This window comes from Alphaproteobacteria bacterium (genome assembly GCA_030680745.1).
Classification (GTDB): domain Bacteria; phylum Pseudomonadota; class Alphaproteobacteria; order JAUXUR01; family JAUXUR01; genus JAUXUR01.
In genome coordinates, this window is record JAUXUR010000080.1 from 1 (window position 1) to 40929 (window position 40929).

27 protein-coding genes and 1 tRNA gene are annotated in these 40929 nt (G+C 34.2%); 21 read left to right on the forward strand and 7 right to left on the reverse strand.

Annotated features, from left to right (window positions below; all coding sequences use genetic code 11):
- The 19 genes from Q8L85_10075 to Q8L85_10165 form a co-directional block, all read left to right on the forward strand.
- Positions 1 to 1844: hypothetical protein (locus Q8L85_10075; protein ID MDP1725032.1), on the forward strand; the 1844-nt coding region annotated here is incomplete at its 5' end.
- Between the two features lie 33 nt (positions 1845 to 1877).
- Entirely contained in the window at positions 1878 to 6230 is a 4353-nt protein-coding gene (locus Q8L85_10080; GenBank protein MDP1725033.1) for a hypothetical protein, read from the forward strand.
- Positions 6231 to 6258: 28 nt separating this feature from the next.
- On the forward strand, positions 6259 to 9498 hold the full coding sequence (locus Q8L85_10085; GenBank protein MDP1725034.1) for a hypothetical protein: 3240 nt from the start codon (positions 6259 to 6261) through the stop codon (positions 9496 to 9498).
- A 261-nt stretch (positions 9499 to 9759) separates the two neighbouring features.
- Positions 9760 to 11001 (forward strand): pitrilysin family protein, encoded by a 1242-nt coding sequence (locus Q8L85_10090; GenBank protein ID MDP1725035.1) that lies wholly within the window; start codon positions 9760 to 9762, stop codon positions 10999 to 11001.
- A gap of 17 nt (positions 11002 to 11018) precedes the next feature.
- Entirely contained in the window at positions 11019 to 12398 is a 1380-nt protein-coding gene (locus Q8L85_10095; protein ID MDP1725036.1) for an insulinase family protein, read from the forward strand.
- A 73-nt stretch (positions 12399 to 12471) separates the two neighbouring features.
- Positions 12472 to 12546, forward strand: a tRNA-Val gene (locus Q8L85_10100).
- 137 nt (positions 12547 to 12683) lie between these two features.
- On the forward strand, positions 12684 to 14351 hold the full coding sequence (gene fliF / locus Q8L85_10105; GenBank protein MDP1725037.1) for a flagellar basal-body MS-ring/collar protein FliF: 1668 nt from the start codon (positions 12684 to 12686) through the stop codon (positions 14349 to 14351).
- The gene (fliG, locus tag Q8L85_10110) at positions 14351 to 15370 is read left to right on the forward strand and encodes a flagellar motor switch protein FliG (protein ID MDP1725038.1); all 1020 of its coding nucleotides are present in this window, start codon (positions 14351 to 14353) and stop codon (positions 15368 to 15370) included. The genes fliF and fliG overlap by 1 nt, the downstream gene beginning before the upstream one ends.
- Positions 15370 to 16032 carry a hypothetical protein gene (locus Q8L85_10115; protein ID MDP1725039.1) on the forward strand — a complete coding sequence of 221 codons (663 nt, stop codon included), beginning with the start codon at positions 15370 to 15372 and terminating at the stop codon, positions 16030 to 16032. Before fliG ends, Q8L85_10115 begins: the two co-directional genes overlap by 1 nt.
- Positions 16025 to 16396, forward strand: a complete 372-nt coding sequence (gene fliN, locus Q8L85_10120; protein ID MDP1725040.1) for a flagellar motor switch protein FliN — start codon at positions 16025 to 16027, stop codon at positions 16394 to 16396. The genes Q8L85_10115 and fliN overlap by 8 nt, the downstream gene beginning before the upstream one ends.
- Positions 16397 to 17245 carry a MotA/TolQ/ExbB proton channel family protein gene (locus Q8L85_10125; protein ID MDP1725041.1) on the forward strand — a complete coding sequence of 283 codons (849 nt, stop codon included), beginning with the start codon at positions 16397 to 16399 and terminating at the stop codon, positions 17243 to 17245. It begins immediately after the preceding gene.
- Between the two features lie 12 nt (positions 17246 to 17257).
- Positions 17258 to 18616 (forward strand): sigma-54 dependent transcriptional regulator, encoded by a 1359-nt coding sequence (locus Q8L85_10130; GenBank protein MDP1725042.1) that lies wholly within the window; start codon positions 17258 to 17260, stop codon positions 18614 to 18616.
- Between the two features lie 324 nt (positions 18617 to 18940).
- On the forward strand, positions 18941 to 21046 hold the full coding sequence (gene flhA, locus Q8L85_10135) for a flagellar biosynthesis protein FlhA (GenBank protein MDP1725043.1): 2106 nt from the start codon (positions 18941 to 18943) through the stop codon (positions 21044 to 21046).
- A gap of 309 nt (positions 21047 to 21355) precedes the next feature.
- On the forward strand, positions 21356 to 22348 hold the full coding sequence (locus Q8L85_10140; protein MDP1725044.1) for a hypothetical protein: 993 nt from the start codon (positions 21356 to 21358) through the stop codon (positions 22346 to 22348).
- Positions 22349 to 22380: 32 nt separating this feature from the next.
- Complete coding sequence (locus tag Q8L85_10145; GenBank protein ID MDP1725045.1) at positions 22381 to 23199, forward strand: MinD/ParA family protein; 819 nt, start codon at positions 22381 to 22383, stop codon at positions 23197 to 23199.
- Positions 23196 to 24011 (forward strand): hypothetical protein, encoded by an 816-nt coding sequence (locus Q8L85_10150; GenBank protein ID MDP1725046.1) that lies wholly within the window; start codon positions 23196 to 23198, stop codon positions 24009 to 24011. The genes Q8L85_10145 and Q8L85_10150 overlap by 4 nt, the downstream gene beginning before the upstream one ends.
- Positions 23986 to 24780, forward strand: a complete 795-nt coding sequence (locus Q8L85_10155; GenBank protein MDP1725047.1) for an NAD kinase — start codon at positions 23986 to 23988, stop codon at positions 24778 to 24780. The genes Q8L85_10150 and Q8L85_10155 overlap by 26 nt, the downstream gene beginning before the upstream one ends.
- The gene (radC, locus tag Q8L85_10160) at positions 24777 to 25496 is read left to right on the forward strand and encodes a DNA repair protein RadC (GenBank protein ID MDP1725048.1); all 720 of its coding nucleotides are present in this window, start codon (positions 24777 to 24779) and stop codon (positions 25494 to 25496) included. The genes Q8L85_10155 and radC overlap by 4 nt, the downstream gene beginning before the upstream one ends.
- A gap of 116 nt (positions 25497 to 25612) precedes the next feature.
- Positions 25613 to 26143 carry a hypothetical protein gene (locus Q8L85_10165; protein MDP1725049.1) on the forward strand — a complete coding sequence of 177 codons (531 nt, stop codon included), beginning with the start codon at positions 25613 to 25615 and terminating at the stop codon, positions 26141 to 26143.
- Between the two features lie 374 nt (positions 26144 to 26517).
- Here Q8L85_10165 and Q8L85_10170 read toward each other — a convergent pair whose 3' ends face one another.
- Positions 26518 to 28311, reverse strand: a complete 1794-nt coding sequence (locus tag Q8L85_10170; protein ID MDP1725050.1) for a DUF885 family protein — start codon at positions 28309 to 28311, stop codon at positions 26518 to 26520.
- A gap of 127 nt (positions 28312 to 28438) precedes the next feature.
- Between Q8L85_10170 and Q8L85_10175 the strand changes: the two genes are divergently transcribed.
- The gene (locus tag Q8L85_10175; GenBank protein ID MDP1725051.1) at positions 28439 to 29260 is read left to right on the forward strand and encodes a hypothetical protein; all 822 of its coding nucleotides are present in this window, start codon (positions 28439 to 28441) and stop codon (positions 29258 to 29260) included.
- A 154-nt stretch (positions 29261 to 29414) separates the two neighbouring features.
- Here the strand turns inward: Q8L85_10175 and Q8L85_10180 are convergent, their stop codons facing one another.
- From Q8L85_10180 to gltX, 6 genes are all read right to left on the reverse strand, one after another.
- On the reverse strand, positions 29415 to 30776 hold the full coding sequence (locus Q8L85_10180) for a hypothetical protein (protein MDP1725052.1): 1362 nt from the start codon (positions 30774 to 30776) through the stop codon (positions 29415 to 29417).
- Between the two features lie 147 nt (positions 30777 to 30923).
- A complete protein-coding gene (locus Q8L85_10185; GenBank protein MDP1725053.1) occupies positions 30924 to 31895 on the reverse strand; it encodes a hypothetical protein in 972 nt (323 codons plus the stop codon).
- 230 nt (positions 31896 to 32125) lie between these two features.
- Entirely contained in the window at positions 32126 to 33145 is a 1020-nt protein-coding gene (locus Q8L85_10190; GenBank protein MDP1725054.1) for a hypothetical protein, read from the reverse strand.
- Between the two features lie 15 nt (positions 33146 to 33160).
- A complete protein-coding gene (locus tag Q8L85_10195; protein MDP1725055.1) occupies positions 33161 to 33985 on the reverse strand; it encodes a hypothetical protein in 825 nt (274 codons plus the stop codon).
- Positions 33986 to 34496: 511 nt separating this feature from the next.
- Positions 34497 to 35804, reverse strand: a complete 1308-nt coding sequence (gene gltA, locus Q8L85_10200; GenBank protein MDP1725056.1) for a citrate synthase — start codon at positions 35802 to 35804, stop codon at positions 34497 to 34499.
- A 242-nt stretch (positions 35805 to 36046) separates the two neighbouring features.
- Positions 36047 to 37450, reverse strand: coding sequence for a glutamate--tRNA ligase (gene gltX, locus Q8L85_10205; protein MDP1725057.1), 1404 nt, complete (start codon positions 37448 to 37450; stop codon positions 36047 to 36049).
- A gap of 229 nt (positions 37451 to 37679) precedes the next feature.
- On the opposite strand from gltX, the gene Q8L85_10210 reads away from it, so the two are divergent.
- Positions 37680 to 40643, forward strand: coding sequence for an EAL domain-containing protein (locus tag Q8L85_10210; protein ID MDP1725058.1), 2964 nt, complete (start codon positions 37680 to 37682; stop codon positions 40641 to 40643).
- The last annotated feature ends 286 nt before the right edge of the window (positions 40644 to 40929 follow it).

Consider the following 40929-nt stretch of genomic DNA (forward strand, 5'->3'; position numbering starts at 1 on the left):
TTTTAAAAAACAAGAATAATATTTTTGAATATATAAAAGAAAAAAAATGGAATGAACATGAAACCATTAGCTTTATTTCTTCAGTCTATTTATTTAAAACATATAGTGAAAGAAACAATTTTATTCAATTTTTAGATGAAGGCAATCTAGATAATAACGAAATTATTCTTTTGAACAATATATTAAATTCTACGAATGATATTACCCATTTAATAAATTCTTTTAATATTATTAAAAAAAACAACGACATTAATAAAGAAAATCATTTGGATATAATCCGTTCATTAAGCGCCTATAATCCAATAGAGCGACTGCTTATAGCAGAAAAACTAAAAGATTTTGATGCAGAAACAACAGAATCCATTGCGGTCATATTAAAAATTATTTTCTTTATGCCATCAACACATCATGAAACTTTTATCAATTATATAAAAACAATGTCTGAACAAGAAATAAAATATTATGAAAACTCAATAAATAATGATTTTTTTTGCATCTTAAAAAATTGCTTTCATAACACCGCTGACGATCTTAAAAAAAATTGGCTCGACCATTGGCATAAAATTCTTATTTCTTACAATAAAGAACATGTCATTGCATTAGTTAATTTTATAAATGCACATAAAAATGATATTCACTTTGAAGAAAATGATATAAAACTCACTATAACCATTCCACCAATTCTAGGATGTATTAACAATTCATATATAAACCACCAAAATCTTTTAAAAAAAAGACAAACATTTACGAAAGTATCTCATGAAGCATTACATATAGATGAAATTGAAAATCAAAAAATTTCCCTGAATCCGCAATTTTTTGAAACATTATCCAACAAATTATCTATCGATCCTAGCTCTGTCCCTAAAATATCGCCAGATGTATTTTTAAGTGTTTTAGACGGTATAGAAAAAGATATGGAAAATAAGGAAGTTGCAGCAGAAGTATACGGGCTTATAGGCGACTTTAACAACCTAAAACACAACATTTCTTCAAATGATTCTTATCTTGTTTTTCTATTAAATACATCTGCTGACCATCTGATCGGTGCACAATTTAAGTGTATTATGAACCATATCCTTTCATTGCCAAAAGAGCGGTTACCCAACCAATTATCCGACCAACAAGCGGCCTATCTAAAAACAATTTACTCTATTTTTGCCTGCCCTGTTGGAAAAGATGCAGGAATCGTCAATGCCTATATTTCTTTACCAAATCAATCAAAGCTTCTATTTAACAATAACACAGACAATGAAGAAATGAATGATGAGTACGTTGAATCTGTGTCGCATCAAAAAACACTTAATTTTATTTATTCAATGCTGCAAGAAAACATAGATCAACGTTTTTATAATAATGATTTACTTTGCGGTATGTGCAAACTTGATCCTAGTTTAGTGTTTAATATAGATAATATTGCTCAACCCGTTCATCAAAGCTTATATTTAAGAAATTTAATTGGTGATTTAGTGGGATCACGTTACGGTGTAGAATTTGATTTCTATTATTTTGAAAACAATACATCGCCTTACTTCCTTAACTTAAAACGACAAAAAGCTATCGACACCTATTATGAACATGCAAAACCAAATGCATTTATTAAATTCATTCAAGCTAAAATTAACGAGGCTTTAGAAATAGAATTTGCTAAAAAGGGAAGCCCTTCTAGTGACCAAACACGTCATATTTACAATGGTATTTCCGATATGTTGGCAGAAACAATAAGCCCTAACGACATCTGGGACATAGAAGAAGATGATGATTTTATGCCCATTTCGATCAAAATTAAAGATAAAGCTGTTTTTGAATTATTACTCAAAGTAAAAGCGATCATCAAAATATAAAAATTTAAATTTTTAAAACAAGGAACCTATAAAATGAAAAAAAATACTTTATTAGCTTTATTACTTTTAAATTTATCTTCATTTTCTGCTTTTTCAGTAAATAACAAAAACAACATAATTATAGAAGAATCAGAACCAGCACCAATGCCTAAAACATTATCTCAAATTAATATTTTTTTAAAAAATTACACTGAATTTTTTGATCAAAACCAAGAATTACTTAAATTTTTAGCACTTATTATTGAAAAAACAAAAGGCACAATATTTGAAAAAATGGATCTTGCAAAAAAATTCATAGAAACAAGTAAGGAATTAGTGCCAGACTCAAACGACCGTGATCATTTTGTTAAATTAACATATAAAATTTTAAAAAACACAACATCGTCTTTAAATGACTATATAAATCTTTTTACTTTTATATATAAAATTGAACCAACGCAATTTGATAATATAGAGTCAATGATCAAAAATATGTTGCAACAAAATAATGTAAAAAGCACAAACAACATTATTTCCTTTATCAAGACTTTCAATGCTGCAAGCGAAGAAGGTAGAAGAAATATATTAAAATGGCAAAAAAATATATTAAGTTTTATTCCGCACGAATACAAAGATGAAAAATCATTCCCATCTTGTATTCAATCCATTGCAAATGATCCATCACTAACATTTTCGGAACCCCTTAAAAAATTCATACACCTTATTTCAAAGAAAGACCACAATTCAAAAGCCAATCCTGACGTATTATTTAAAATTATTTTACATACATCTGAAGCTGATTTTAATAAGGGAATGCCCCTTGTAGAAAAACTTTTTACCACACACGCTAGGTGGGGATATAGTGATTGTGTATCCATCTCTAGTTATATTCTTGAACGTGCAATGTCACCAGAATTTCTAGAACGTTTTAATTTCATCTACACAAAATCAAAAAATAATCATTGGGATGCAAAAACCTTAGCTGACTGCGTTGAACAAATATACCAATTAAATGAAAATGAATTTAATAAAATTAAACCACAAACAATTGCTGCTAATTTAGATTTTTATTTACAAAAAAATGATGTGCTTTTTAATGCTAAACTATTTTTGGATAGCGTTATTTTTGAAGATTTCGAAAGCAAAGATATTCCCAGATCAACACTCATGGCACTTTGGGAAAACGGAACAACACGACATTCATATTCCATGAAATTGGCTGATTTATTATTTTGCATGTCTGAACAATCAGACGACGATATTAAATCATCAATACTCCATTCACTTTGGAAACATAAAGAATTTAGTAAAAAATATTGTATTAAAATAGTTGATTTTTTATTCACTTTACCAGAATACGAACAAAAAAATATTCAATTTGATATACTCAAAGAACTTTGGACAGATCCTGAAACAAAAGAATTACATCATGAATCATTAAGCAATATGTTTATAGATTTTTTACAACATATAAAATCTTCAGAAGACATAAATTACATTGATTATATAATTTCAGAAATTTTAAATTGCATAGAAATAAAACAAATCACCAAAGATAAATTGATCGATGTATTATTTTTAATGTGCGAACAATTAAACATCAATATTAAATCATTTATACTCAAAGCAATTTGGAAAAATAAAGAATTATGCAAAAAACATTGCATAAAAATAGTTGATTTCTTATTTGCTTTACCAGAATACAACAACAAAAATATTCAATTTGATATGCTCAAAGCACTTTGGAAAGATCCTGAAACAAGACAATTACACCATGAAGCACTAAGCAACATGTTTTTAGATTTTTTACAAAATATAGCATCCTCAGAAGATAAAATTTACATACGCTATATAACTTTTGAACTGCTAAGTGACGAAGAGACAAAACAAATCACTAAAGATAAATTATTTAATTTATTACCTTTTATGTACAAGCAATCAAAATACAACATTAAATCATCGATACTCAATACTTTTTTGAAACATAAAGAATTATATAAAAAACATTACATTAAAATATTTAATTTTTTATTAAATCCAATAGAAAACAACATAAATAATATTAAATTTGACATATTCAAAGAACTTTGGACAGATTCCAAAACAGAGCAATTACACCATGAAGCATTAAGCAACATGTTTATAGATTTTTTACAAAACATATCATCATCAAAAGATACCAATTATATTTATTATATAATTCAAGAACTACTGAATTACCCAGAAATAAAACAAATCACTAAAGATAAATTAATTGATTTATTTTTAGAACACATTCAAAACAACTCGATCATCGAAGAAAACTACAAAATATTTATTGAACTAACAAAAAATGAAAAAATTTTAAAAAACAACAAATCAATTTTAATAAAAATATTTAAAGAATATATCAAAAATTTTTCAAACATAGAAGAGTTAAAAAATAAATTTAATACAGAAGGAAATACTGTAAGGCATCACTTTTTAAGAAACACAGAATTTGACAGATTTAATATTTTTTTAAAAAAAATCTATATTCCTAGAATAGATTCGTATATTATTTTCGGACATCCTTTTCAAAAAACATACAATCAATTTATACTTTATTTTTGGCCAATAATGAATAATGCTCTAAAAATAACTCTATGCCATAATATTATGGATATTTTTGGCGCTGATAATCCACGCGTCCAAGAATTATTATTCCTATATGCACGTGAAAACATTAATAAACACAATCCTACTTTAATTTTCGCCAATTTACTTAAAAAATTAAAAGAACCTTATACCCACAATCTCTCTATTGAAGACGCAATATTAATCAAAAATGGAACTGAAGAAATAGTTCATGCGACCATTAACCCAGAAATTTTTAGTTATTTGCCTATCAGTCAAGACGCTTTAGCAAATCTTGATGATGTTGATGCAATCTTGGGTGATCTGAATACAATTGAAAATGCGAAATTAAGAAATATAATCAAAGCAGTACAATCAGATGATGAGTTTCAAAGCTATTTTATGGCGCCATTTTCAGAAGAAGCAATCATGCTTCAGGCCATGATTAAAAAATTTAAAGAAATGAAAAAAGATGGCAAAGAAAGACTTATTACCTTAATGCATCAAATGTACCAATGTAAAAAAGGAAAAAATCAAGCTATTTGGGATCATTATTCAATCGAATCAAAACTGCTTTTTACAGCAGATCTTAAAACCATTACAGATTGGTTAATGCGTCTTCGCCACATACCAGAAGAAAATCTACCTGCTCCTTATAAGACTAAAAGCAAATGGGTTGATTTAATTAATATGATTATAAAACAGGACCATATTTTCCGTAGACATCTTACAGATTTTCAAACAGAAGATGCACAACGCTTAAAAGGCTTATTAGGATATCTTCGTTATCTTGAGCAAGATATTGATCCTGCCAACCATGATCAATTAAACAAAAACTTAAAAAATGTTCTTGAGGTTTTAGTACAATTAAGCAATCCAGATGATTTCTATCAAAACCTGACTAAATTATGCACTGCATACAAAATTTATCTACCTGCTAATAAATTTGGTGACCACTTATCCATTAATTCTATCAACGTATTGATTCAAAATCTTAAAGAAAAAGATATTGAAGGACGTGGCGATTTACATAAACTTCAAACAGAAATGGATCATTTTGTAAAAAATCAAGATTTCATTGACCTCTTAAATAATTTTAATGATGAAAATGGACAAAAATTACGTGAACTCATAGGTGGATATATCATCAATGGTTGGTCAGTTGGCCTTCTTAACTTAATGGATCTTTCAAATACCAGCACACTTTATGAAGCTGTTGATGAAATGTTCAAACATGTCAACATCGACAAAGATGTATCACTCAGTTGGGCCAATTTAAAAAAGATTATTATCAAAGAAATAATTGATCTTAAACGTCAATCTATTAATGCACTCGCTGAAAAAATTGTGAGGATAAGCTATGCAGAGATTCCGCATTATGTTGCATATCTTGAATCACTTTTAGGTGGCGCCATCGGCCTACGTAATACTAAAAAGGCACCTGACTTTGATAGCAATCCCCCAAATTCTAAATTAACGTCAAAATCATTACAAGAAGCATTAGACTTATTTCATGAACAATTTACACCAAGCACAATTATTAATCATTTAGCTTCAATGATTAGTGAAAACAAATTAAGTATTATTGACCCCAAAACAGGCATCAATATTATTTCAGATTTGATTCGTATGGCGGCTCAAGAACAATTAAACATCGATCAGACGGATGATCTTTTAGACCTACTTTATGATGAAGATAGTGGCAATCCAAAACCACTTGCTTTTATTCTTCTATTAATGAAACTTGAAATCTTAAAAGAAACAGGTGAAAGCGACAATATCATTATAAAAAACATTCTTACGCTCGACTAATATTTATTTAAAACAAGGAATATATACGATGAAAAAAAATACAACATTAGCTTTATTGCTTTTAAACTTGGCTTCTTTTTCTGCTTTTTCAGCAGGCAATGAATCTGATAACATGATTATTGATGCTCCGGCACCAAATCCAATGCACACAAGAATTATTAATCAAATCAAGGTGTTATTTAATAGAGAACTTAATAAAATTAATGCATCTGACAAAGAAAGACTTGAACTCATTGATATAGCAATCCAAATCGCTTGTAAAGAAAACTGGGATTTTTTTAAAATTGCTAGTTTTCAAACTAAAATCTTTGACTTAAAACTAAACATTGTTGACCTTAAAATTATTATTGAATTGACTTTTGAATTATTAAAAAGCACACCATCACAACCACTTGATTACGAAAACCTTGCTAAAGTTATTTTAAAAACAGACTTACTTAACAACAATGATAATCTAGAGTTATTAAAAAACATCCTAAAAGATACCCACATAGACTTAAAAAGCGGCCTTACACCCTTTATTGAAATAATTTGCGATACAAATGACGAAGGCAGAAAAAATTTATTAGATTGGCAAAAAAATATTTTTACGCTTTTACCCTGTGAACATATAAATGCAAAAGAATTCACTAAAATATTTCAATATGTTGCCAACAATCCTTCACAAACGCCTTCTGAACACCGCATATCATTCTTAAAGCTTTTAGGTCAAAAAGAATTAACACATTCAATTAATGATACATTAATGAACGTTTTAATAAATTCATCTGAAACTGATTTGAAAGCCGCCATACCGCTTTTAGAAAAAATTTTTGCATTATACCCTTCATGGACACTTAAAGATTGCCTTAATATCTCTGACTATATCCTTGAACGCGCTATGTCATCAGAATTTATTGAACGCTTAAACTACACTTATGGCATATTAGGTGACAATAATTGGGAAATAAATGATTTTAGAAATTGTCTTGATTATATCTATATGCTAGATGAAGAAAATTTTAACAAATTTAATTTAGTCTTTACGAATTTTAAGCCTATTGCTTCAAAGAAAATAATAGAACGCTTCAATGATCCACTCACAAACAAAAATTCCTTTGGTTTTATTTTTAATGAAAAAATATATAGTTTTAACGCTGCCAGAGAATATCTTGAATTCATTTCGATAATATCTAAAATAAATACAGAAAAAATGAATCATTTTTTTAATTTTTTAGATCAAAAAAAATTCGAATTAAAAGACATGATTCAATTTATTAACAGAATTTCTTTAATTAAAGACAATCATCAACAACTTGAAATCATTAAATTCTTAGATGAAAAAAATTGGAGTCCTGAAAATATTATAAAGTTAATCACACATCTCTCTTTATTAGTTAACTCTAGAGACCTCAACGAAGTATTTCAATTTTTAAATGAAAAAAATTGGGATGGCGATAACACTATCAGTTTTCTTTCATCCATTACATTATTTAAAAGCTATATTGAAAAAAGAGATTTTCTTCAATTCTCCGAAGAAAATAAGTTTGATTGCGATGAACTTAATGCTTTTTGTACGATATTGGCTTCAATAAATGATACGACACATTTAATTAAATCCCTTCGTATTTTTATGAATAACAACGAATGCAACAAAGATAATCTTATAGATATAATCCATTCATTAAGCGCCTTTAATCCAATGGATCGAATTCCTGTTGCTGAAAAATTTATAGGCTTTGATGCCAGCGTATCAAAATCTTTTGCTAACATATTAAAAATTCTATTTTTTATGCCGTCAGAATATCACGAACGCTTTATTAATCATATCAAGGCTGAACTTATTCAAAACCCCCACAAATACGAAACCTTAACAAATGATATTATTTTTGCTATCCTAAAAGCTCATTATAATGATGATTCTAAAAATCATAAAGAAACTTGGCAGAAACATTGGCACGAAACGCTTCATTGTTACAATAAAGAATATGTCTCCATATTAGCCAATTTTATTAATGAAAACAAAAAAGACATTCATTTTGACGAAGATGATACTAAACTTGTCACAACTATTTTAAAAATATTAGACTATCCAAAAAATTCATATAAAAATCACGAAAAACTTTTAAACAAAAGAAAAAACTTTGTTAGAGTTTCAAATGATACCCCATTCACCGATCACGTTGATGGCTATGATATTATGCTTAATCCCCTGTTTTTTGAAACATTGTCGCGCAAATTATCCATTGATCCTCGTTCTGTCCCTTATGTATCACCAAACATATTATTAACAATGATACACGAAATCGAAGAATGTATGCGTGATAAGGAATTTAAAAATGAAGTACTTGGCCTCATAAGTAATTTTAAGAATTTAAAACATAACATCACTTCCTACGATTCTTATCTTATAACACTCTTAAAAACACCTGTGGAGCATGTGATTGGCGCACAATTTAAATGCATCATGGATCATATTCTTTCTTTATCAAAAGTTAGAAATCCACATCAATTATCTGAACAACAAGCTGCCTTTTTAAAAACAATGGCCTCTATTTTTGCTTGTTCTGTTGGTAAGGATGCTGGTGTCATCAATGCCCATACTTCTTTGCCAGTTGAATCAAAACTTCAATTTAGCAACATCAAAAATAACGATTATGTTGAATCATCATCACATCGAAAAGCATTAGATTTTATTTACTCCGCATTGCAAGAAAACATAGATCAACTTTTTTATAATGATGAATTACTTTATTTCATTTGCGAATCAAGTCTTTTGGCTAGACAATTAGGTGATGATGCACTTGTCCAACCCGTTCACCAAAGCTTGTATTTAAGAAATTTAATTGGCGATTTAGTTGGATCTCGTTACGATGTCAAATTTGATATATATTATTTCGAACATAACGCATCGCATTATTTTCTAAACTTAACACGCCAAAAAGCCATTGATGCTTTTTACGCACATGCAAAGCCAAATGATATGATTAAATTTGTTCAAAACAAAATTAACGAAGCTTTGGACCATGAATTTCCTAAAAATGTAGCACCTTCCAGCCAACAATCCCACCATATCTATAATGGCATTATTCAAATATTAGAAGGAACCCTAACAGCTGAAGAAATTTGGGATTTTGATGATAATTACAGACCCCTTTCCATTAAAGATAAAGCTGTTTTTGAGTTACTTACTAAAATAAATGCCATTAAAAAACTAGGCGAAACAATGAATGATGACATCATTATGGACGAAGACACTAACATTATTATTATTCATAATAATAATTAATAACATATTGTTATTTTCTCTACGTGCCGCTCTAATGAGTGGCATGTAAGTGAATCTTAAATATGGCTTCGCATAAGCACCCTTCCCCCACCACATTCTATACAATTGTTACTATTGATCTTTTTAATCCAATACTATAATTTAATAAAATATTCTTGAACATAGAAAGCTATCTCTTTGAAAAAAAAATTCTTTTTATTTACCCTTTTTTTTATTACGTCATATCAAACTGTTTTCGCAAATTTTTACAACGCTCAAACATTGATTCTCGAGAACGGGTTTAAATTTGTTTTCGTTAAAAACCCACGCGTTGAACAAAGTGCGCATTATAGCTTAATTTATAATGTTGGCGCGCGAGACGAAAATGTAGATCTTCACAAAACGGGTCTTGCTCATTTTCTAGAGCATTTAATGTTTCATGGTACAAAATTATATCCTCGAAATACATATCAAGAAAAAATCTTTCAAGCAGGTGGCGAACAAAACGCTGAAACTAATTATGATTATACAAAATATTACGCTACCATTCCAAAAAATCAACTGATTGAAATCTTAGAAATTGAAGCAGATCGGATGCAACATCTTGTTATCGAAACTGATGCCTTTGAAAAAGAAAAATCCGTTGTGTTGGAAGAAATTTGTGGTGCTGATGAAGCAGACCCAGTTGAACCCTATCGCCAAGGGATAAGGGATCGCCTTTATGAAGGACATCCCTATCAACGACCTATCGGCGGCATAAGGCCTGACATAGAAAATCTAACAACTAACGATGCCTATGCTTTTTATCGCACCTATTATCAACCCTGCAATGCCACACTTTATATTGAAGGCGATTTTGATTTTGATGCTCTCGCCAAACACATAAAGACCCTATTTGCACCCCTTCAAAACAACTTGCCCATCATAAGACCCATTATCAACAATAATTGTCCTCTTAATAAAGAAATATACGTTTATCATGCTGCAAGCCAAAAAAATGCAAACTTCAACAGAACATATCGTCTTCCCGTCGGTGACCTTACTGAAAAAGCCGCATTAGAATTATTATGCTCATTTTTAAAGCTAAAAAGCACTTCTTTCATCCAGTTTCTTATTGATCAAAAAAAAATAACAACCCATCTTTATATTGCGTTTAATGCAGAAAAAAAAGATTTTTGGAATCTTGATATTTCTTTTGTCCTCAATCATGAATTATTTGAGCTTCATAAAATTAATAAAGCTATTGATCAAGCATTTATAAAGATGCTTGAAAGCGAAGATATAAACGCAATAAAACTATTAGAAATACGCAAAAAAGATGATTATTGTAACATATGCATTATGACTGTTTTTCCTGCCTACGCTCAATTGGTTACGAACATAATTGAATCAGGACAAATCATCGACAACTTAGAATCATCTTTAAATATCAAAAAAGAAATGACTGACACTCAAATCAAAAATGCATTAAAGATTTTGATAAATCATCAAGATTATTTAACATCTTGTTTATTGCCTCAATAATATAATAGTAGGAAATGATGACACATTTAATAAAAAAAATATTTTTAACACACGTCATACTCTCATTTTTATGTCTAGATATTGGTGCAAATCCAATAAAAATTATTAAGTGCCCTAACTCAAAAGTTAATTTTTGGTATATTCATCAACCAAGTCTACCTCTTATTCGCCTAAGCTTAATATTTAAAATCAAAATGGTAGAAGAACCCGTTCAAGGATTGTGTGAAGCCATTAAACGCACCTTATTCTTATCTGCAGGCGATTTGAACGAAAAAGAATTTTCTGAACAAATAGAAAAACTGTCTGGAAGTATTTCACTCTTTACTAGTAACGAAAGTTTTAATTTTACAATTCAAGCGCATTGCGATGATTTAGAAGATTTATTAAATCTATTAGCTTTATGTATTACAGATTCAAACTTTGGAAACGAACACTTTGAAAGAATACTTGATATTGCTGCTAAGGCAACAGCTTCTTCTTTAAATTACCCTGGCGGATTGTTACGTATATATTCTAAAAAACATCTATTTAAAGAACACATTTTTTCTAAAACAATCGATATTGTCAAACATAATAAAAACGCAATCACTCAAGATTTATGTCAAGAATTTATGGCAACGCGAGTTGGACGCGATAATATTATTATTGGTGCTATTGGTGCAATCCCGCCTGATGAATTAACAAATATTCTTGATCATTTTCTTTCAGCATTACCCGAAACAACATTGCATTCATCCTTTCCGCCAATCGTATTAAACCTAAAAAAAGAAATTCATCTCATAAGGCGAAAACAACCCCAATCAGTTTGTAGATTTATGCAATTAGGCTTGCCCAATAATCATCCTGATTATGTTCCCTTTAAAGTTTTACAGCAAATTATAGGAAGCGGCGATTTTCAATCCATTCTTATGAAAGAACTAAGAAGCGATACAGGGTTAGTCTATAGTATTTCTCTAACAGATATAGAATGCCCACAAAAAAACAAAATTCTACAAGGCGATTATAACACTGAAAACCATAAATTTCCTGAAACATATAAACTTATTATGGATGTATGGCACAATCTAAAAATAAATGGACCTAAGGAAGAAGAGTTTAACAATGCGAAAAATAATTATATTGGATCATTAACTCTAGAAGACGAAAATAACTATTTATGTAATGCTGAGGAGCTTTCCCATCTTCAATTTTTAGATTTTACAAGCGATCGCTATAAATACATTCATAAAGAACTACCCAGGGTAACTTACGAAGATGTAAAGCGTGTTGCACAACTTTATTTAACCCCTGATCATTTAATCTTTTTCGTCGAAGGCGACCCACCACAATGCGAAAGTATCAATTATATTGAAACATCCGCCGAGGATTTTATCGAAACTTTTTTAAATGCACCATAATTTTTTTATAAAAATCAGTACAAGCTTCTTGACAGAAAGGTTTTGATCTTATATTGTCTAGTTTCAATAGAATGGGTGATTAGCTCAGTGGTAGAGCGTCTCGTTTACACCGAGAGGGTCGGCAGTTCGACACTGTCATCACCCACCATTTTTCCTTCCCTCAATTTCAAAAATACTGTTACTCAAAAAACGATCTCCTAGGAATATTTTGCCGAGCGCTCTAGCCAAAGCGTTTATTATTTTCTATAGTACAGGAAATAATAAATAATATTTTGGGGATACGCATTGGAAGGATTTATTGGATTTTTAAGAAATCTAGGTCCAGGCCGCCTTACAGCAATAGGTGCGACTGTTGTTGCCCTTTTTGTATTTTTCACCTTTCTAATCTCTCGTTTTTCAACCGAACAAATGTCACTTCTTTTTGGCGAACTTGACCCCAAAGACAGTGCCGCTATTATTACAAAACTTGATACGATGGAAATCCCCTATAAAATAGGCACTGGTGGGACACATATCCTTGTCCCTCATGATCAAGTTGACAAATTAAGACTCAATCTTGCGCGCGAAGGCATTCCGCATGGTGGCTCTGTAGGATATGAAATTTTCGATAAAAGTGATGGCTTTGGGTTAAGTCAATTCATGCAAAATATGAATCATGTACGTGCGCTTGAAGGCGAATTATCGCGTACTATCTCATCCATTCATGCCGTGAAATCTGCCCGCGTTCATCTAGTTTTTGGCAAAAAAGAACTTTTTTCGCGTGATTCTTTAAACCCAAGCGCTTCCATCATTATCTCCATGCGCACAAGCGAACGTTTATCCAAAGCTGAAGTGGCCTCCGTTCAACATCTTGTAGCGTCCGCTGTCCCTGGCCTCAAACCGAGTCAAATTTCAATTGTTGATGATCGCGGCGTTTTACTTGCAAAAGGCTTTTCAGACGAAAACGATCCGTCACAATATGCTTCGAATAATGATGAATTGCGCTTTCAATTTGAACAACGCATGCGACGTTCGTTAGAAGACATGCTTGAAAAAACATTAGGACCTGGAAATACACGCGTTGAAGTAACAGCCAATCTTGATTTTAACCGCATTGTATCAAACGAAGAAATTTATGACCCTGATGGAAAAGTAACACGCTCAACCCAAAACAATGAAGATTCTTCAGAAAACCAAGAACAAGAATCTAATTCAAATGTCTCTGCCCAAAACAATACACCAGCCGCCTCTGGCGCTGCTGATGGTGGGACGAAAGCCAAAGGACAAACCAAAAGAACTGAAGAAACTATTAATTACGAAATTTCAAAAACAATAAAACAAACGACTAAAGAAGTGGGTGAAGTTAAAAAAATATCCGTGGCTGTACTTGTTGATGGTAATTATACAAAAAATGACAAGGGTGAAGAAACCTACCAACCGCGTAATGAAGAAGAAATAAAACAAATCACAACGCTTATCAAATCAGCCATCGGCTTTGATGAAAAAAGAAATGACGCCGTTCAGGTTGTTAATATGCGTTTCCAAAAACCTGTCCTACAGCCTGATATCCAAGAAGATAAAATTATGGGTATGAATAAAAGCGAATTACTACGTATTGCCGAAAATATTGGCTTTGCTTTTGTTGGGTTCTTAGCTTTGTTACTCGTTGTAAGACCCGTCATGATGCGAGCGTTTGAAGGTGCCTCAACACGATCTGGAGGTGCCCTAACTGTTGACGGTGAAACAATGGTTGGTGCGCTTCAAGGACCATCGCAAGGGAAAAATAATCTTCAAAATACATCTAGCGGCAAAATAAACGAATCAGAAGAAGCTGAAAAAATGATCAACTTAGAACAAGTTGCAGGAAAAGTAAAAGCATCATCCCTTCATCGTTTAACCCGTATCATTGAAAATCATCCTGAAGAAGCTGTTTCTGTCATCCGTGCCTGGTTGCACCAAGATGGAGACCGTTAATGGCGAAACTAAGAGAAGATATTCGTTCGTTAACAGGCCCTGAAAAAGCAGCATCCCTGCTTTTATCACTGCCAGAAGAGCAAGCGACACGTATTTTTGCAATGCTTTCGGAAGACGAAATCAGAGAAATTTCACAGACAATGGCAAATCTAGGCACCGTAGGCTCAGGTGTTGTTGAAAATTTATGTGTTGAATTTTCTGAAACAATGTCATCAGCCGGCTCCCTTACAGGCTCATTTGATTCAACAGAAAGACTTCTTGCCAAAGTCCTTGATAAATCTCAAGTCGATAACATTATGGAAGAAATTCGTGGTCCTGCTGGACGGACCATGTGGGACAAATTAAACAATGTCAGCGAATCTGTGCTCGCCAATTATTTAAAAAATGAATACCCCCAAACAGTTGCAGTCGTCCTTTCTAAAGTTAAACCAGATCATGCATCACGTGTTCTTTCTGTGCTTCCCGAACATTTTGCGATTGAGGTCATTGGTCGCATGCTCAAAATCGAACATGTTCAAAAAGAAATTCTTTTTGACGTTGAAAAAACGCTTCGCAACGAATTCATGAGTAATTTGGCCAAAACAAACAGAAAAGATTCACATGAATTTATGGCTGAAATTTTTAATAATCTAGATAGATCAACAGAAAATAGATTTATTGGTGCGTTAGAGCAAACAAATAAAGAATCTGCCGATCGTATTAGAGCATTAATGTTTACCTTTGAGGATCTCATTAAGCTTGATTCAAGTGGTGTCCAAACACTTTTACGTAATGTCGAAAAGGATAAATTGGGACTCTCCCTTAAAGGTGCGTCAGAAGCAATTCGAACATTGTTCTTAGGCAATATGTCGGAACGTGCAGCCAAAATATTAAAAGAGGACATGGATTCGATGGGTCCCGTTCGCGTCAAGGATGTTGAAGCCTCACAAATAGCAATTGTACAAGTTGCAAAAGACCTCGCCTCTCGAAATGAAATTCTATTGTCCAGCAATAGCGCCGATGATGATTTGGTGTATTAATGGTAATATCAACCAATCTTCAAAAATTTAATTTCGCACTTTCTTTTGATGAAATCCTTACTGAAGATCAATTAGAGATTCAGCGTAAAGAAGAATTATTATCATCTTTTAAAAAAGGACATCTTCAAGGCATAGAAGAAGGCGAAAAAATTGGTTATCAAAAAGCTCAAGAAAGTATAGAAGCTGAAACACTTAAACAATTAAGTAATTTTTCGCAAGAACTTACATTGTTTTTCGAAAAAATTGATGAAAAACGAAATGAAAATTCAAACTTAAGCCTTGATCTTGTTAAATTAATTGGTAAAAAGTTTTTTTTAACCGATGATTTGAACGATAAAATTAACTTAATCGAAAAAGGATTACATGACGTTCTTCCGCTTCTTATTGAAGAAGAAAAAATTGTTTTAAACCTTGAGGATACCCTTATCGAACCATTTTCAAAACGTCTTCAAGAATCACATGATTATATAAACATAATCAATAGATTGAATTTTAATACCATGAATCCAAAAGAAAATTTAATTGGACGCATCCAATGGAAAAAAGGGGAAATTGACATTAATCCAGAACATCTTTGGCAAAAAATTTCAGCAATTTTTGATAATTACCAACAACATTTAAGTCAACAAACAGACATACATAAGGAAATTACAAATGAATGATCAAGAAAATCAAAACAAAGACTTAAACTTAGAAGAATTATCATCTGATATTAAAAATGAAACAGCAACTTCAAATAACGCCAATCAACTAAATGATGATTCAGGCTTTAATGTCGCACGCGAATTAGAAGCCATTTATAACGTACCTGTCCAAATTGCAGCAGTCTTAGGCAAAGCCAATATGCAAGTAAGTCAATTACTGAAATTAGGACGTGGTGCCGTCGTAGAATTAGACCGTAAAGTTGGTGAAGCCATTGATATTTATGTTAATGATCGTCTTGTAGCACGTGGTGAAGTCGTCATCATGGACGAAAAACTTGGCATTACAATGACTGAAATCATTAAATCAGATAGAGCAAACTAAATGCAAAATCTACCGAACAACCTAAAATCATTTCCAAGCTCGTCAAGCAAAGACACTAAACCTATCCCAAAAACAAAACTTGATATTGCAACGATCCTTGGATTAATTCTTGGTTTTAGTCTTATATTTACAGCTATTTTAATGGGTGGCGGTGCATCAGATTTTATTGACTTTCCATCAATCCTGATTGTTTTTGGGGGCACTTATGCTGCAACCACCATTTGTTTTTCAATGGAAGAAATGAAACAAGCTTTTACAGCAACAATGCATGCACTTTTTAGATCCATTAAAAACCCTCAAATCTCAGCCATTAAAGCCATGCAACTCGCTGAAATTGCACGTGCAAAAGGCCCCCTATTCTTACAAACATTAAACCAACAATTTAACAATGAACGCATTCTTTATAAAGGCATTGAACTTATCACTGACATTACATCTACAGAAGACGTAGCCCGCGTTCTTTATCAAGAATCAGCTGCTATTGAAATATCCCAATTTCAAAGCGCGCAAGTCCTTCAAAAAGCATCAGAATTTGCACCCGCAATGGGATTAATTGGCACACTTGTAGGCCTTATTCACATGCTTGGACATCTTAATGATCCAGCAACCATTGGCCCAAGTATGGCGGTTGCAATTCTCACAACATTTTATGGTGCTATTTTAGCCAATCTTGTCTTCGCACCTTTAGGATCAAAACTTCTTAAAATCTCTCAAGATGATGCTTTGATTAACAAAATATACACTATTACAATCTTGTCGATGAGCAAGCAAGAAAACCCCAGACAATTAGAAACTCAACTCAATAGTATTTTACCACCCGATAAAAGAATTAGGTACTTTAATAAATAGAAAGGGCATGAAATGCGATTACTCATTGTTGGCGGTTTAGACGGATTTATTGCAAATGCCGGTAAAATTGCACTCGCAAAAGGTGCAAAAGTAGCGCATGTCAATAACATTGAAGCAGCACTTTTAGCCTTAAGATCCGGACAAGGTGCTGATCTTGTTATGATTGATGTTGCCCTAAACGTCAAAGAATTAGTCCAATCCTTGGAACGCGAACGCATTTATGTTTCAATTGTCGCCTGTGGCATTAAAAATGATACAGATGCTGCCGTCAAAGCCATTAAAGCCGGTGCCAAAGAATATATTCCTTTACCACCTGATCCTGAATTAATTGCAGCCATTTTACAAGCCGTCTGCAACGAATCCTCAAATATCCTTTTTGCCGACGACAAAATGAAAGTTCAAGTTCAACTGGCAGAAAAACTGGCACCTAGTGACGCGAATTTAATGATCACCGGTGAATCAGGCACTGGTAAAGAAGTAATGGCACGCTTTATTCACACACATAGTAAACGTGCTGATCAAAAAATGGTCTCTCTCAATTGTGCAGCTATACCTGAAAATTTACTGGAATCTGAACTTTTTGGCCATGAAAAAGGCGCTTTCACAGGTGCCATTGCAAGACGCATTGGTAAATTTGAAGAAGCGAGTGGCGGCACATTGTTTTTAGACGAAATCAGTGAAATGAACCCTCGCCTTCAAGCTAAATTATTACGCGCTATTCAAGAACGTGAAATTGATAGGGTTGGAGGAAGCAAACCCATTAAAATTAACATTCGTCTCATTGCAACAAGCAACCGTAATTTGCTTGAAGAAGTTAAAAATAAAAACTTCCGAGAAGATCTTTATTTTAGATTAAACGTCCTCAATATTCATTTACCCCCTTTAAGAGAACGCCCAAAAGACATTGATTTACTTTCTCAATATTTTGTTCATAAATTTGCTGATGAAAACATGGTCCCACGTCTTCCTATTTCTGAAGAAGCGCGTATCGTTTTAAACAAGTATCAATGGCCGGGCAATGTACGCGAACTTGAAAACACATTACACCGTGCTGTTTTACTATCACAAGGCGACAAAGAAATTTCTGTTGATGCCCTTAAACTTGTTACCCAAACGGGACAATCAACGACTGGACAAACAAACCAAAATCAAAAATATGATGATGCTAATAATCCCAATCTTGTGGGGCGAACGGTCTCTGCTGTCGAAAAAGAACTTATCCTAAATACGTTAGAACATTGTTTATGGAACAGAACACATGCCGCAACAATTTTAGGCATATCAATCAGAACATTACGAAATAAATTAAAATTATATACAGACGAAGGCACCCAAATTCCTCAAGGTAAAGAACAACGCATAACTGGTTAAAAGAATTGGGCTAAACAAATGACTAATCTACAAAAAAATACAAATACTACCCTCTCCCTACGTCCCTGCTTCTTGTCCGCGGGATCCAGAAAGTAAATAAAGAAGATGTCATTGTCTAATTTATACAATGTTAACTTTAGGAAAAATCGTCTGGATCCCGCGATCAAGTCGCGGGACGTAGGAAGCGGGTATGTTCATACTTATAGGTAATGATGTGGCCGTAGGGCTTTAAAAAAAGGACATCGATAGTTAGTGTACTTTTCAACATGTAGCTTTTTCAAGTTATTTCGCTATAATAACATGGACTTAAGGACTTAACAGTAAATGGCTGATCTACAAGAAAATACAAAGACAGAACAAGTAGGTTTCGATTGGGGCATCATTACCAAACGGAAAGATCTTGCTTTTGCTTTTGGTATTGTGATGATTCTCGCCGTTTTAGTTGTGCCATTACCTAAATGGATGCTGGATATCTGTCTTGCTTTATCCATCACTTTTTCTATTCTTATTCTCATGACTGTTCTTTTTATTCAACGACCCCTTGATTTTAACTCGTTCCCCACCGTTTTATTGATTGCAACCATGTTGCGATTATCGCTCAATTTAGCCTCTACTAGGCTTATTTTATCCGATGGACATATGGGCACCAAAGCTGCGGGCGCCATTATTGAGGCCTTTGGAAAATTCTTCATGGGTGGCAATTTTGTCATTGGTATTATCGTTTTTTCAATCCTTGTTATTGTCAATTTCGTTGTGATTACAAAAGGTTCTGGACGAATCGCCGAAGTATCCGCAAGATTCACTTTGGATGCCATGCCTGGTAAACAAATGGCCATTGACGCAGATTTATCGGCAGGTCTTATTAACGAAACTGAAGCACGCAAAAGACGCGTTGAACTCGAAGAAGAAAGTAGCTTTTTTGGGGCAATGGATGGTGCGGCCAAATTTGTTCGTGGTGATGCCATTGCAGGTCTATTAATTACAATCATTAACGTTGTTGGTGGCATTATTATTGGCACCATCCAACAAGGATTAACCCTCGGTGAGGCTGCTCAATCTTACACGATTTTAACCGTTGGTGATGGACTCGTCGCACAAATTCCAGCGCTTATTGTTTCAACAGCTTCTGGTCTTCTCGTTACAAAAGGTGGCATCAAAGGCACCACCGATCAAGCCTTTACGCGACAATTAGGGGGATATCCCCGTGCTTTAGGCATGAGCGCTTTTCTGATGTTTGGCCTAGGACTTGTCCCCAATGTACCCATGTTCCCTTTTCTTTTCTTAGCGTGTCTTACAGGTGCTGGCGCTTGGTATGCAAACAATATTCAAAAAAAAGAAATCAAAGAACCAATTATTGTTGATGAAAAAAATACAAAAACAGGTGAGGAACAACCCTTAACCCAAGGACTTCATTTGGATACAATCCGCCTTGAAGTAGGATATGGCCTTATTCCTCTCGTCAATTCATCAACCTATGGCACACCTTTGACAGATCAAATTAAGACCTTACGTAAACAATATATTCTTGATTATGGGTTTTTAATCCCCGTTATTCGACTTCAGGACAATCTTCAATTACAACCAAATGAATATGCTATTTACGTCAAAGAAGTTGTCGCTGCCAAAGCGCAAGTCCGCATTGACCGGCAACTCGCCATTGATCCAAAAGGGGAACCCATAATGCTTCCTGGAGAACAAACCACCGAACCTGCTTTTGGACTAAAAGCCGTATGGATTGAGCCCCATTTAAAAGAAGATGCCTTATTCAGAGGCTATACCGTTGTTGATGCAGCTTCTGTGATTATTACGCATCTTACTGAAATCATTAAAGATAATATGTCAGAGCTTTTATCTTATACAGAAACACAAAAACTCATTGACGAGATCGCTTCTAAACATAAAAAATTGATTGAAGACCTTATTCCGTCACAAACCAATGTCGGTCAAATTCAACGCGTATTACAAGGCCTTGTCAAAGAACATATCTCCATCCGCGACTTACCCACCATTCTTGAGGGGATGGGCGAGATTATTTCAGTCACCAAAAGCACAACCCGCATCATCGAACAAGTAAGATTAAGACTTTCACGTCAGATTTGTGAATCTTATATGAAGCAACCCGAAAATTATATTCCTTTAGCCCCCTTAAACCCACAATGGGAACAAAAATTAATTGATTCCTTACGTGGACCCGATGATGATCGACAATTAGCTTTATCACCAAGCGAATTACAAAGCTTTATTCAAGACATCAAGAAAGCCTATGAACGTTTTGATTCGATGGGTGAAAACCCCATTCTTTTAACAAATCCGATGGTACGGCCTTATGTCAGATCTATTTTGGAACGCCTGAGGCCACAAACAATTGTGATGTCACAAGCTGAAATTCATCCTAAAGTGAAAATAAGAACCTTGGGGTTGATTGGATGAAACAAATAACCCCAAACTCGTCATTGCGAGCCTCCGCAGGGGGTGTGGCAATCTCAATTTTTCAAGAAGATTGCCACGGGGCCCCTTTTAAATTTGGGCCCCTCGCAATGACGACGGAGGGAAGATTGCCACGGAACTGCGCTCCTCGCAATGACGGACTTTTTAGACCTCTTTCGAAACTCGCTAATGTGAGGCGAGTGATAGGAGATTCGGCACGGAAGACCAGAGTGTATCCTTATATACATGAGGATCTGAGTACCGAAGCGACGCATCAATCGTCCACAGTAGTAGAGTTTCAAAAGAGGTATAATGCGCTTTAAAACCTTCACAGCTGCAACCATCGCCGAAGCGATGAAACTCGTTAGCCAATCTTTGGGTGAAGAAGCTGTTATTGTTGCAACTGATAAAGGACCTCAAGGAAAAGGGGTGCGCGTTACAGCGGCCGTTGAAAATATTCATTTTGAATTGCCGCATATTCCTGAACACGATGTGCCGTCGCCTCAATCTGAAGATCCTTACGATGTCATTCTTTCTTATCTGGAACGACATGGGACACCGGCACATCTTGCTAATAAACTATTACGCGCTGCTACAGCAATTCCTACAACCAACCCAAAACTCGCACTTGCAAGTGCTTTTGACCGTTTCTTTACCTTTTTAAATATTACACATAAAGACAATCCAAAACCGTTAATGTTTGTGGGGCCGCCAGGCACTGGCAAAACCATCGCCGTTGCTAAAGTTGTAGCCCGTGCTGTCATGGATCATGAACCAGTTCGTGTTATTACAACGGACAATTTAAAAGCCGGTGGCATTGAACAACTTTCTTTTTTAACAAGTATCATGGGACTTGATTTAAGTGCTGTAAAAAGCCCAGCAGGTCTATTAAAAGCTGTTTTTGATGATCCTCTTGAAAAAGGATTGATTATTGTCGATACCAATGCTGTTAACCCTTATGCCAAGGACGAATTAAATGTTTTACATGAATATATCGATGCCATTGGCGCTGATCCCATTTTAGTATTACCTGCAGGCGGGGATACAGGTGAAACAACTGATATTGCAAGTGCTTTTCAAGCCATTGGTGTCGATAAAATTCTTATCACACGCGTTGATGTCACAAGACGCTTAGGAAGCGTCCTTACAGCTGTTGAACAAACAAAAATGCATTTTACTGAAATTTCAATATCCCCACTCATTGCACTTGGGTTAACTGCCATCACACCTGTGTCATTATCAAGACTCGTTTTAAGTGACCCAAGTCAACTTATCAATAAAGCCTTTAACAATAATACGAAATAAAAAATAATAGAATTAGGAAGTCAGAGGAAAAAATGAAAAGCAACGCAACAGCCATAAAACAAGATCCAAGTTCTGCGCAAGAGCATGTCCCAAGAACGGACAATATCATCGCGATTGCCTCAGGCAAAGGCGGTGTTGGCAAAACGTTTTTAAGTATTTCTTTAAGCCAAGCTTTTTCAAAATTAAATAAAAAAACGCTTCTTTTTGATGGTGATTTAGGACTCGCCAATGTCGATATTCAACTTGGTCTGATGCCCGAACGCGATTTAGGCTCTGTTCTTGGTGGCGGCATTAATCTTAAACAATCAATCATTCATTTTGACCTCGCCAATTTTGATATTATTGCAGGACGATCAGGTGTTGGTAATTTTGCAACCTTACCCCCTTTAAGACTTGCACAACTTAGGAACGAACTATTTGCCCTTGGCAATAGTTACGATTTCGTGCTTGTTGATTTAGGTGCGGGTGTGGATAGAACAATGCGTCTATTATCCGCTTATGCAGGTTCTTATATCGTTGTCACAAATGCTGAACCAACAGCACTTACGGATGCTTATGCTTTCATCAAAATTACGCTTTACGAAGATCCTGACGCTAAAATTAAAATCATTATCAATATGGCCGATTCTCATAAAGAAGGAGAACGTACTTTCTTAACTTTATCAAATGCATGTCGTGAATTTTTAAAGATTTCACCACAACTCGCAGGCGTTGTAAGACGTGATAAAAAAGTGCCTGATTCCATTCGGTATCAAACACCTGTTTTAACGCGTTATCCAAATTGTCATGCAGCAAGTGATATTATGGATATTGCTTACAGACTGACCAATATGGCTAGCAAAAATAAATGAGCATAAATGCAACGATCATTTCACCCAATCTAAATACTTTATTGCAACCAAGTATTAGCTCTACTATAGCCAACACGCAACAAATATTAACCAATGAAACGCCAAATCAAAATTTAAACATTTCTTCAAAAACAACTTTAAATAATATAATTAATATATTGTTTGAACCTCTTGAAAGTCTGATCAATATTTCAAAAACTGAAAACAGCCTTAAAGAATTTCTTAATTTTATACCAAAATTAGATAAAAATTTATCTGTACAATTATCTCAATTCACCGAAAAAATACTTGATAAATTTTCATTGTCGCATCTGTTAGATAAAAACACACAATCCAAAATTGATACATTGCCACTCCAATCAATGGAATCTTTTTTAATCAAAGAAGATGAAAACACAACTCATTGGAAAATGATCCTCTTCCCTATTCTTGATAACGAAAAAATACTGCCTTTAAAATTTTATTATAGACACACACACAAAGAAGATTTTCAGCAAGATAAAGATCCTGATAATAAAAACAATAAAAAAACAACAAAAAAGAACATTCAAACGAGATTCGTCGCTGAATTCAATCTATCAGAAATAGGACTCGTGCAGTTCGATGGTTTAATTGATCCCAAAACGTTCAGCCTTTATTTACGTTCTCAAACGAATTTTCCAGAAGACATTCAGAAAGATATTCAATCACTCTTTAAATCAATATTGACGGCTTCAACTAAAAATGGTGACTTAGTTTTTGAAACCCACAAACAATTACCCCAAATTGCTACCATTGAGGATAAAAATGATCAAAGGCCTCTCCTTATTTAAACGCGCGGCACCTGACATCGCTTTTTTAGCGTCACGTTCAGAACTTGCGCAATCTGCTTTAATGAAATTTGAAAAACTTTATAAACATACCGAACCCTATCAAGCAGAAATCATTGTAGCACTTGGCGGTGATGGTTTCATGCTTGAAACGCTTCATAGATTTATCAATGACGATATCCCTGTTTATGGCATGAATTTGGGATCAACTGGATTTTTGATGAATAATTATTCCTCATCAAATCTTATTGAACGTCTTGAAAAAGCTCAATTAATAAAATTACGCCCTCTTCTGATGCGCGCAGAATGCATTGATGGCAAAATTAAAGAAGCACTTGCCATTAACGAAGTCTCCCTTTTACGTGAAACCCGCCAAACGGCAAAATTACGCATTTCAATTGACGATCATGTACGCATTCAAGAATTAATCGCAGATGGCGCTATTGTTTCAACACCCGCAGGTAGCACCGCCTATAATTTATCCGTCCATGGCCCCATTTTACCGTTGCAATCAAATGTCATCGCTTTAACCCCTATTAGTGCTTTTAGACCACGACGCTGGCGCGGGGCTATTTTATCCCATGGATCAAAGATCGGCTTTGATGTTCTTGAACCTGAGAAACGCCCCGTAAGCGCTGTTGCTGATTTCACCGAAATTCGTGACGTTCGTAAAGTTGAGGTTTTAGAAGATCCCAAACGAAAACTTTCACTTCTTTTCGACCCAGAACATAATTTAGATGAACGCATTTTCGCCGAGCAATTCTTACCATGAACGAAGAATTATATAAAATATCCCATGACTTACCTGAAAATACGCCAGAAGATTATGTTGGCCACAGACAACGTCTTAAAGAACGTTTTTTAAAAGGTGGCCCTAACGCACTCGCCGATTATGAAATGCTAGAACTCGTTCTATTTTTAGGCATTCCCAGAGGCGACGTTAAACCTTTAGCCAAAGAGCTCATGCGTATTTACAGTTCCTTTGCCGCAATTATTTCAGCACCTATTGAAAAACTACTTAATCATAAAGGCATCGGCACACATGCCGTTTTCGCCATCAAAATAATAGGTGCCGCCGCTATAAGATTGGCGCGTGAACAAATTATCAATAAACCCATTTTAAGTTCTTGGCGACTTGTACTTGATTATTGCCATGCAAACCTTGCCTTTGCTGAAAACGAAGAATTTCATGTCCTTTATTTAGACAACAAAAACAGATTAATAACGGATGAAGCCCATCAAAAAGGCACTATTGATCAAGCGTCCGTTTACCCACGCGACATTATCAAAAGGTGCTTTGAACTAAACGCTTTAAGCATCGTCCTTGTGCATAATCACCCTAGTGGAGATCCCTCTCCTTCCAAAGCTGACATTGAAATCACAAAAGAAATTAACCAAATAACTAAATTATTAGGTATTTCGATTCATGATCATCTGATTATTGGTAAAAATGGCCATGCTTCTTTTAAATCATTGGGACTTTTATAAAAACAAGAAATCAAACGTTTAAATTGTTGTTTAAGTAATATTTTTTTTATGATAAAATTAAGTAAACAAGATGTAAATTTAAAATTTACATAAATAACAATACATTGGAGGGTAACATGAAATTCATCTCACTCACATTCGCAACAATATTGTCTATTTCATTATACACAACTCAAGCTGCTGCAGCTGCTGCAGGCGCTGCAAATGATGTTGATGCTGTAACACATATCAGCATTGAAGCGCACCATAAAAAAGATGGTACTGTAGAATTTAAACAATCCGCAAAGCACTTTGGTAATAAAAAGGAAGAAGCAGATATTGTATCTTTAGGTGTCTTTAGCTCACTAAAAGACCTTGGCAGTAAAGTCGTTGACAAAGGCAAAGAACTTGCAGGAAAAGCAGTAGATGTTGCTAAATCTGCAGGTAGCGCAGTTTTAGATGCTGGCAAACAAGTTGCAAGTACAGCTTTACAAGGTACTGTTAATTTCGTGACAGACCCTGCCAACATTATAAAAATAGCAAAAGGTGGTATTGAAGCTGGTACTGCATATGCAACAGGCGGCACAAAAGGCCTTACAGATCATGTAGCAGGTAAAATAACAGGTGCTGGTAAAAAGCCTGTAGCAAGTAATGATAACGACGAATAAATCAATCAACGTAAAGCCTGTTTTCTTTTCAACAGAATACAGGCTACTTTAAAACAATTCATTTATAATCGATCATTCTTTTGACTTAATACATCAGAATTAACGTTATGAAATGTCAACAGCCTCTAATATAGTGTTTTTAAAAATAATCGAACTAATGAAACAATAAAAATTACACTTCCCACTCGTCATTGCGAGGGGCAAAGCCCCGCGGCAATCTAAAAATACTCAAAACAAAGCAAATAGTTGCATTAAAAATTTAAGATTGCCACACCCCCTTCGGGGGTTCGCAATGACGAAATACTTGCATTAACAGCTCTTAATTTTAAACAAAATAAGTTCGATTTTTAATAGAAAATACTATAAAAAATTCATTACATTTCAAATTCATGACTATCATCACCTCTAAGTTTACGTTCGATAAGGGGCGCAGATAAATCAATAGACAATATGCCGTACGAAAGAACAGCATTGTGAAATTCTTTTAAGTTGAATTTGTCGCCTAGCTTTTGTTCAAGCTCTTCTTTTAATTTAACAAGACGTTGCTGTCCGTAATAATAACAAATAGCTTGGGCCAATCCTAAATTTCCTGCAAATCTAGCAATTGCTGTATCCGCCAGGGTTTCAGGAATATCAAGTTCAGTCATAAGAGCATCTTTAATTTCGGCTTGATTTTTTTCGCCTAACATTAATTGAATACAAAGCGCCGCTTTTAATGAAATGTATCGTTGAAAATCCAACTCGCTTATTCGTTGTTCCTCATGCGCGAAGAATGGAAGCAGTGCATGTTCTGCATAACAAGCCCATCCTTCAATTGTCGCAAAATCGAATAATAGATTAGTTCTAAGATAGTTTTGATCTTGGTCAAGAATAGACGAAAAATGCAGTTCATGACCTGGGCGTCCTTCATGTGCCGTTAAAAAGTGGGCGCTAAATTTGTTGCCATTATTTTTCCAATCGGCCAAAACAAGTTCAGGGCGAAAACGACCATGATTGTTGAAAACTTTTGGTGGGGTACATCTAGATGCTTGGACAACCATTCCTTCTAATGTTCCTGATAATCTTACGGACATTTCGCTTTCGGGTAGATCAAAAAGATCATTGTTTCTTATAATATTTTCTAGATCTTTTGCCGTATCTTTGTATAAAATCAGCGCTTCATCTTGTGATTTTACGGCTGTTTTTATCTTAAGTTCGTTCATGATTTCATTCGGTAAGGCACTTACTGTATTGTACTTAGCGGATAAACCTATAGATAAATCTGAAAATTCTTTATGGGCATTTTCAAAGTGCTTTAACGCTTCTTCTGCCAATATTTTTGGATCATCAACATAAATGCCTTGTAAATTCATATATGCTTTATATAAATCTTCAGGTAGAGCATAGTCGTCCGTACAATGAGGAAGAATTTTTTGTTCTAAGAACCAAATATAGTTATTAACTTGTGACCAAAAGTGCCATGTTTTAGATGTGGCGCCCCATAATTTTGTTAAAGCAAAAGGCGCAAGGAATTTTAATTTGTTCGCTTGTGCAATCATGCTTTGGATTTGCTTGCGTGGTGGATAAAGAATTTTCTTATCTTTTTGAATATATTGAGCAATTTTTGTTTCTAAATATTGTTGAACGCCTTGAATAAAAGGAGGATTGTCATCTTGGCCATAAAGGTACAGATTGAAACGTTGTGTTGCTGCATCAACGCCACGTTCTTGAAGCAATAAAAATGTTTGTATAAATATAAACATAACAGGATCTATAGCATCAAACATGGCATTGAAATACGTATTAGGAATTGTTAATCGCGCATATTTTTCATTTTGTTCTAAAACTTTAAGGTTGGCGTCGCATTTTCTTTGTAGATTCAAGATTTCTACATAGGTTTCGTGGGATTCAAGAGACATTTCTTCAAGATTATTTCCATGTGTCGCTTTTAAATTAGAAAGTTCTTCATCAAGGCGATTGCGCCATCTGGTATTAAATCGCCCCTCCACATCATCTTGATTTTTTTGAATAAAACCAACTTGATTATCATATTCGGATAATCCTAGAAAACTGCCGGCTTCGGGTACATGTATGCTTAGATCTTTAATATATTCTAAAGCAAGATCATTTGTTGCTTGGAGCGATAATGAAAAAAGAACAATAATTCCAAAAAATAAAAACTTTAGCATGACAATCCCTAAATATTGTAGAAAAAAGTTGTTTTTTAATAGTGTAAAGGAGTAAATATGATTAAGTCAATTGGACCAAGATCATGAAGTGGCAATGGTTTAAAATGGATCAAGGAGAATGCAAAAGATGAAAAATAATTTAAATTTAATTGATCAAAATTTTTATAATCAACTTCAACAACAATTTTATGCCTCAATTCCTTTTCCACTTGATACATTAAGCATTGAAAAAGCAATGAGTGCTTTTTTTAAATTTTTAGAAGAGCCTGATTTCATTAAAAATCATATTGATTTTACAGTTTCGCCTATTCATCGTAGGGGTGATGTTGGGTTTAAGCATCGTGATCCAAATGATCATATGTATAATGACAGTAAGGATTTCTTTCATTTTCATCCTGCTATTTTTAAAAAATATCACGATTTCTTGCAACAACATCCTGTTGTTAATGATTTTATGCTCAAAGCAAAGCCTATCTGGGATTTAGTATATGACACGATGAGTCAGATATTGAATTATTTTGAACCAGAAAATAAAGGATTGTATTCTAAAGTTTTTGACGCTGAAATGCCTCATATTGTATTACGGTTTTTGAAGTATAATTGGGATGAATCAGGTAAGTATCTTGCAAAACCGCATTTTGATGCGGGATCTTTTACTTTAGGTATTGCTGAAAGTTGTCCAGGACTTCGTATTGGCAGTAATCCAGAAAATTTGAAACTTGTTGAGCACAAAGAAAATCACGCAATTTTTATGATTTCAAGTAATTTCAGAAAGATTATGAATAACGAAGATTTGTTGCCTGGTTGGCATGATGTTATTCAATTAGATGAATCCTATATTGGCAAACCTTTTGCCAGATGGGCGATCGTTGCGTTTATTGAGGCTGATGGAGTTGAGGCTTTGCCGCGTTCTGAAACACGTAAATATTATATGCCAGATGTTGCTTGAAGTATATTCACGATTAGACTTATTTCGAACCTCGCTAATGTGAGGCGAGTGATAGAAGATTCGGCACGGATTCCCTTGTGTATTCTTTATACATGAGGATCTGAGTGCCGAAGCGACGCATCAATCGACCACAGTAGTAGCGTTCGAAAGAAGTCTATTTTACTGCCTTAACAAGCGTTATAACAGCATCACGATTTTCAGGGTTTGTTGCCCAATGAATGATTTTTGCAATAATACTTTTTTCTTCAGGCGGATTGATGGCGTTTTCTAATTCTTGAACTAAAAAAAGGAGGTTAGCAACTTTAGTATTGAATTCAAGATCGTTATTAAAATTTCTTGTTAATTCAGCAAATCTTTGATTAAAGGATTCAATCAATTGATTGTTTTGTAAGTTAGACTTAATATATTCCACCATTTTTGTTGAAAAGGATAATGAAAGAGTATTCATGAGTTCTTTAGCATTTAATAGCTCAAATGTTGAATCAATTGTTGATGCGTCTTCAGCATTAAAAATCGTAATTTTTGCAATTGATTGACTATCAATTTGGCTAGGATCTAATACTTGTCTTGTGACAGGATAACGATCCTTTGTAGCATTTTTCCACTTACATACTGTCCAGCTTGCACCACCAATGATACTAATACCGGTGATTATGGGGATACTTAAAGGTGCTGATACAAGCATACATGTGCCAACCATAAGTGTTGAGGCTATCGTCCCTACGGCTGTTGCAGCAGTTGCAGTTCCTATAACATTTAAAATTGTTGATGCAGGGTTAATGCGATACATACGAAAATTACTTTCATCACTGATATGTTCAACAATTGTTGAATGTGGTGCAACACAACGAAGTGGAGAAAAACCGTTTATGATGACAACAGGATAATCGGAATCATTCTGAATAATAATGGGATGATGCATTTTGTTAGCATGAGATAAACCATCGAAATCATTTGCAGCTAATAAACTGGGGTCAGCGCTCGATGATGATTGATATGAAGAATTATCTAATGTATCTTCTAAACTTATAAAACCATCAAGTTTTTCTGGTGCTTGTTGGTCAAAATTACCTAATTTTGTTTTAAATTCTTGTGCTTTGTCAGCGCTTGGTTTAGCGCGAATAACGAATGAATAATCACCATATCCAGGGTAGTGATATTCATACGTAAGATCAAAAGTTTGATCGTTAGGATTAAAAATTGCGTTTATAAGTCTTGGATACGAAAACATATTAAAATAAGGACGTGCTTTTTGTATGTCTTCAGAATTTCCAGTATATTCAATGCCGTTTTGTTTGATTGAGTTTTGAGTATCATCAAGGCCTGTACATTTTGTTTTTGATAATTGCCTTAAAAAATCCCATGTAAGGTTAATAGGCACATATTCCTGAATTAATTGACTGGTTTCTTCATCTAATAAATTTAATGTTATGTCATTTGCAAAAGAAGCTTGTATTGTAATACTAAAAATAGCAACCTGAAGTATAGAATGTCGAATAAATTGAATAAGTTTCATAACGCTAATTCCTTTCATTAAAAAATAAAAAAATATTTAGTAAAATTAAATATATTTGAATTATAAAATTTTTATTAAACTATGTCAATAGGAATTATAATTTTTGTTCTATATGTTTTTTTTGAATTAAAGATTAAAATATTAATATTATTTTAATGAGTTAATTAATGCGATTATTGCATTACGATTTTCTGAATTTTTAACAAACTTAATTAATTTTCGCGTCATACTTGTTTGTTTTGGAGGTGTTAAGATGTTCGTTAATTGTTGATAAAGCAAATATAATTGCGCAACTTTATGATTAAAGCTTGGATCACTATCATAAAAGGCTGAACATTCATCAAATTGTTTTTGGTATTGATTGAGTAATTGATTGTTTTTTGAAGAAAGGTCGCTTAGTTTTTTTGGAATATTTCTTAAAAATTTGTTCACTAATTTTGTAGCATCTAAAATTTTTAATGTTGAATTAATTGATATTTCGTTATTTGTATTATTGATCGTAATTTTTGCAATGGATGATTCATTAATGCATGCAGGATCTATTTCTTGTCCAGCAATAGAAAAGTCTTTTTGCAAAGATGTAATCCATTTATACACTTTATAGCTTGCACCACCTAGCATTGCGGCACTTGTTATCGTTGGAATACTTAAAGGGGCTGAAATAAGAAAAAAGGTGCTTGTTGCAATTGTTGTTATAGCGCTTACTGCACCAATTGTATTTGAAATATTGTTAATGCTTGACGCCAAATCAATGCGATACAAACGAAAGTTTTGTTTATCGTTAATATAAATAATAATTGTTTCATGCGGCGCTATAAAACAAGGTGAAGATAAATCTGCTGGTATGATAGCGACCAGAAAATCAGATTTGTTTTTTATAATAATAGGATAGGACAGAGAGGATATTTCAAAAAAATATTTTTCGTCTAAATTGTTTATTTTTTCTAATTTTTTTTTATCATGCAATATTTCCATACCTTCTATGTAGTCTTTAAAAATGATAAAGCTGTTATAATGGGTTACAATTGGATCATTTATGCCTGCAAAAGAAAGTTGAGTGAAAATGCTTATAATGATTATTTGAAGCGTAGCATTCCGTATAACAAAGCCAAGGAACATTATCTTACGTCCTTTCCGTTGGAATATTAAATTATACAAATAAAACAATAAGATAAATGTATCATGATTATAATAAAATGTCAATATTTTGTGTTTTTTTGAATGAAAATTATAATATTGCAGATTTAATTGATGTGTGTATTTAGGCGTATGATGAAAGTCTGGGAATTTGTTGTGTGAGGAGGTAAAGAGTAAAGACCGCGCGTTTTATCCCGCGGTACTATTCTATATTAGTCTTTATAAAAACGAAGTTCATCTCTTGCATTCAGGTGCATATCTGGTGGTAGGCGTGTTTCAAAATGTGTGGATTCACCAGGCTGTAATTTAGTTGCATTTACTTTAAATTTTGCAGCACTTAAAATTTCATCTTTTCTTTCATAAGGCACGCATTTCATTAATGGAATAATTTTTTCTTCATTTGACGTATTTTTTATTTCTCCCTCAAGGATCATATATTTTCCAGTTTCAGGATCACGATCAAATGATGTTTTAAGATTTTCAAATTTAAGTCCTTCGCCAATAATTGGCCCTTGCGATTTTGCCCACGTTATTCTTTCAAAGAAAGGAATTGCGAAAGGTGCAATAGCAGGAAATTGCGTTTTAAATTTTTCTTTTAATGATTCACTATGTTCTTGGATAAAATTTACTAATGTTTCAATTTCTTTTTTTGCAATTTCAACAAATTCCTTGTTTTTGGCTATATGTTTTAGGTCTTTATTGATGTCGATGATTTGATTGATCTTGCTTTCATATTTTTCATATAATTTTGGATCTTTTAGAACATCAATTAAAGGTGCAAACCAACCAGAACAAAGAAATTTAATATGTTTTTGAAAAAGCGGATTTTTATAAATTTCAAGAAGTTCTTTAAGTTCTTCTTCCGAAAAATGCGCACCAAAAACACTTAAGGTGATTGTGAATGCAAAATCCTTGAGTTGCTGATTATAAGCTGGATCATCATCGAATAATTTTTTGATTGTTTGTTCAAAAGGCATTGTCGTAAATCCAAGTGCTTTAAATTCAGATTCAATTGGTTTAAAAAAATAAAGAATGTCATCCTTAGTGTCTGAAAAAAAAATTTTGAAGGATAAGTCGCATATTTCTTTGATGAGAGCGTTTTTGGTTTCAGAAATTTTGGGTTGTTGTGATTCTTGAGTTGAAATAGGATTGTTGTTATCAGCATGAAGGGGGCTTATAAAGGCAATCAGGGAAAAACTAAAAGCTGTAACGCCTAAAAATATTTTATTCATTTTATATACCTTTAATTAATTTGGTAAAGTTAATGTTTGTTCGGGGTCTATTGTAGAAGATGTCCCTGCATTTTGTGCAGCCTCTTTTTGGTCAGGTTTAGGATTTGGTTTAAAAAAGGGTAGTTTTTCAATAGATTCTTTTAGTTCAGCTATTTTTTTCTGAGTGATTTCTTTGCCAAACCATTTTTCAAGATTTGGAGCAAGACCTGCATAACGTTGTTTTAATTTTTCAAGAAATTCAGGTGTTAAAATATGTTTGTTTTGTATAAAGGCTTCAAATTCTTTTGTTACGATAGAGTCGTATTCTTTGTCAAAGGCGCCTGTTGAAGCCATTGTAATGCCGATTGTTATAATTTTAGATGAATATTCTGCAAAAAGTTTTGGATCTTTTAAAGCTTTTATAACAGGCTCGGTAAACATATTAACGACTTGCATGTTTGCTTTTTGAATAACAGGCTTTTTATAGAGAGCAACTAACTCAATAAGTTCTTGTTGTGTAAACGTGTTTTCATGCGCGCGCGTATAAAGATCTTTAAGAAGATCTATCAATGGTGCACTTAGCTCAGCTGTTTGCGCGTTAAATTTTTTAATGCTTTGTTCAAATGGTTTTTCAGGCAGACCTAATTCTTTAAGTTCTTTTTCAAAAGGTTGCAAAAAAGCTTCAAGTGTCATTTTATCAAATTGAAAAAGGGTAAATAATTCCTCGATTAATTGTTGTTTTGTTTGTAGCTTTGCAGATTCTACAGGTACATCTTTGTTCCCCATAGCAATACTTTGTTCGATCGATGCTTGATAGATAGAAAAACTTAAACATGCAATAAGATAAAATTTAGGATTCATAACAACCTCAATATTTAAACGTTGGCTTAAACTAACATATACCCAAATAATATGAAACTACCGTTTTTAGTAGATGATCTTTGGCTGCTTTTTGAACCAAAAATTCCTAAGGTAAACCCATTATCTGTCATAATTTTTGGCATCAAAAATCATCTCAAATCTCATACCTAAAAATCGGCATTTCCAAATCATTTGGCTATAGGAAAAATAAAAGTCAAATTAATAAAGAAAAAGCCCCAAAAAGGGGCTTAATTTGCTTTAAAAATTGTTTAGCTTACGTGACGAAGTCTACGAAGGGTAAAGAATCGGAACGGAGTGTACTTCTTTGTACATGAGTACCGATTTGCACCCTAACGACGAATTTGTTTACCCAATCGATTTCAAACTGTGGAGGGCGTCAGATTTCAGGATTCGCCATGCTCATGTATGAAAAGATACACTCCGCGTGTCTCACCGCTCATCTTCCTACCCACATTTTGAAATCAATCGGGTATATTAAGGTAAAGAATTACTATTTTCTCTTATTAACAGGCACAAAAGAACGTCTTGTTTCACCAGTATAAAGCTGACGAGGACGTCCAATTTTTTGGTTTTCTTCATTGGTCATTTCATTCCATTGAGCAATCCAACCGACGGTGCGTGCGACTGCAAAAAGAACAGTGAACATTGAAGCTGGAAAACCAATAGCGCGTAATATGATGCCAGAGTAGAAATCAACATTGGGATAGAGTTTTTTCTCAATGAAGTATGAATCTTCCAAAGCAACGCGCTCGAGTTCAATTGCTAGACGCATTAAAGGCTCATTTTGAAGTCCTAATTCATTAAGCACTTCATGGCAGGTTTTACGCATGACTTTAGCACGTGGATCATAGTTTTTATAAACGCGATGTCCAAAACCCATCAATCTGAATGGATCATTTTTGTCTTTAGCACGTCTAATGAATTCAGGAATGTTTTTTTCATGGCCGATTTCTTTAAGCATGTTAATCACAGCTTCATTGGCACCACCATGTGCAGGGCCCCAAAGACATGCGATGCCTGATGCGATACATGCATAAGGATTTGCGCCTGATGATCCAGCAAGACGAACGGTTGATGTTGATGCATTTTGCTCATGATCAGCATGAAGCGTAAAGATGCGATCCATCGCGCGTGTAATGACAGCGTTTGATCTGTAATCTTCACAAGGCACTGCAAAACACATTCTAATGAAGTTTTCAGTATAGGGCAGATCATTGCGTGGATAAATGAAAGGTTGTCCGATAGAGTATTTATAAGCCATTGCAGCAATTGTTGGAATTTTTGCAATAATGCGGTGGGCAACGATTTCACGTTCACCTGGATTTTGAATATCAGTATGTTCATGATAAAAAGCGGAAAGTGCACCCACAACACCGACCATAACGGCCATTGGGTGCGCATCACGTCTGAAGCCCCTGAAAAAATTAATCAGTTGCTCATGCACCATGCTGTGATACACAACAGAATATTCGAATTCTTTTTTTTGTGCAGCAGTCGGTAATTCACCATAAATAAGCAAATATGATGTTTCCATGAAATCGCTATGTTCTGCAAGTTCTTCAATAGGGTAACCACGGTAAAGAAGAACGCCTTCATCGCCGTCAATATAAGTTATTTTTGAATTACAGCTACCGGTTGAGGTAAAGCCTGGATCAAATGTAAAATAACCTGTTTCGTTATAAAGTTGACGAATATCGATTAGATTAGGTCCTGCGGAGCCTTTAATGAGGGGTAAGTCAATCGACTTTCCTGTTCTATTATCTATAAGTGTTACGCTATCTGTGTTTTTTTTAGTCATTGGTATCGCCTGACTTGTCATTATTTCATCCCTTTATAACGCTTCTACCATTATTATTAGGATAAGCCAACTTATTGTGTTGTGCAACATAGTTTTTTTTGCACTGCAAAAAACTCTTCTTCTTTTTAACTGTGGAGGGCGTCAGATTTCGGGATTCAACATGCTCATGTATAAAGAGATACACTCCGCGTGTTTCACCACTCATCTTTCTACCCACATTTAAAAATAATTCGAGTATAGAGTTAAGGTTGAATAAAATCACCCAATCTTAATAACGACTCCTCTTTGCCTAAAGCAAGCATGACATCAACAATAGAAGGAGCGTTCAGTTTAGAGGTTAAAATTAATCTTAAGCTTGGTCCAATTTTACCTAATTTCAATCCTTTTTGCTCTAAAAATAGTTTAAGCTCAAGATCAAGCATTGGATGTGACCATTCTTGAATTGAAGATAAATGTTGGAATAAGTCGCTAAAAATTTCTTTTAGATCGGAAATTGTTTTTAATTGGTCTTCATTTTCGATTTTTATGGGGCGGATATCGCGATAAATCAAAGCATTTTCAGCAAGTTCAACCAATGTCTGTGCGCGCCTTTTAAGGCCTTCAATACCTATTGTAATGCGGTCTTTTTCATGTGACAGCAAGGGCTTGTCAGTTTGTTTAAATTGGTCTTCCAATAGTAGCAGCAATTCTTCTGTTGATTTGTGTTGGATATAATGATGATTAATATGAAATAATTTTGCCATATCAAGTCTTGAAGCTGATTTGCCAATCCCATTAAAATCAAACCATTTTATAGCTTGTTGCATATTTATAATTTCGTCATCGCCATGCCCCCAACCAAGTCGAAGTAAATAATTACACATGGCTTCAGGAAGGATCCCCATATCACGGTAGGCTTCAACACCTAACGCACCATGGCGTTTGGATAATTTTGCGCCATCTTGACCATGGATTAAAGGAATATGTCCAAATATAGGTAAATTCCAGCCAAAGGCATTATACAATTGGATTTGACGGAAGGTGTTTGTTAAATGGTCGTCTCCACGAATCACATGGGTAATGCCCATATCAAAATCATCCACTACAACGGATAGCATATAAGTAGGCGTGCCATCACCGCGCAAAAGAACCATATCGTCAAGTTGGATATTGGCTACGTTAATAAGGCCTTGAACGTGATCATATAAAATTGTTTCGCCTTCATTTGGTGCTTTAAGGCGAATAACGGGTTTAATATCTTTTGGGGCGTCTTTGGGATCCCGATCACGCCATCTGCCGTCATATTTTTGTGGTTTTCCTTCGAGTTTCGCTTTTTCACGCATTTCTTCTAGTTCTTGGGGCGTGCAATAGCAATAATAGGCTTTGCCTTCATTTAAAAGCTTTAGGGCCATGTCAGCATGATGTTTTGCACGTTGAAATTGAAAAATAGGCTCTTCATCTGGAATAAGACCTAGCCAATTGAGACCATCGATAATCGCGCGTACGGCATCATCTGTCGATCTTGCACGGTCAGTGTCTTCGATGCGAAGTAAATATTTTCCACCATGATGTTTGGCAAAAAGCCAATTAAATAAGGCAGTTCGAGCGGACCCAATGTGCAAATAGCCTGTTGGAGAGGGTGCAAAACGTGTAATAATTTGTGTCATGGCTTCTTAAAATTGTTGTAAGTAAGATTCCTTTTTACCAGATTGTATATGATTCTATCAAGAGTAGGTGACAAGCTTTTTTCTTCGTTGTAGTATATATATACCCAAACAATCTGAAACTACCGTTTTTAGTTTATGACCTTTGGTCGTTTTTTGAACCAAAAATTCCTAAGGTAAATCTAAAATCATTTGGGTGTAATAATAAAATATAATCTTTGGGAAAAATTGTGTGTTTTCTGTTCAATTAGAAACGATGCCAAAACCGCGATGGTCACAGGGCATTCGTGCTAAGTTGTTTGTGACGGTAAGTTTTATTTTAATAACGATTGGCGCACTTGCCTTAAGTTTTTTCATATTTGTTTCCTACACTGAAAAATTAAATTCTTTAAATCAGCGCGCTACTTTGTTAACCGAAATGCAAAGTGCTTCTTTGGCTTTTCCTTTATGGAATTTAAACAATGATCAAATTAATGCATTGATTGCAATCCTTTCAAAAGATGAAGATTTTAAAGGCGCAAAGGTCATTGGTACGAAACAAGATGAAATTGCTTTTAAAGGTGTTTTACCAGAAGATAATGATTTGCGTTTTAAAAAAGACATCATTTTTAATGAGTTTGGTAAAGAAACGCGCATTGGAACATTAGAGCTTTATATTTCGACAGCAAGACTTTGGGAAGAAGTTAAAAATAGCTTTTATTGGGGATGTCTTGTTTTATTTTTAATGAATCTTCTTATTTTTATTGGTCTTTTATTTGCACTTTCAGGATTTGTATTGACCCCCTTAAGACGTATGATGTTTATCATGGAAAAGGTTGCAAAGGGGGCTCTTGATCAACGCGTTGTGATCAAAACGAAAGATGAGTTTGGGTTGCTTGCAAGCATTTTTAATAAAATGACAAACGAAATTGAAGGTATGTATCGTACTATTGAGCAAAAAGTCAATGAACGAACAACTGAACTTGTCAAAAGTAATGCTGATATGGTGGTTGCACAACAAGAAACAACGGAAGCGTTAAAATTACTTCAGATTGAAAAAGAAAAATCTGAACGTCTTTTTGCAGATGCTTTAGAAATTAGCCCTGCAGCGTTAGTTCTTGTTGATGCAAGTGAAAAAATATTGAGATGGAATAAACGTTTTATTGATTTAGATCCGATAAATATCGAACCAATGATTAAGCAAGGCATAAATGCCAATTTAGTATTTTCAAAGATGTCTGATGATACGACAGGTAATATTAGGTTGCAATTGCATCAAGATTCTAAGAAATCAATTACGTCTGAACAAAAACTGACAAATGGACGATGGGTCAGAGTAAGTGAACATAAAACGCGTGATCATGCAACGGCATTAATGCTTGTTGATATTACAGATATTAAGGAAAGAGAACAAAAACTAGAGATAGTAAATACGGATCTTGCCCTTCAAACTGAAAAATTAAAGGATAGTGAAGAAAAATACTCTTTGGCGGCCCATGGTGCCAATGATGGTCTTTGGGATTGTAATGTAAAAACAGGTCATATTTATTTATCTATTCGTTATAAAGAAATGATTGGATATAACGAGGATGAAGAGGTATTTTCTACACTTGAAGGGTGGTATGAGCGTGTTCACCCAGATCATTTGGTTGAATTTAAGCGTGCTTTTGAAGGGCATTTAAAGGGCGATATTCCTCGGTTCAAAGCTGAATATTTGATGAAGCATCGTGATGGTTCATATCATTGGATGTTGTCACGAGGTTTAGCTGCGCGCGATAAAGATGGCATCGTATTTCGTTTAGCAGGTTCCCAAACTGATATTACGATGCAAAAAAACTATGAACAAGAACTCATCCATACAGCCTATCATGATCCTTTAACCGGCTTGCCGAATCGAGAATATTTCATTAGACGTTTAAAAGAATGTCTTGACGAAATTAGAGCTCATTCTATTCAGTTAACAGCTGTTTTATTCTTAGACTTAGATCGCTTTAAAGTCGTTAATGACAGTTTGGGGCATGATGTTGGGGACAAATTGTTAATTGGTATTGGTCAACGTCTGAAGGCATGCCTTAGGGACAATGATTTTGCTGCACGTTTAGGAGGCGATGAATTTACAGCAATTTTACGCAATATTCCTGATTTAGAGGAAGCAAAAGCTGTATCTGGTCGTATTTTGGATTCTTTAGCAGAGCCTTTCCATTTGAATGGGAATGATGTTTTTGCGTCAGCGAGTATCGGTATTACGCTTTTAAATGATAAGTTTGAAGATACGGATAGTTTATTACGAAATGCAGATCTTGCAATGTATCGTGCAAAATCACGAGGACGTGCGCGCTATGAGATTTTTGATCAAGAGCTTCATAATGAAGTGATGACAGAACTTCATATAGAAACAGAATTAAGACGTGCCATTGAAAAAGAAGAAATTTGTTTTTTCTATCAGCCTATTATTGATTTATCATCAAATGAACTTTTTGGGTTTGAAGGGTTAATTCGTTGGCAAAGTAAAAATGAAATGATAGGTCTTGACCGTTTCTTACATATTGCGGAAGAAACAGGGCTTATTTTACCTATGGGTGAATATATTTTTAAACTAGGGTGCGAGCAACTTAAGTCTTGGCTAGAATTAATTGGAGCCGATTACAAAATTTCATTATCAATCAATCTTTCTGCCCGCCAGATTAAAGACTTCGTGTATATGCAAAAAATATTAGAAATCATTCGAAGTTATGATTTTCCAGCAGGATTATTAAAAATAGAGATTACCGAAAGTGCTATTATGGATGATTTAGCTCAAACCAACTGGGTTTTAGATCAAATAAAAGAACTTGGTGTATCTTTATGTATTGATGATTTTGGAACGGGCTATTCTTCTTTTAGTTATTTACACAAATTTCCTTTTGATTATTTAAAAATTGATCATTCTTTTACACATAACATGATGAAAAATGAAAAAACATATTCGTTGATCAGGGGTATTGTAAGTCTTTCGCATGATTTAGGGTTGCTCGTTGTGGCAGAAGGTATAGAAGAAGAAGATGAATTAGATCATCTTAAAAGATTAAAATGTGATTATGGGCAAGGATTTTATTATGCACGCGCCCTTCCACCAGCGGAGGCAACGCAGTTGATTCTTGATAGTAAATTGTCCTTGACGGAAGAAGCACTGATTCGTGATTTGTCACCCGCTATTTTTCAAGCAGAAGCAAGCTGATTTTTTAAATTTATTTATATATTGTATAATTAATTTCAGTTTTATTGACATGCCGTAGATATAAGAAGAGATATAGGCGAAATAACCAGAAAACGCTACGAGTTAGAAGGCCTTCGACCCCTCCCTCCTACGTCCCGCGGCTTGACCCTGAGAGATCCACACGAAATATTTTTATAATACGTTGAAAAATAATAAAAATTCCATAAACACTGCATGATGTTTATAATCCTATAAAAACAAACACATACATAGGATTGGTACCATGCAGCTGATGGAATTATTGCAT

Bases quoted from the DNA above. Each gene is read 5' to 3' on its own strand.
- fliG (MDP1725038.1), top strand. From the start codon at position 14,351: ATGGCGAAACTAAGAGAAGATATTCGTTCGTTAACAGGCCCTGAAAAA.
- Q8L85_10115 (MDP1725039.1), top strand. From the start codon at position 15,370: ATGGTAATATCAACCAATCTTCAAAAATTTAATTTCGCACTTTCTTTT.
- Q8L85_10190 (MDP1725054.1), bottom strand. From the start codon at position 33,145: ATGAATAAAATATTTTTAGGCGTTACAGCTTTTAGTTTTTCCCTGATT.
- Q8L85_10180 (MDP1725052.1), bottom strand. From the start codon at position 30,776: ATGAAACTTATTCAATTTATTCGACATTCTATACTTCAGGTTGCTATT.
- Q8L85_10145 (MDP1725045.1), top strand. From the start codon at position 22,381: ATGAAAAGCAACGCAACAGCCATAAAACAAGATCCAAGTTCTGCGCAA.
- Q8L85_10085 (MDP1725034.1), top strand. From the start codon at position 6,259: ATGAAAAAAAATACAACATTAGCTTTATTGCTTTTAAACTTGGCTTCT.
- Q8L85_10125 (MDP1725041.1), top strand. From the start codon at position 16,397: ATGCAAAATCTACCGAACAACCTAAAATCATTTCCAAGCTCGTCAAGC.
- Q8L85_10080 (MDP1725033.1), top strand. From the start codon at position 1,878: ATGAAAAAAAATACTTTATTAGCTTTATTACTTTTAAATTTATCTTCA.
- gltX (MDP1725057.1), bottom strand. From the start codon at position 37,450: ATGACACAAATTATTACACGTTTTGCACCCTCTCCAACAGGCTATTTG.
- Q8L85_10185 (MDP1725053.1), bottom strand. From the start codon at position 31,895: ATGTTCCTTGGCTTTGTTATACGGAATGCTACGCTTCAAATAATCATT.
- fliN (MDP1725040.1), top strand. From the start codon at position 16,025: ATGAATGATCAAGAAAATCAAAACAAAGACTTAAACTTAGAAGAATTA.
- radC (MDP1725048.1), top strand. From the start codon at position 24,777: ATGAACGAAGAATTATATAAAATATCCCATGACTTACCTGAAAATACG.
- flhA (MDP1725043.1), top strand. From the start codon at position 18,941: ATGGCTGATCTACAAGAAAATACAAAGACAGAACAAGTAGGTTTCGAT.
- Q8L85_10140 (MDP1725044.1), top strand. From the start codon at position 21,356: ATGCGCTTTAAAACCTTCACAGCTGCAACCATCGCCGAAGCGATGAAA.
- Q8L85_10095 (MDP1725036.1), top strand. From the start codon at position 11,019: ATGACACATTTAATAAAAAAAATATTTTTAACACACGTCATACTCTCA.
- gltA (MDP1725056.1), bottom strand. From the start codon at position 35,804: ATGACTAAAAAAAACACAGATAGCGTAACACTTATAGATAATAGAACA.
- Q8L85_10195 (MDP1725055.1), bottom strand. From the start codon at position 33,985: ATGAATCCTAAATTTTATCTTATTGCATGTTTAAGTTTTTCTATCTAT.
- Q8L85_10130 (MDP1725042.1), top strand. From the start codon at position 17,258: ATGCGATTACTCATTGTTGGCGGTTTAGACGGATTTATTGCAAATGCC.
- Q8L85_10165 (MDP1725049.1), top strand. From the start codon at position 25,613: ATGAAATTCATCTCACTCACATTCGCAACAATATTGTCTATTTCATTA.
- Q8L85_10150 (MDP1725046.1), top strand. From the start codon at position 23,196: ATGAGCATAAATGCAACGATCATTTCACCCAATCTAAATACTTTATTG.
- Q8L85_10155 (MDP1725047.1), top strand. From the start codon at position 23,986: ATGATCAAAGGCCTCTCCTTATTTAAACGCGCGGCACCTGACATCGCT.
- Q8L85_10175 (MDP1725051.1), top strand. From the start codon at position 28,439: ATGAAAAATAATTTAAATTTAATTGATCAAAATTTTTATAATCAACTT.
- Q8L85_10170 (MDP1725050.1), bottom strand. From the start codon at position 28,311: ATGCTAAAGTTTTTATTTTTTGGAATTATTGTTCTTTTTTCATTATCG.